The organism is Maribacter huludaoensis (genome assembly GCF_029350945.1).
Taxonomy (GTDB): Bacteria; Bacteroidota; Bacteroidia; order Flavobacteriales; family Flavobacteriaceae; genus Maribacter; species Maribacter huludaoensis.
The window spans coordinates 147,488-205,158 of the sequence record NZ_JARKMS010000002.1; the positions used below are offsets into that span (position 1 = coordinate 147,488).

Sequence of the window (57,671 nt, forward strand, 5' to 3'; positions counted from 1 at the left end):
GAGTAAGGTTTAGTTCCTCACATGAAGTTTCTATTTATGAATATCTACTTAAAGAATCTCATTTACGAATAGATTTGGAATATCCTTTAATTATAAATGGAGAGCAGAAATTTGTTGACTTCACTATCACCAATAAATTAAATCGTAAAGTTTTTTATTGGGAGCATTTGGGTATGATTAATAGTGAAGAATATAAAGAAAAGATGGTAAACAAAATAGAATGGTACCTAAGTAATGGAATTAAATCAGTTGAGGATGGAGGTAATCTAATTTATACATATTATCATCGTGATTCTGATTTTATAAAGGATATCAAAAAATGTATTCAAATAATTAAAAATTAAACTTGATACCAACGGTCTCAGATATCAATCTGAATGGCTATTTAATAATTTAATATTAATAATGTAAAAAAATAAATATGACGAATTTTGTAAAGGAAATGGAAAAGCGAGGGTTTCAGGATACAGAACAACTATGTTTTGTTGTGTTGAAAAAATATGATGAATGCCACAAAAAAATTGCTAAAAATAATAATGAAATAGCATGTTTGATTCAAGAGAATCAAAAGCTATTGGATTTGATGCAAACGGCTCAAGTCACAATGGATGTTATAGGAGATGTCGTTTTGAGGGAGAAAGAATAGCATAAAACAAGAAAAAACACAAACTAACTTTAAGGTCTAAACAATTATGATATCCATAGATGAAAAACTTTATATCACAAGAGAAATAAACCAAATTGTCGTCGATTATGCTGAAAAAGTGGTTCTAAAAGATATGTTGTTTGCTTACAGTTTTGAGAACACGCGTGGAAAAAAAGAACTAACAGTCCTTATTAAAGAGGTTCACAGCTTCTGTCCCGATCGACCAACTAAAAATACGGCTAAAAAAATATCTGAATTTGTAAAAAGTTATTTACAGTCGCTCTCAAAATACAAAAAGTACGCTATTTATTTCAGGACATTAAATCATAAATACGACAAATATTTAGATATTGAAATGTCATTTGAGGACAATGATTTAGAGGATGACGGAAAAAGTAGGACCTTCGATGAAAAGTTTGGAAGAACATTGGCAGGAATGATTTATGACCCGGAAGTAACGGAATTAGAGGAAGATTGTTTAAACTTATTATGTGATTACTTATTTTCTTATACTGAGCAATTAGACTTATCACTTATAGATGAATATACTATAGACTCTGTTTTACAGCGAATAGAAGATGGTGTTTGGGTTTGAATGATAATCTTTAATTTTCAATAATACGGCTAGTCTTTATATTTTATAGCATTGATATTTAACTGAATGATATTGTTCCAATCTCATTCAGTTAAATGGGATTGAAATTTAGTTTTGCTCGCTTAATTTATATTTGAATTTACTACTTGAATTTCCTATTTTTTGAGATAGCTCAATTTCTGTAAATATGATTTTATTAGGCAATTCTAAATTCTCTAAAATTTCAATTAATCCGCTTTTATCACTTGTGTCATAAAGGCTTTCTCCATTTGGCTTTTCTCCTGTTATCCAGCAATTTGAACCATTACCAACTTGTGCGCTAAATTCAATAGGAATATTGCACTTAATATCGCAACTTATACTTATATATTCATGATCTTTTAATGAGTAGCCTTCACTTAATAAATGATTAATTTCCATAGGTTTTTCAAGTAGTTTTTGAATAAATTCATCATTATTTTCAACCTTTATAGGTTTCAATAATTTTTTGAGTTTATTAATTTTGTCAAAGACTTTTAACGGATTCGGTTTTTTATATATTTCTAGTTTCATTTTATTTTTGAGTTAAAGTGTTTAAAAAGTTATTTCCGGTAAATTATCTATTGCATTGTCTTGCAATTTTTGAACATGATTCAAATACTTCAATGTGCTTTTAGTTGAACTATGTCCCATAGCATCTGCAACTGTTTTTAAATTGGCTCCATTCATTAGCAATAAACAAGCGAAAGTATGTCTGGCACAATAGAAAGTTAAGTGTTTATCTATTTCTGTTCGTTGAATCCAATATTTTAAATTTTTGTTTACTGCATTATCACTGATGATTTGTAAATCGAAAACAAAATCTTCGCTATTTTTTCTTTCTCCAATTAAGTGAACAGCTACAGAGTTTAATCTATTATTTATTTGACCACCAGTTTTTTCTCTTGTAGTTTCTAGTCTATTATTTTTAATGTTCTTCCATTTCAATTTTCTTATTTCAGCCATACCCAAAGATGTATAACAACAGAATAAAAAAGCTTTTTTTACTTCACTATTACCACAGTGTGTGTTTGCTAGCAATTGTAGTTCTTCAGGAGTTAAAACTTGTTTGCGAAGCGTATCTTCTTTGTTAGGATTTTTAAACCTAATTTCATCAGTCGGCATTGATTTGATATATCCTTTGATTTTAGCATTTCTAAGGACTTTTTTAAACCTTGTAAAGTAATTGTGAGCTGTTTCTCCACTTAGTTTCGCATCGTGTATTAGATACGTCTTGTAAGTTTCCATTACTGAAGGAGTAATCTGTGAAATCTTTAATTTTTTATTTTGTGTTGCATCTTTGAATTTGGCAACGGCACTAGCTACAATTCTAATATCTTTGTATTTGTAGTTTTTGATGAAATCCTCTGCAAAAAGATTAAAATTTAAATCTTTTAAATGTTCTGGTTGATAAGAACTTCCAAGGCTAATTAATTCAAGTTCTTTATTAGCTCTTATGTTTTCTGCCAATCTTTTCTTTTCACTACGTTTAGTGTCGCTAGGTGTAATCTTAATATCTAAAAATTGGTATGATCGTTCCTTGTTATGGTATATGTCCAAGTAGTATCTTTTTACACCTTTAGCTAAATTCCTTGTTCTAAGTTTTACAGACATATCAGTAACATTATAGTAACAAATATAGGTAAAACATGAGAAAATACAATCAAATTAGTGTTTTGTATTTATATTTAAATAATTGAAATACAGTTATTTGTATTCTTTTATCTTCCTTTGGTTGATTAGGTTCGATTCCCGCCTCGAGTACTTCTAAACCCTCTTAATCAGATGATTAAGAGGGTTTTTTTTGTCTAATAAATCAGAATGTTTTGAAAATGGTGAGATTTATTTTCAGATAAAACACACCATTTTCAATAATTTGTATTTTATTTGAGCTAATTATCGGTGTTCCATTGTAAAAAGAATATTTATTGATAGTTACAGACATGATGAACTTTTTAAAAAAGTACGAAATATGGATTTTCTTAGTACTTGCGCCTTTACTTAATTTCGTAATCACTTACCTGAAAAGTAAAGGATTAATAGAATTCTTTCCCTATACCAATGGCCGATTTTATGCATTGATGTTCTTATTGCTATTTATTGTAAAAATCACAAAAGGTAATGAAGGTATTAAGAACTTATTTAGACCCATGTTGGTTTGGAAAGTGCACCCAAAATGGTATTTATTTGGTCTTTTATTCGCATTTACTATAGGTTTAATGACCTTATCAATTGTTGCGGTATATTCTGGAGATATGTCTATTCTTAATTTTGAATTGTATATACCTACCTTAAAATTTACTTTATTCTTATTGTCCTGGGCATTTTTGGGAGAGGTTGTTTGGATCGGTTATGCCGTTCGTGAGTTATCTAAAATAACCAAACCTTTTTATGCAACTCAAATAATTGGTTTTGTATGGTCTTTATGGTGGTTGCCTTCCGTTTATATAAATGTAGGTGTAATTGAAGACTTACCTGTTTGGCCTTTGTTTTTGAATATGATGGGTGCAGCAGGTATGTGTGCCATTGTTTATTCAAAGACTAAAAGTGGAATATGTGTATTGGTGATACAATCAATGCTAAATATGTCCTTAGTATTATTACCAATTTCGCCGGATGCGGGCGACCATACCTACACTATTTTCGCTGTACTGTATTTTCTGATTATGCTTGTGTTTATGTATTTTATGCCGCCTAAAATTAATGAGACAAATATAAAGCTAGTGCCTAGTAAATGATAGTGTTCTTTTTTTGGTTACCCTAAAACACCTTTTACTTTCTTCTTTTTAATAGAATTGGGTATATGCTTATTGGCCTTTAATTGAGTCATTATGCTATTTGCTAGAAACTTTGCCAAATTAACAGGTACGGCATTACCGATCATTTTGTAGCCTGCGGCTACTTTTTTATAATGAAAAATAAAATCGTTTGGAAAAGTTTGTATCCTAGCGCACTCACGAACACTCAGCCTTCTGTAAAGATGCTCTTTACCAGGTACGAATACACGAACATCTTTATCAATTAACTTCATCTTTGGCGCTTGCGGGTGTATGGGTGCGTGTCTGCCACCTGCTTGTATGGTAAATGATTGCTCGTCCCAATCACGAACTCTGTTTCTAGACATGAACATGGTTGAAAAACCACCTATCATATATTCATGATTGGGAATAATACATTTATTTCCATTGGTATTGTTGAACTCCAAAGCAGGAATTGCTTTTTTATCTAAATCGCCTATGGCAGATTCAAGTGTTATTTTTGGAAAGGTCTCTTCAGGGAATTCATATTTGAAACCCAAATCCTTTCTTATACCTATAAAAAATACCCTTTTCCTGTCTTGAGGCACATTGTAGTCAGATGCATTGAGCATTTTGAAGGATAGGTCATAACCTGTGCCTGCATTTTTTAATAATTTTTTAATTCCATCAAGCGCCGTAGTGTGTTTGCCGATCAGCATACCGCTTACATTTTCTGCAAGAAAGAATTTGGGTTGTTTTGCTTCAAGTATTCTTATGAAATCATAGAATAACTGCCCTCTTTTATCTTGAATGCCCCGTGCGGCACCTGCGGCACTCCAACTTTGGCACGGTGGCCCGCCAATTATTCCATCACAATCGGGTACATCTTCTGCAGGTATATCAACAATACTTCTTTTATCAAATATGGTATGAGGGTGATTCTTCTGGTAGGTTTCCCAAATATCCTTATCATATTCATTTGCCCAAATAACATTGAAACCGGCTTGTTCAAAACCAAGGTCTAGTCCGCCTGCACCAGCAAAAAAGGATACTATATTCATTTTCTTACGCTAATCTTTTATTTAAAACTTCTTAAAATAAGTTATAGAAAAACACATAATAAGATGACAAAAATACATTTTAGAAATTCAAATTGCTTTTAATTCAAGCATCTATTTTACTCTATAAAAAAGATTTGGACAATTGTATGTTTGCCTTCAAATTATTGCCTAGAAGATATGTTCACAAAGTTCTTTGCTTGTATGGTTTCTTTCTTACGTTTAATATTTGCCACATTATTTTCAAAGGCCTTAACGGTAATTTGGTCTTTAATGACTAAATGCATACCAACTTCACAATGAATTCCGCTATAATTTAAATTTGGCATGTTTTTAAATTTAGTAATATTCACATTGTCCAAAAAAATAAATTGGGTGGGTGTAAAATTATATGAACAATAAATGAGTGTGTTGTCAATGATTATGAATTTGGAATGAATATTCTCATTGACAAAGTACTCTGCATTTTCTGTTTTAATGATCTGACTAAAAAAATGTTGAAAGTTACGGGTGTTTACGGGCGTTCTATATTTTGTTTCATGAAGTTGCTTTTCATCTTTAGAAAGTGGGGAAAAAGTTTGTGATAAACAGGTGACCTTTACGCCTTTGTTCGCCATAGTTATTATTTCGCCTAACATACCTTTACGGGTATCACTTTTGTTGATGGTTGAATGGTACTTTGCATTGACCCCGTAATTAAATGCAGCTAAATGTTGTGCGCAAACAATGATTCTTTTTTTTGCGGAAATAATATATTGTGAAATGGTCTTTTCTAGAAGATTAGCGGAATTGTCATAAAAAGGAGCGGTTATAAATATGGAATCTGAAAAATTAAATGCTAGTTTTTCATATGTATTACACGTTGTATCTAAAGAACTTTTGTAATTCTTAATGTTGATAGAGTTTCTTATTAAATTCTTGTAAAATGTTTTTATGTATTCTTCATAATTTGGTTCGTCTTCGACAATGATCATAGATTCATTTTTTACCAAATCTCTTACTGCCAAATTGCAAGAACTTAATAGTATTAGATATCCATTTTTCTTTTTAATATATGCAGATTTAATATGTAAAGAATAGGGTAGCGAGCCTCTTGAAAACTTTTTTACGCGTGCACTTCTAACGTATAAATGAGGAAAGATATATAGGTTAAAATTTTGGTGTAATGTTGATCTATACATCTCACCATAGATTATTCTTGCCAAATTATACTTCGTGTAACGTTTATTTAACTTTTTGCCCGTTACAATACTTTTTATAATTTTCGGCTTAGAATGGTCATAGCCTTCTAATGGAATAGTTATAACATTTACCGTAATGCCGGTTGCAGCCACTTCTTTTAAATAGTCGTGCAAATGTTGGTTATTATACAAATACCAAGAAATATTAATTTCTTCAATATCATTTTTTTGCTCCTCAATAGTTTCTTTAAATTTTTTAAGGAGTAAGGGTGAGCCGCCTTCTTCATAAAAATCGAACCGATTTTTATAATTTTCAGGTTCGTCAAAAAATGATTTAAAGGGCATTTATGCTTTAACTGATGGTTAGAATTTAAAAAGTAAGAATTGTTGCTTATTTTACACTGATCAATACTGCTTCGCAACTCTTTAGGTCTGAATTTAATACTATGTTCTCAGACTTTTTTCCGTCAGATATTTCTACGGATACGGTGTTTGGTGGCGAGTCTCCTAAATTATGTGCGTAAAGAAACATATCGTTAGATTTTTTAGGGTCTAGTTTAATTTTAAACTCCTTTTTCCAATAGGTTAGGTAGTACTTTTTAACTACTTGTACACCGTTAAGGTAAATAGAGACAATATCACCATCTTGCCTGCCGTGATCCCAGATTTTTATGACCACATCTTCAGAATTGAATTCAAATTCTTTGGTGTATGAAATTTTTCTTCCATCAAAACTGTCCCTTACTTCTGGTTTACTATCTGTTTTGTTTTCAGTTTTTGACTCAGGTTTGTTGTTGGTTTGGACTATAGCAGTTTCTTTAGGTGCAATTTGTTCTTTTATTTTTTTCTTTGTTTTAGATTTGGATCTAGATTTCTTTTTCTTCTTAGTTACGGTATTAACATTGGCTAGTTGTTGCTTTTTCTTTCTTTCATCAGATGCTGCATTGATAATTGAAAAGAATGGAGTAACCTTTTTGGCAATATTGTATTTGTCATCTGGGAACAATTCTATGGCAACTACTTGGTATCTATCTCCAGAGCCAATGTTTTTTGCCAATTCTATTCCGTCTTCAAAACCGTCGTTCTTAAACGAACCCAATTCTTGTACTACCATTTCATTTCGTACCAGAAAAAATCGAATAGACTTGCTAGTGTCAATTTTTACGGTATTCCACTGCAAAGTTATTTTATCTGGAATGTTCCAGACCGTGTTTTCATTGGGGGAAACGATATTTATTGTAGCGGTATCTTGCGCATTACTAATAGTGGATATTAGTAATAAGACAGCTAATAATATAAAATGAATTTTACGCATAAATAATGTCTTATCTCGTAACTATTCTTAAAAGATTTTCGGTTAAATACCTTAATAATCTACAAGATATATGATACTAAACGAAATTTTATACACTTTTAATATAACTATCTGTGCCTTTTAGTTCAGTTTGGTCATATTTATATTTTTTTCTAATTGTGGCTCAATATTTATATGTGACAATATGCTTCTATTTTTTAGTGTTAAAAAATGGAAATAATCCTAATAATTGGAAATAATCCATAATTTAGCTATCCCGAATTTTAAAGGATAGTTATGAGCAAAACCATTTTACATATTGATTTAGATACTTTTTATGTTTCCGTAGAACGGTTGAATAATCGTGAATTACAGCATAAACCATTATTAGTGGGTGGTACGGGAGACCGTGGTGTAGTTGCGGCATGTAGTTATGAGACCCGTGGTTTTGGCGTACATTCTGGTATGCCCATGAAAATGGCGCGAGAGCTGTGTCCTGATGCTGTTGTAATTCGTGGTAATGCAGGTGACTACAGTAAACACTCTGATGTGGTAACGGAAATCATAAAAGAGTACGTGCCCGTATTCGAAAAATCAAGTATTGATGAGTTCTATGCAGACCTCACCGGTATGGACCGTTTTTTTGGTTGCTACCAGTATGCGTCTGAAATGCGTAAAAAAATCATTAGGGAAACGGGACTCCCCATTTCTTTTGGACTATCAGTGAACAAAGTTGTTTCTAAAGTAGCCACTAATGAGGCGAAACCTAACAATCAATTAAAGATAGATGAGGGGTTGGAGAAACCTTTTTTGGCTCCGTTATCCATTAAAAAAATACCAATGGTGGGCGATAAGACTTACCAGACCTTACGCAATCTTGGATTACGACAAGTGCGCACGGTACAAGAAATGCCTATGGAGGTAATGCAACGTGTTTTAGGTACCAATGGCGAGGTTATATGGAAACGTGCCAATGGTATTGATAATACCCCTGTGATTCCGTTTTGTGAGCGAAAATCCATTTCTACAGAGCGTACTTTTAATAAAGATACTATTGATGTCAATAGACTTAGGGGAATTCTTATTGCCATGACCGAGAACCTGGCATATCAATTAAGGCGAGGCGATAAACTTACGGCGTGTATTTCGGTAAAGATCAGATATTCAGATTTTAATACCTATTCAAAGCAAATGCGAATTCCCTATACCAGTGGAGACCATATTTTAATACCTAAAATATTAGAGCTGTTCAAAAACTTATATAACCGTAGGTTATTAGTGAGGCTAATTGGTATACGTTTTAGTCATTTGGTATCTGGTAACTACCAAATTAACCTGTTTGATGACACGGAAGAAATCTTAAGTCTTTACAACGCTATGGATAATATTAGAAAACGTTACGGAGATAAAAGTGTTTTGCGGGCATCGGGCATGGGAGCAAAGACCATTGGTAGAATGCATAATCCTTTCAACGGACTGCCGCCAGTTGTTTTGGCACATCGGAAGATTTAGTTGTTGGTTCTTCGTTGTTGGTTCTTGGTAGGTATGCCTGGTCACGAAGAGTTAAGATTTGTTTGTTGAGGAGAGAAAAGAAGTTAGAATATAGAAAATAGAGAAGCGAGAAAGCGTAATGCGCACTGCGTTACACGCTATGAGCAAAAAAAACCAATAACCATCAACTAAAAAGAGGAGGCACAAAGAAGTGATCTGTTGAATTGGGGTAACAATGATAATCTCTAGTACTCATTTTCGGCAGATTGCTTCAGTGAAAACCTCGCAAATACGAAATCCGTTCACTGAGCGTAGCCGAAGTGAAATCTTGAGTGATAAAGTAGAAGTTATAAAAGAGAATATAGAGAAGAGAGAAAACGCAATGCGCTACACGCCTAACGCCACACGCGAAGCGTAAAAAAATAGCGTTTAGCGCGTAGCGTCAAGCGAACAGCGTACTGCGAAAAGATCGAACAACAGACAACCAACAACCATCAACCAAAAATGTACCTAAACTGTCACACATATTACAGCCTTCGTTACGGGACTTTCTCGGAAATTGAGCTTTTACAATTGGCAAAAAAGCATGGCATTACGCAATTGGTGTTGACCGATATTAATAACACCTCTGCTTGCTTGAATTTTGTGCGTAAAGCACCTGAATATGATGTGACGCCTATTTTAGGTATCGATTTTAGAAACGGAATAGAGCCTTGCTTTGTAGGTATTGCCAAGAATAATGAGGGATTTTTGGAGCTCAATGATTTTTTGTCGCATCACATTCATCAAGAAAAGGAAATCCCGGAAATAGCTCCACAGTTTAAAGAGGTGTTTGTTGTTTATCCCTTTGAGAAAGTCCTTCTGCACGAAAAAAAAGCCTTTGCGGAAAATGAGTTTATCGGGGTTTCCGTAAATGAGTTGAAACGACTGCGATTTTCTAAACTTTTAGAACAACGAGATAAAATTGTATTGCTGCAACCCGTAACGTTTAGGAACAAGCGAGACTTTAATGCACACAGATTATTACGCGCTATTGATAATAATACCTTGTTAAGTATGCTGCCCATTACCGAACAGGCGCGGGAAGATGAGCATATGTACGCCATACCCAATTTGGCGGCACATTTTTCTGAACATAGTTTTATTCTAGAAAATACCCAGCTGTTAATGGGTAGCTGTTCTATAAACTTTGATTTTTCCGAAGGTCGAAAAACGCAAAATTTAAATCTGTATTTAGGCAGTAAAGAAGAAGATGAGGCATTTTTGGAAAAGTTATGTCAAGAAGGTTTACCGTATAGATATCCAGAAATAAATCAGGCTGTTTTGGATCGTTTAGAAAAAGAGCTGTACCTCATTAAAGAAATGAATTTCGTTTCTTACTTTCTTATTAATTGGGATATTATCTCATATGCCCGTAAACAGAATTTTTTTTATGTTGGGCGGGGTAGTGGAGCCAATAGTATTGTAGCCTACCTGCTTTTTATTACCGATGTGGATCCTATGGAGCTCGACTTGTATTTTGAGCGATTCATTAACTTGTATCGTGTAAATCCGCCCGATTTTGATATTGATTTTTCACATAGGGATAGACCTGTTATGACGGAATATATTTTTAATCGTTTTGATCATGTGGCACTGTTGGGTACCTATGTTACTTTTCAATCTAGAGGAGTAATACGTGAGCTGGGTAAGGTTTTCGGTCTACCAAAAGATGAAATAGATTTACTGTGCGATGGTAATATACAGGCAAGTAGGTTAGATAATATTTCAACTTTGGTTTTGAAGTATACACAACTGCTACACGGTATGCCCAATTACTTGAGTATTCATGCAGGAGGTATCCTAATAACCGAGAAACCTATTCATTGGTTTTCGGCAACCAATATGCCCCCAAAAGGATTTCCTACTACGCAGTTTGATATGGTCATTGCCGAAGATGTCGGTATTTTTAAATTTGATATTCTAGCCCAACGCGGACTCTCTAAAATAAAGGAGACTTTGGATATTCTGGAACGCGACAGGCCTGAGGAATTTGCAAAATTCGATATTCATGATATCAAGGCATTCAAGAAGGACCCTAAAATTAATAATTTAGTAAAAACAGCGCAGTGCATGGGATGTTTTTATGTGGAATCACCTGCCATGCGTATGTTGTTGAAAAAGCTAGAAGTAGATACATACTTAGGTCTTGTAGCGGCAAGTTCCATTATTCGCCCAGGAGTATCTAAAAGCGGAATGATGCGCGAATACATTCTTAGGCATCGCAATAAAGGTAGGGCAGAAAAGATGGCGCATCCGGTCATGTTAGAGATTATGCCAGAGACGTACGGGGTTATGGTCTACCAAGAAGATGTGATAAAAGTAGCCCACCATTTTGCCGATTTGGATTTAGGTGAAGCCGATGTGTTACGCCGCGGAATGAGCGGTAAGTTCCGTTCTCGTGAGGAGTTCCAAAAAGTGCAGGATACCTTTATGGATAACTGCCGCAAAAAAGGATATGCCGAGAAGCTCATTCAGGAGGTGTGGAATCAAGTAGCAAGTTTTGCCGGCTACGCTTTTGCAAAAGGGCATTCTGCATCCTATGCTGTAGAAAGTTATCAAAGTTTATTCTTGAGGGCATACTATCCATTAGAATATATGGTAGCCGTACTCAATAATGGTGGCGGATTTTATAAACCCGAATTCTATGTGCACGAAGCACGTATGCTGGGCGCAACAATACATCCGCCTTGCGTAAATAAGAGTAATGCAAGCAATTGTATTTATGGTAAGGATCTGTATTTAGGTTTAGGATATCTGCGGGAGTTGGAACAACGGGTAATGGAGCGTATTTTAAAAGAACGCTTTGTAAAAGGATTGTTTGCATCCTTGGAAGATTTTCTGGATAGATTGATTATCTCTATAGAACAAGTAAGCATTTTAATACGGATCGATGCATTCAGGTTTACCGATACCAACAAACACGAACTCCTCTGGAAAGCACATTTGCTGTTGAACAAGACCAAGAAAATAGACCACCCTAAACTATTTGCGCCAAGGCATCAGCATTTTGAAATTCCGTCATTGTATAGTACAAATTTAGAAGTAGCTTTTACGCAATTGGAATTATTGGGATTTAGCTTGTGTAGTCCGTTTGAACTCCTGGAAAATGTGCCTTTGAATAGTTTGGGGAGTAAAGATTTAGAACGTTATCTGAACAGAAATATCGATATCTATGGGTATTTGATTACGGTAAAGCGTACCAGAACACATACAAAAAAAGCAATGTTCTTTGCTACACTATTAGACCAACAAGGGCAAGTTTTTGATACCGTATTGTTTCCGCCTGTAGCAGCAAAATATACATTTAGGGGAAGAGGTATTTATAGGTTCTACGGTAAAGTGGTCAGTGAATTTGGGTTCTTAAGTATTGAGGTTATTAAACTACAAAAACAAGATTTTATTCAAGACCCTAGATATGCAGATATGAAAACCAGCGTCAAGGTCTTTGACCAAAAGAAAACTGGAGAAGAGAATATAGAAGTTAGAGAATAGAGGAAGCGCCGTTCGCTTTTCGCAATGCGCCACGCGCTAACCGCAAATTAATCATAGACTTAAGCGTTTAGCGCGAGGCGACCGGCGTATGGCGCATAGCGCCCAGTGCAAAAACTATCAACCATCAACCGTCAACTAACAAGCATTCTTAAAAAGCCTCTAGTACATATCCTAAAATCCAAAAAAGTATCAAGAACACAAAAAAGGTTCCTATACATCCACATTTGCCACCACCTATTTTTTTTGCGCCGTACCAAGCACCAAAGAATTGTATCAATTTTTTCATGAGTGCAATTTACGAGTTTGTTTGGTTGGTATTGATTTGAAAATTAGCTTGAAAGATAATTTTGATATGATTAAAGATGTTTATCTTTTAAATTTTATAAACCATTATATTCTTTAAACCAGTTTATGAACATTGAAACTCCAGCCTTAATATCTACAGAACTTTTATAACCTAAAGCTTGTAATTTTTTTGTATCGGCCCAAGTTCTGGGTACGTCTCCTGGTTGCATTGGTAAAAAATCTTTTTCAGCGGTAATTTCTAAACTGGTTTCAACGGCTTTGATAAAGTCTAATAAATTTTGTGGTTGTCCATTACCGATATTTAAAATATGGTAAAATAAGTTATCTTCATTTACCACAGGTTTGTGGTTGATCAAAATTTCAATACCATCAATAATATCATCGATATAAGTAAAATCGCGACTCATATCCCCTTTATTAAAAATTTTAATAGGTTTTCCTTTAGTTATTGCATCTGCAAAAAGTATTGGCGCCATATCTGGCCTTCCCCATGGTCCATAAACAGTGAAAAAGCGTAAGCCTGTTGTAGGAAGATTATATAGATGACTATAGGTGTGAGCTAATAATTCATTACTTTTTTTTGTAGCAGCATATAAGGAAACGGGTTTATTTACATTATCATTTTCCGAGAATGGAACTTTTGAATTTGTTCCATAAACAGAGGAACTTGACGCATATAGAAAGTGCTCAATTTTATAATTTCGGCAGCATTCCAAAAGATTAACAAAGCCGACTAAATTAGATTGTACATATGCGTGTGGATTTTCTAATGAATATCGAACACCTGCCTGAGCTGCTAAATGAACTACTTGATTAAATTTTTCTTCTTCAAAAAGACGCTCTATTTTAATTAAGTCTGTAATATCCATTTTAGTAAATCGATAATTAGAGTATTTTAGACTTTTTGATAATTGTCCATTTTCCGGAATTAAATTCCGCTTAATTCCTGAATCTTCTAATCTGTCATATTTTAAATTTATATCGTAATAATCATTTATATTATCAAGACCAACTATCTCATGTCCAGATTTAATAAGTCTTTCAACTAAATGGTAACCAATAAATCCTGCAGCCCCGGTCACTAAAATTTTCATATGAACTCTACTTTGTAAAATTAAATTTGAATAAATAAAAGGTTTTAAAGATACTATATTCAATAAAGAACAAGTCTTTTACTATATGGAAATAGATAATCTGTGATTAAATAAAGTTTAAAGGTTAAATAAAATCTACTGAATTAAGTATTATTTCTTGAAATATAATTTTGTGACTTTGGCATACTTTTAGCTTATTACATCTTAGCAATATTTAACGATAAACTTCGTTATGTTTTCATCTTACATGCTTGGTTAATTAGATGTAATCAACTGTAAAACATTTAATGTAACTAACCAATTTCCATTTAATGCATCAAAGTAATGCAACCCATATTAATTCCTTGAAGTGGTTTGTTTTAGTCGTTAAGGCTAAACGAGAAAAGCAAGTCGCTGAGATTTTGGAGCGTCATAACTTTGAAATTTATTGTCCTGTAAAAAAAGAAGTTAGGCAATGGAGCGATCGCAAAAAAACTATTGAAGTTCCAGTTTTTGATAATTATGTATTTGTAAGGTTAAAAGAATCTGAAAGAGATACGGTCTTTATAACATCATATATTAAAAAATATATGTATTGGTTGGGTAAGCCAGCAGTTGTACGTGATGTAGAAATAGATGTTATAAAAGAATGGATGGCTAATGATTCTATTTGTACGGTTAAATCTTCACAATTGCAAAAAGGTAAGTTAATTACAATAGAAAAAGGTGCTTTTAAAAATAAAAAAGCTATCATACAACAAGTTCGCAGAAATGAACTTAAACTTGTTTTAAATGGTTTGGGTATTGTCTTATCTGCTAAAATTAGAGATGTGGCTTAATTTTTATTGTGCTATTTATTCTGGTCATCTTTTTAGCAATTATTGCTAGCCTAGAATATAGATATAAAGTTTAGACACTAAGTTACGGTCACCCCTTTTTTGTGTAATTTGACTTAATTACAATTGATATTTTTTTTATTACTTCCAAATTACTTTTATTTGCCCTACCATAACTATAAATTTACCATAACCGCAGTATTTGTAGGGTTTTTCGCCTAAATATTTATAAAAGTTATTGTAAATAGACTGAACACTAATCTAAATGAATTATCGCATTAACTCAATATTGCGAAATATTTTATGTGGATTTAACGGCGGAGCCGTTGAACAAACTCTAGAAATCGACAAGAAGAATTCCATTTTTTTAGTTCAGATTATCCTTTCTAATTGTCAAGTGCTTCATTTTATTAGTAGTGGTTTAAAAGTTTAAATTTAAGTTTGTACCACATAATTAATCTATTGGGATTATGCTATTATCAAGTAAATTAATTAATTCGTCGATAGTAGTTGTACCAACAAGTTTTTTCATCCAATTTTGTCTTGTTAACTTATTAAATTTTAGATAATCATTTTCCTTGTCGTCCATTTAAATAGATGAAATACAGTAATTCAGATTTTATAATTCCTATTTCCATATTCTTACATTTATGTATTATAAATGGTGTGTTGTATATTCTAACGCCTGAGACGTATTTAAATGTATTTAATATTGTGTATTATAATATTAGTTGGTTGTTTATTTCATTTATTTTAAACTATTATACAACTGAAAGGAAGGAATTATTTTTCACTAGGTTTCATAAAATAATACAAATTCTTTTTGTCTACTTTCTCTCTTATTTTGCCTTGTTTGCCATAAAGGATGAGAGTGTGCCATCTGTGCAGTATCAATATTTAGTTTATGCAATTTTATCTATTTGTCTAATATGGTATAGAGTATTGTTCTTTTGGATAAGGGGTAAATTTAGGGTTATAGGTCGTAATAGTGTCAAAGTTGTTGTATTAGGTAGGGATAGAAATTTAAAGAAAATTAGAAAAGTATTTGATAACCCAACATTTGGTTATCATTATATGGGTTATTTTTCTGATAAAAGATCAAAAAGCCCTACGTATCTAGGGCAAATAGAGGAGTCGTTCGGTTATATTTTAAATTATGATGTTGACATAATTTATTGTGTAGCTTCTAACTTTAGTGAAGAAGAGCTTAAAAACTTTGTAAATTTTGCTGATAATAATTTAATTCGATTTAAGGTTATCTTAAATGATATGGATGTTTTTAACAGGGCAATGTCTGTTGAAACCTACAATACTACCCCAGTGCTAAATTTACGGAATGTGCCTTTGGATACAGAGTATGCCCGTATCATTAAACGTGCTTTTGATATTGTATTTTCAGGATTGGTTATTTTACTGTTATTGTCTTGGTTAACTCCCATTCTGTATATATTGATTAAATTAGATTCTCCTGGAGATTTTTATTTTAAACAAAAAAGGCACGGTTATAAAAGACAAACTTTTTGGTGTTACAAATACCGTTCAATGACGGTCAATAAAGAGTCAGATTCGCAAATGGCAAAAAAAGGGGATATGAGGGTAACTCGTATTGGTAAATTTATACGTAAAACTAGTATAGATGAATTGCCTCAGTTTATTAACGTGTTTAAGGGAGATATGAGTATTGTTGGTCCAAGACCCCATATGGTGGTCCATACTACAGATTATGAAAAATCTGTAGATAAATACTTAGTGCGCCATTTTGTAAAACCAGGTATTACCGGCTTAGCGCAGATAATGGGTTACAGAGGTGAAATCATTAAACCATCGGATATTAAGAATCGTACGCGTTTAGACATTTTCTATGTAGAAAGATGGTCAATGGGGTTAGATTTACGCATATTGTTTTACACGGTATATAATATAATTAAAGGAGAAGAAAAGGCTTATTAGTACCTTTGCGGTACTTGTTTAATATACATTATATGAAAAAAATGCAAAGTAACCATTTAGATATTACAGATTTGTTATTCAGAAATGCTATCTTAATACTTTTATCAATATTTTTCGTTTCATGTGGAAGCATGAAAAAATCTACATATTTTTATGAATCTCCTGATTCAATCTACAATTCCTCAATTCATGAAAATGTAGAAGATACATTGCGAGAGAATGATTTGTTGAGTATATCGGTTAGTAGTGTTAATAAAGAGGCGGCAGAAATGTTTAACACTTCTAATCAAGTAGGTGCAAACTCCGGTATGGTCAGTGGGGTATTAAGTCAAGCTTCAGGATATTTAATAGATAAAAGAGGGTTTATTCGCTTTCCTGTTTTAGGAGAAATAGAGGTTCAGGGTAGAACAAAAGATGAGGTTCGAGATTATATTACTACTGCTTTAACTGAACAAAAATTATTGTTGAATCCAATTGTAGATGTGCGTATACTGAATTTTAGGGTGTCAGTTCTTGGTGAAGTCTTACGTCCTAATGTATTTACCGTGCCAAGTGAAAAAATATCGATTCTAGAAGCTTTAAGTTTAGCTGGTGATATTACTATTTATGGAAATAAAGAAAGAGTTTCACTGATTCGTGAAGTAGGAGAAAATAAAGTGCTTCAACATTTAGATCTTACGTCAAGTGATATTTTGAGTTCCCCATATTTTTATTTAAAATCAAATGATGTAATTTATGTAGAGCCAAGACCCTCTAAAGCAGCTGAGGCAAGTGTAGTGAGACCGTGGATACCGGTAGCATTAAGTGTAGTTTCTTTGGCAATAATATCCATAGTAAACTTCAGGTAGTGATATATGAAGCTTTATAGGTTAGTGTTCAATGTAGATTATTCCATTAGATAAGAATAACTATTTGTCTGAATAATTAATGTACCAATTTTTTTTAAAATTGTAAGTTATGTTTAAAGTTAGAAATAATCACAATGCTTTGTATCTGGCTGTTAAATAAATTTTATATATAAAATGATTAATCAAAAGCAACAAAACCTTTTTCATATTATTTTACAGAAGTTTTTGCCTTTTTGGCCATTATTTTTAGTCTTAAGTTTATTGGGTTTAATTTTAGCAAAAGCTTATATATTGAAAACGGTGCCTTATTATGAAAGTACTGCAGCTTTGATTGTAAATGATGAAAAAAAGGGAGTTGATCAATCACAATTGATGGAATCTTTTAATGTTTTTGAGGCTAAGAAGATTGTTGAAAATGAAATAGAAGTGATAAAGTCTAGAGATGTTATAGAAGACGTTGTCATCAATTTAGGTTTATATTCCAAAATATATTCTTCCAGCTTTTTTAGTGAACACGAATATTATGAAAATTCTCCTGTTAAAATAGTATTACAAGAGCCTTTAAGAACCATTTCAAAGGTAGATATCGAAAACCCAGAATTTACGGTTGACTACGAAAAAGGTTTGGTGGTTATGAATGGCGAGAGTGTACCTTTTAATACTTGGGTAAGTAATCCTTATGGTGGCAGTGCACTAAAATTTCTTCCAAATGGTTTTAAAAAGTATAATAAGGATAAAACTTTTAATTTTAATATAGTTTCATCTAGAGTTTTGGTTGACCAGATACTTAATAATCTATATGTTGGTGCGACAAGTAAATTAGCAACGGTTGTTAGAATATATTATTATGATCCTATTCCCGATAGAGGTAATGAAATAGTGAATCAGATAATAGAGTCTTATAAGAGAGCTACTGTAACTTCACAAAATTCTCTTGCTTCCAATACGTTGAATTTTATTGATGAGCGAATGGGAGAGGTAGGTAAGGATCTTAGAAGCGTTGAAAAGGACCTTGAAAAATATAGATCTAAAGAAGGTGTTATTAATTTAGGGGAGCAAGGTAATTTGTATTTAAGAAATGTTGGTGATTACGATCGTAGAATTGGTGAAATAGATCTTCAACTTTCGGTGTTAAATAAGGTAGAGAAATATGTTATCTCTAAAAATAATAATTCCGGTATTGTACCATCTACCTTAGGAGTGGATGACCCTATTTTAAGTCAACTTTTACAAAAACTATATGATGCTGAAATTGAATACGGTGAATTGAGTAAAACCACCGCAGAAAACAACCCATTATTAACAGTTGTCAAAAATAAAATTGAGAATATAAGACCTAGTATACTTGAAAATGTCCGAAGTCAGAAATCGAATCTACTGGCAAGTAAAAGTAGTTTGTCCACCAATAGTGGTAAATACAACGAAGCCCTAAATATTCTTCCTGAACAGGAAAGAATATTTCTGGAAATTAATAGACGTAAGAAAAGTATTGAAGATTTATACGACTTTTTGGTTCAAAAAAGAGAAGAAACAGCATTGTCTTTTGCCCCAACTATGGGTAATGTAAGAGTGATTGAAAAAGCGCAAGCTTCGTTAAAACCTGTTTCTCCAAAAAAATCTCTAATTTATTTAATTGGTTTATTGTTGCCACTTGGTTTAGGCTTGATTTGGGTTGCAGGAAAAGAGCTTTTAAGTACTAAAATCTTATTTCGATCAGATTTGGAAACCGAAGCATTTATTCCAGTATTAGGTGAACTTGCATATGTAGATAAACCTAAAGAGGAATTATTAGTATATCAACATGAAGATTTGTTTATAGTTGACCAATTTAGACGTCTTTTGACCGATTTGGATTTGTTTGATGGTGGCGAAATGATTAAAACAGTTATGATAACTTCTAGTATCGCAGGTGAGGGTAAGAGTTATATTAGCTCTAATTTGGCCGTAACAATGGCTCTATCTGGCAAGAAAACGGCTTTAATTGATATGGATTTAAGAATGTCCGGTGTCACCAAACTATTTCATTTAGAGAACGAAGTAGGTGTTAGTGAGGTGTTGTTAGAAGGTGTTCAGTTAAATTTTGGAGTACAGAAGTTAGAAAATTTAACCGTTTTTCCTGCGGGTGCTAAAAATTTAAACTCATCTAATCTTATAACTAGTGAGAATTGGAAAGAACTTATTTCAAAAATTAAAAATGAATTTGATGCTATAATTATTGATACCTCTCCAACAACGTTAGTTTCAGATGCACCTATGTTAGCAAAGTATGTAGATAAAACGGTAATAGTTACACGACACGATTATACGCCAAAATTTATATTGCAACATATAGATGAATTGTTTTTAAGAAAAAAAATTAATAATAGTGTAATTATATTCAATGGTGTAAAAAGTAGGGGTATTATTAAAAAAGGTTATGGTTATGGTTATGGTTATGAAGAGCCACGAGAAGAAAATAGTTTAAGAAGAATCTTAAAGAAGATGTTAAAGCCCCTTAGGTAATAATGTTACAATATGTAATAGCATTTATTGTCATTATTGTATTCTTGTGTGTTTTTTTTATGAAACCCACAGTTGAAGTTTACATTAAATATACCTTATGGACCTTGCCTTTTACAGACGCTAAAATTTTACCATTAGAATTTGGATTTGTCAAAGTATTTGATGTTTTAGCATTAATAGCGGTAATTTTTTTATTCAAAAATTTTTTAACCTTTAAAAATGGTAAAACTAATATGGGGTATCTTGTATTGGTTCTTTTATTTGTAGTTACTACTATAGTAGGAAAAATTTTTTCTAAATTTCCAGCTAATAATATTCATACATTATACCCGTTATTTTCTGTTTTTATTTTTACCCGTTTCTTTATCCATCTATTGTATGAGGATTTTCAAAGAAGATTCGAACTTTTCAAAATATTGAAGATTGTATTTTTGTTTTTAATAGGTATAATGTGTTTACAGTTTTTTTTAGGGCCTTCATTATCGTATTACACTGCTGTTCATAGCAATGCTAGTGGAGAATCTTTTGGTACAACCCGTTTTCCAGGTTTGTTTGTAGATTCACAGACAAATGGACAGTTTTTAGCAATGGCAAGCTTCTTTTTTCTCATAATACAGACCGTTAAAGATAAAATAGAAATGAAAAAGTCATTTTTGTTTTTTGCTCTGGCCGCTATTTGTGTAGTATTAGCAGGTAGCCGTTCAGCTTTAGGAGGTTTCTTAATAGGTTTTACGCTGTATTTTCTTTTTACAGATTTTAAAACAAAAGTAATAATTGGTTTTGTGGGTATGTTGGCTATAGGAACTTTATTAATTGCTCAACCAAATGCGGCTATTTTTGGAAGAACGGAAAATGTAGGGGAAGATTTTTCCTTTCGTGAAGCTATTTGGATTGAGACAATTGAAATTATTGAAGAATATCCAAGCTTAGGTATTGGCATGGGTAATTTTAAGAAGTATATAATGATATATAATCAGGATATGAATATCGTTCTTGAACCAGGTGTGGATTACTATTACTTTAACCAACCAGAGAATGGTTATCTTAAAATTATAGTAGAACATGGTGTTCTGGCGTCAATTGTTTTAATTCTCTTAATATTGATACCTTTTATTAAGAGTTTATATGGGTTGTTAAAGTTGAGTATAAATAAAGAAGTAGTATACGTTCTTAGTTCATTGGTTTCTTTTTTAATAGCATTCAATACAGTGTATTCATTAGTGGACTATCGTATTACTTGTCTCCTAGGTATATTAGTCTCAATGGCAATATTATATACAAATAGCGCAAAACCAAAATTTCTTTAAAATTCTGTATATGATTTCCTTTAATATTAAATTCAGTTTCGTCAATGCTGTTTAATTCGTTCGAATTCTTATTGTTTTTCCCTTTAGTTTGTATTGTGTATTATATTATACCTATAAAATTACGTTGGGCATTTTTATTACTTAGTAGTTATTATTTTTATATGAACTGGCAACCCATTTATGCGGTTCTCATATTCACTTCTACACTTGTTACATATTTATGTGCTTTAAAAATTGATGCTACACAAATAAAACGAAGGAAAAAGACGTATTTAACTTTGAGTCTTTTTATCAACTTGAGTATTCTATTCTTGTTTAAATATTACAATTTTTTTAATAGCTCAATTTTTGGTCTCTTAAATGATTTGGGGATTCGAATGAGCTTGCCAAATTTTGATTTATTATTACCCGTTGGTATTTCATTCTACACTTTTCAAGCAGTTGGTTATACTATAGATGTATATCGAGGAGATATTAAAAGTGAAAAACATTTTGGTATCTATGCCCTTTTTGTATCATTTTTCCCTCAATTAGTTGCGGGGCCAATTGAAAGAGCGGTTAATTTATTACCACAATTCAAAGAAACAAAGATATTTAATTATGAACAGGCATCTGATGGTATTAGGCTTATGATTTGGGGTTTTTTTATGAAAATAGTTGTCGCTGATCGTTTGGCAATTTATGTAAATTCAGTTTATGGGGTGCCAGAATATCATAGCTCTATAACATTATTGATTGGAACTGTTTTTTTTGCATTTCAAATATATTGTGATTTTGCAGGCTATAGTAATATAGCCATAGGTTGTGCCAAAATATTGGGTTTTGATTTGATGACAAATTTTAAAAGACCATATTTTGCCCAATCATGTGCTGAATTTTGGTCCCGATGGCATATATCCTTATCTACTTGGTTTAAAGACTATTTGTATATTCCCTTAGGCGGTAATCGTGTTGGTGCAGTTAAAAACTATCGTAACTTACTCATAACTTTTTTGGTTAGTGGTTTGTGGCACGGTGCCAATTGGACCTATGTTATTTGGGGTGGTTTAAATGGTTTTTATCAAATTATATTTAAAATATTGGACGTTTCACCTAAAAGTAGAAAAATCGGAGTACCGTTCAAATTTAATTATTTAGTTAATCTCACAATAACATTTGTTCTAATTTGCTTTTCATGGATATTTTTTAGGGCTAACAGCTTATATGATGCAATTACAATTATAGAACGAATAATTACTGTCAGTGGGTCGTTATTCATAGGTGATAAAAGCTCTTTTGCTTATAGCATATTTGCTATTTCTTTATTATTAATTAAGGATGCAGTCGATGAATTTTATCCAGATAAAAAAATGTTTTTTACTAGTGAATACCGTTCTGTACGTTATTTGTCTTATACCTTTATTATTAGCACAATATTGCTGTTAGGTGTTTTTGATGGAGGTCAATTTATATATTTTCAGTTTTAATTATATGAAAAAGTTTGTTATTCATGGTATACTAGGATTATTGTTAGTCTTTTTTTTCGATTTAGGGATTGGTAGGGTTCTTGAATACTATTATTTTAAACAGGAATCTGGATTTCAGCATAGAACAACAATAAGTATGGATGAAACCAATGCTGATATACTTGTGTTTGGGTCATCTCGAGCCAATCATCATTATAATCCGGATGTTTTTATAAATAGCTTGAATAAGACTTTTTATAATACAGGTCGTGATGGTAATTTTATTTTTTATCAGACGGCAGTTCTTAAATCTATTTTGCGGCGATACAAACCAAAATTAATTCTATATGATTTTTCGGGGAAATTTAGTTATGTTCAGGAGGATTATGATAGATTGTCTTCATTATTGCCATACTATCGAAAACATCGGGAAATTAGAGATATTGTAAATTTAAGAAGTTCTTTTGAGCCACTCAAAAACCTATCAAGTATTTACCCCTATAATTCTACCTTGGCTAATATTGTAATTGGTAATAGTAATTTAGGAAAAAAAGGCAAAAAGGGTTATGTGTCATTGATGGGAGAATGGAACGAGCCATTGAATGAGCACAAATCAATTGACAAATATGAGGTCGATGAAAACAAGTTGGCTATATTTAATGAGTTTTTAGATTTGTGTAAGCGAAACGATATACCCTTACTGGTCTTTGTTTCTCCTGTTTTTTACACTTATGATAAAGATTATTCAATTACTCTTTGCAAACAAATTTGTAATGAAAAAAATATACCTTTTTACGACTTTACTAAAGATGAACGTTTTTTAAAATCACCTCAACTTTTTGATGATAAAGAACATCTAAATGATAGCGGTGCTAAACTGTACTCAAAAATCACTTTAAATATTATCAGGCAACAATTAAATATGTCAAATTTAATTAATGAAGAATTCTAAAAAAAAAATTATTTATTCTACTCAGGTCTATTTTTTAGACGCAGCTGTAGAATATGTTAAATTGTTGGCAGATAAGGGTTATGAAGTTCATTTATTAATAGAACTATCTCCTAATCAATTAAATGCTAATATTTTAAATATAGACGCAAACCTAAATGATTATAATTCAATTACTTCGTTTAAAGAAGTCGTTGATAAATGGAGTTTAAAATTTTTAGAATCTTTTTTTGTAAAATGTAAATCTGTAAACTTCATAATTTACTCATCTAAAAACATATTTAAAACTTTTCAAGTAACTAATCAAATCAATAAATTTTACAATGAAGTTAGGCCGGATTATATACATCTTGATGAGTTTTCGGTAAGGCAGTTATTTTTATTGCCAAGATTAATTCAACGACGAAAAAAAATAATTCTCAATATTCACGATCCTAAAGCTCATTCTGGTGAGTTTCATTTCTTAAGATTTCTTTATAGAAAATTATTATTTCGAATGATCAGTTCCTATGTAGTTTTTTCTGAATTTAGTAAATTGGATTTAGCTTCTCAACTTAAGGGAAATAAGAGGATTGTTGTTTTAAAACTTATGCCATATACAGTATTCAGGACATTTTTACCAAAGAAAGGTCTTTTGAATAACGGTGAACAGAAGTATATTAGTTTTATAGGACGAATCTCGCCATATAAAGGAATTGAAATGTTTAGTAAGGCTATCAAAGAATTAAGTCTTCTTCACTCTAACCTAAATTTTTATATCGGTGGTAAAACAATTCCCGGCTATAACCCTAGCTTTTTATATGAAGATACTAAGAATTTAACAGTGAAAAATAAATTTTTAAGTAATCAAGAAATTTCGGAAATAGTCTGTAAATCTCAATTAATCATTTGTCCTTATAAAGATGCTACTCAAAGTGGCGTAATCATGACTGCTTTTGCATTAGGTTGTCCTGTATTGGTTACTAATACCGGTGGTTTGCCAGAGTATGTGATAAACAATAAGACAGGCGTTGTTTGTAAAGAGAATACATCCCAAGGGCTAACAAAAGCAATAGAAGAGTTTTTGAAACTTAACAAGAAAAATTCTTTTACTGAAAATGTTCAAAGTAATGAGTACCAGCTAAATTTTGAAAGATGGAATATTAAGAAACTTAAGGATATATATAGATAAATAATGGCAGTCTTGATTAATTTGATGAATCACGTAAAAGAATAAATGATTAAAAAAATATTAGTAGGTATCCCGCCTAAAAACCATATTAATTTGGCAATGGATGAAGTTAATGGCTTAATTGATTTGGGCTATGAATGTCATACTATTACCTATACCCGTAATAATTCTAAATTAAGTAAGTTAAATAAACTTTTAGGGGTGTTTTCTAATGCCTATGCATTAGTTAAAAAACTTTACAAAGTAAAGCCAGAATTATTGTATTTAAATTCGCGATTTGAGCCCGTTGGTACTACCCGCGATTTTATTACTATAGTATTGATTAGAACATTGTATTGGCGTAAACTACATATAGCTATAAAGACCCATGGGTCTAATATCTCAATTTTAACTAAGCAGTCTTTTTTCTTCGAATCAATTGTAATTCCTTATTTATCTAGGCAAGTTACTATTTGGTTTTTTCTATCAAATGAAGAAAAGGATAGTATTGCAAAGTTAGCACCTAAATTTGCGAAAAAAGCTTATGTCACAGGCAATATTATTGATCCAAATAGATCAATAAAATCAGAGGCATTTATGGAGAATTACGGGTTGAATGATAATCGGTTTAAATTCTTTTTTGCCGGTCGTATGATTGCTGAAAAAGGAATCTTTAGTATCATAAGGGCGATTCCCGATTTTAAATATAAAGATAATTGTGTTTTTATTTTCGCCGGTAACGGAGATGATTACGAGGAATTTAAAGCAGAAATTAAAAAGCTAGAAATTGAAAAATACGTATATCTTACGGGTTTTTTACCAGAAGAGGAATGTGACCATTTTTACGCCAATACAGATGCGCTAGTTTTTCCAACTTATTTTGATGAAGGTTTTCCTATGGCACTTTTTAAATCTGTAGCTAGTGGCTTACCTGTAATAACTACTCAAACAAGAGCGGCTTTGGATCATCTAAAAGAGCCAGACCATTGTCTCTGGGTAAATGGTAAAGAGCCTGCTAGCGTAGCAAAAGCATTAAATCAACTTTATGAAAATGATGCGTTAAGAAAAAAAATGGCTGAAAACAATCATTCTTTGGGATTAAATTTTACAAAGAGTAAACTTACGGAACAAATGCACTTGGATTTCTTAAATGCAATTGCAAAGAACTAATAAAGTTCACCTAAAATCATATATAACATGTCAAGTATAATAAGCTCGCTTCAAGATAAAGTGAAATCAAAAGTTCTTAAAAATAGCTTTTGGGGTCTAGCGGGTAGTTTATTTCAGAATGTATTTTTAAGCCTGTTTTACGTATTGATTGCAAGGCATTATTCGGTAGACGATTTTGCTAAATATGTTATAGCCAATAGTCTTTACCAAATGGTGGTGGCTTTTTCTTCAATGGGTTTGGGGCACTGGTTTATTAGAGAGGTAGTCAACCATGAAGATAAGAACAAACTTGCTGCTAAGTTCCTTAAAATGCAAGCCTATTTTGGCATTTTCTTTTTTGTCATAAATTTGTTGTTTGCTTTTTTTCTATATTCAGATGATACCGTGCGTATACTTTCACTTTTATTTGCGGCTAATATTATTTTTGATAATATTATATACTCCATAAAAAATGTGAATATTGCACAGTTCTCACAGAAGAAAACGGTTTTAGTACTGTCTATTGAAGCAATATCCAAATTTTTAATTGCGTGTTTACTTTTTATTTATGACTTTAATATTGTTTATTTAGCCATATTTCTTGTGATTACAAGGTTTGTTACTTTAAATCTATTCTTGCGTATTGGTGCTGCGGAAGGCTTTGATTTAAAAGGTTTTTGGAAAGAAAAAATACCTTTTAGTTTTGTAAAAAATATTCTAATAAAATATTGGCCCTTTGCTATTATAGGTAGTGCTTATGTAGTATACTGGAAAATTGACACATTAATAATTTCCAAGTTGCTTCCTTTAGAAGATGTAGCCCATTATGAAAATTCATTCAAAATATTTTCTTTAGCTCAGCTGGTACCTGTAGTATTGAGTAGTACAATGTTACCTAAGTTGGTAGAACTCTATCAACGACAAGATAAAAAAGAATTAAAGAAGGCTTATCAAAATATTTTTAAAATATTGATGTTTTACGGTATTGGTGCTTTTACATTTACATATTCATTTGCAGATGAACTAATACCTTGGATCTTTGGTGATAAATATGCATTATCTGCACAGTATACTAAAGAAATGTTCTTTACTATATTGGTTTTTCCAACATCACTTTTACAGGCAAATATGTTAATTGCTATGAAACTTGAAAAGTTAGATATGTGGTTTAATATTAATAGCGTACTGATAAACTCTGCAATTTGTTTGATAGGGTTATATTTTATCCGATCATTATCTGTAGTAAACTATGCTATTTTTGCCTCCTTTATTGTATTTCATCTCTCACAGGATATAGTGCTTTTTAAAAAGAATATTGTTAGTTCAAGACATGTGCTAGGCTATATTTTTGTTAGTTTAATTTTGGTGTTACTGTATATCTTTTTACAAATATCGATTGAAGATTTTATTCTTTTCCCTACTTTTTGGACTATTATTGGAGCTGTGGTGTTATTATTTATACGTGTAATAAAGAGTCAACAAAATTTGGAATGAAAACACAAAGCATAACATATAGTCTAATTAGTAATTCAGAACTGATATTTCATATTCTATGAAGACGGTGCACAAAATGAGGTAACGATTGCTACAGAAGCCTTCAATTTGTTTTGTAAATGATTTTATATATTTAAAAAATGGAGATTTTAGATTACAGTGATGAAATTTCGTAGATGGATTTAATATGAAAAAGAGAAATTATGGTATAGATTTTTTAAAATTTATTGCTGCAGTAATGATTACCAATAGTCATTATGCACCATTATACGAAGACCATAATGTTAGCTTTGCAACATTTGGTGTTCAGGGTAATGCATTGTTTTTTTTTGTATCAGGTTTATTCTTGACAAATATTCAAAAGAAGGATGGAAATTATGTCAGATTTGATTTTTGGGTAAGGAAGAAATTTATCCGTTTATGGCCAAGTCTAATTGTTGTAGCTGTTTTTTCTAATCTTTTATTCTCTAAAGAAATTGGATGGTACGATTTTATTTTAGCAGGTGATTTTTGGTTTGTAAGATGTTTTATAGTTAGCTTTTCTATAATTTATTTCTTAATTAAATATTTAGATAAATACTTGATACAAATGCTGTTTTTCTCTATTTTTCTTACTTCTCTTTATATTTATTTATCACCAAAAACAGGCAAAAGTATATTTCATGAATTTCATTATATCATCTATTTTAGTTCTATGCTTTTAGGTTCTTATATTGGGAGGAGTAGAAAAAATATTACAGGTACAAACCTACTAATTGATTTAATTTTTTGCGTAATTTCTTTTATTCTTTATTTCATAGTAATGTACTTTGGAAAGGGCAAAGTTGATAATTGGTATTATATACAATTACTTGCAGTTTTTCCATTATTATCTTTCTTATATTATTCATATAAAATTGTAAATTATCAATGGTGTAATACACTTGCTAATTATAAGATTTGGTTTTTCGTTTCAATCATTTCAGCATTAACTTATGAGATTTATCTTGTTCAATTTATTGTTATAACAGATGTTTTTAATTATTGGTATCCTTTCAATACAATAATTGTTTTCACTTTAATACTTTCAGCAGCTTATGTCTTACGTATAGCAACAAATTTCTTTTTACAGTTGTTTTCCAATAAGAATTGGAGTGTTGAACAAACTTTTTATTTGTAAATATTCTTAAATAAATAAGGTTAGTAATATTTCGCTCCGCAAGTAGCGTAATGTTTAAGCATAAATTATATAAATATATGTATAGAGTAAAACTTTCTATAGCCAAAGACAATGTGGGTGTTCAGCGTCAGACACCTTCTGGTCTAGCTAAATGGGGAAATTATGAATTTTATATCAACCAAGAAGTTGAAAGTCCTGATTTTTGGGTATTTTATAGTAAAGGTGAAAAAAAAACAGAAACCTGTATAATTGCACCTGAAAATACACTTTTTGTAACGGGTGAACCGGAAGCTATTTATCACTATGCAAACAGTTTTGTGAATCAATTTGGTAAAATTGTGGTATGTCAAAAAACATTGAAACATAACAATCAAATACACTTTCAGCCTGGCTTAGCATGGCATATAGGGAAGATACAGGACCATAATGGTAAAGTCAGGTTTTCTAAAAATTATGATAATTTTAAATATGATACGCCACCGGTAAAATCCAAATTAATTTCCGTAATAACTAGTAATAAGGCTTTTACTAAAGGGCATCAAGAAAGGATAGATTTTGTATTAAAGCTAAAGGAACATTTTGGAGATAAAATTGACTTATTTGGTAGGGGCTTTAATGATTTTGATGATAAGTGGGATGTTATAGCCCCTTATAAATATCATGTAGTTATTGAAAATTCGGCATATCCGGATTATTGGTCAGAAAAATTAGCGGATAGTTATTTAGGCAACGCTTACCCTATATACTATGGTTGTACCAATCTAGAAAAATATTTTCATGAAGATGCGTATTCTAAAATTGATATTAATGATTTTGAAAGCTCCGTAAAAATTATTGAAAAAATTCTTGAAGAGGAATATTATGAGCAAAGAATATCTCAGGTTAAAGAGGCAAAAAACTTAGTGTTAGACGAGTATAATTTGTTTGCATTACTTGCATCACAATTTGATACTATGAATCCAAATGCTACAAAAAAACAAGTGACAATTAAGCATGATACGGCTTTCATCGATTTTGTTAAAGTAAAGATTATTATCTATCGTATTATTAATACCTTAAGAATGAAATTTAAATAGTGGCAACATTTAGTAAAAAAGAGCGGGTTATTGCGGCAATTTTATCTGCAACACCAGGTTTAAAAGCCTTTTTAAAGGGTGTTTATATTTCAATAAACGCTAAACTTCATAAATAAGGACTATATAATTAGGGTGATGGAAGAACCGGTTAACATTAAACTTATAGATTTCTTAACCAACTATGATGCTGAATCTGAAACGTTTGGTGGGTATTATGACATAGCAACAGTTAATAATAAGGGTCAGGTTCTTTCCCATTTAAGTTCTATCGCGTCCGTTAATTTGCCATCAGATACTGTACCGGTAGATATCTTGATTACAGATTTATACCATGGTACAACAAAGAAAATAGCACAGTCAAAAGCGTATAATTGGCAACAAGGCACGCGGTTACAATGGTTAAATGAAGAGCTATTTGTTTTTAATGATTTTGATGAAGATTTAATAAAGTACGGATCTAAAGTGTTTTCCACGAAAGAGAATTCATTGATTAAAGTTTTTGATTATCCCGTACAGGCAATCTACAAAGACCAGTATTTTCTCTCTATAAATTATCAACGTTTATTGGCCATGCGACCAGACTATGTTTACCGCAGCTTACCACCATTACAGCAGTCTGAATTAAAGAGTCTTAAGGATGACGGTATTTGGAAAATAGATTATGCTACGGGCAATACAACAATGTTACACATTATAGAAGATGTAGTAAATGTAGATATAAAAGATATTTTTAAAGATTGTACCCATAAATTGAACCATGTGATTATACAACCAGATGGAAAAGGATTTATGTTTATTCATCGCTATTTTCAAGGTAAAAGAAGATTTGATAGATTAATGTATTCAGATTTTGAAACTATTAAAGTTTTAATTGATGAAGAATATGTAAGCCATTGTTATTGGCTAGATAATGAGACTATTTTAGGCTATTTAAAAGCCAATGGAGAAAATGGATATTATTATTTGGGACTAGATGGAGTTGCAACGTTATGTCCAGAAATGACAGCATTGCAATTAGGTGACGGTCATCCAAGTAGTTTTGGGGATTGGATAGTTTTTGATTCCTATCCTGACAAAAGTAGAATGCAGAAACTATATCTTTTTCATAGAAAAACAAAACAATTACATTGTTTGGCTGAATTGTTTCAAAGTACAAAATACAAGAATGAAACACGTTGCGATTTGCACCCTAGGTTTTCTACTAGTGGAGAATATATAAGTTTTGATACTGTTTATCAAGGTAAAAGAAGACAACATGTAATTGATATTAAATCAATTTTATCACTATAATTTTTTAAGAAATACAATAAATGACTGAACGTTCCCTCTCGGTAATCATGTCTGTTTACTATAAAGAAAAACCGGCATATCTAGAACTTGCTTTAGATAGTATATGGACGCTACAAACTTTAAAACCTACACAAATTATCCTCATTGAGGATGGAGAATTAACTGATGAGTTAAATGTCATTATTGAAAAATGGAAGCAAGTTTTACAGGATATCTTATTGATTCATAAAAATAAGACCAACGTAGGCTTAACAAAATCTTTGAATATTGGTATCAATCACGCTACGGGTCAATATATTGCTCGTATGGATAGTGACGACGTGTCCGTTTCTGGTCGGTTTATTAAGCAAGTTGAATATTTAGAAAAACACAAAGATTATTCAGTGGTTGGCTCCTTGGCACAAGAGATAGATGAAGATGGTAACTATACCAATATTAGGACATATCCAATAACAGATGAAGAAGTCAGAAATTATATATGTAAAGCCTGCCCCTTGCAACATGCCGGCGTTATGTTTAAAAGGGAAATTTTTGATAATGGTATACGGTATAACGAAGATTACAGATTAACTCAGGATTTGGCGCTTTGGTTTACAATCTTGTCTATGGGTTATAAAATAGGTAATATCCCTGAGTGTTTAATTCAATTTAGAATAACGCAAGATTCCTTTATATCAAGAGATAAATCTAAAGGGCTTCATGAATTTAAGATTTATATGAAAGGTATATTGCAATTAAAAGGTGTAACCTGGCGCTATGTGTATCCATTAAGTAGAATAATAATGAGATATATGCCACCCAGACTTATCAAGATAATTTACAATAGTCCATTAAGAAAATTAATATTAAAGTAATTATATCTGCTAATTGCTATTTGCATTTTCATTAATACCAATACCTCCACTAGAAATTATCTTATTAGTGTCTGTTGCATCTAAAATTTGAATTTGTCCATTAAGGTTTAAAAGTTCAGAATAGGAAATGGTCGTATTATTCAGTTCTTTTATCTCGTTAAAACTATATCCATTAAGTTCACTTGTAATAGAATTTAAATTATAGGTTTCTACCTCAGGCGAAATATTTTCCCGCAAAATATGTAAAGAACTGGGTAATTCTGTATTTTGATTGATGTCAAATACATTTATGGTCAGTGATGTTGTGCCTTTTTTTCTTTCTTCGAATAATGCAAGTCCGTTTATTGCACCTTCAGGTGAAAATAAGTTATACGTTATGCTATTACCAGTTCGTTCATTGGGTCCAAGATCGGCATAAGCAACTAATACGCCAGTAGAACTATCCTCAATTGCTAAATAGCCGTCAAATTCAGAAAGCTCATTGTATGAAATAATCGTTCCATTTGCCAGCTTAGAAATTGTAGTAGAGCTTTTACCATTTTCACCTTGTATTTCATTTAGTTCTAATGCGATGCCTCCACCTATATTAGCAGTGTTTCTACGTAACCGAACTGGGTTGTCAATACCTTTGAAAGTATTATTCAATTGTACTAAAATTGTAGTGGAACCATTGGTGTTTTCTGCAAAATTTATGGTTCCGTTTAAATCAGAGAAATTCGTATTTAAAACGTTATATTCTTTGTTTTTGCCAGTTGGCGTAGCTGGCGGGTCGTCATCTTTACTACAATTTAATAGAGAAAATGTGAGCAATATCAACAACAAGTGCCTTTTAAAAAAAATGTTCTTTTTGGTCATTTATATTTATTTTTAAGATTGAAATTAATGAAATAAATAGTCTTATAATCAACAATTTTTCAATTTATCCATTAAATAATGGATTTTATCGTTATTCGTTTTAAATATTAAATTTGGCATTAGCTTTATTATTATATTTATATTTCTCCCCCACCCTTTTTATTTACAGCTAAATTTAATTCATGCCGCATAATAATTTTGGTATAATAATATTGATATCCATATTGCTTATAGCTTGCTCGGATACTAAAGATTTTTCCAATAATAAAGTTAGTGTTTTAAAAACAACAGAAGGTTATCGGATATTCCGTAATGGAAAACCTTTTTTAATAAAAGGTGCTTCTGGTGGTTACTATTTTGAAGAACTTAAATCAGCAGGTGCTAATACCGTTCGCCTTTATGATACCTTAGATCTTAAACAAAAGTTAGATTTGGCAGATAGCCTTGGTCTTGCAGTAATAGTTGATATTCCGTTACAAATTAAGAACATGAATTATATAGATCCAGATGCTATTGTCTGGATTAGTGAATTTGTCAATACGTATAAAGATCATCCTGCTTTGCTAAGTTGGTTGTTAGGTAATGAAGTCTATTTCCCTCAAATTTTGTCTAATGGTGTTACTATAAAATTTAACGCAATATTAGACGAAATTCATCGAATTGATCCAAATCATCCTGTTAGTACTGCTGTGTCAACTGGTGCGGTCAAAGAAATATTAGCAATAAAAATGAAAAGCCCCAACATTGACTTTATCTCCATTAATGTTTTTGGGCGTATTAATGATTTTGATAATGTAAAACGATTATTATTTTTATGGCAAGGACCGTATTTGCTTTCTGAATGGGGTAATAATGGACCCTGGGAATCAAATGCTACAACTTGGCAAGCGCCTTTAGAGCATACAAGTACCAAAAAGGGAGAAGAATTCAGAAATCGTTACATAAATGTGATAGATAAAATAGATGATGGTCGTTTTCTAGGCAGTTTGGCATTTTATTGGGGGCAAAAACAAGAGACTACGCATACTTGGTTTAGTCTGTTTGATGAACAGGGTTTAAAAACGCAAGTCGTCCATGAACTAAAAAACGTTTGGAGTGACAAAAAGGATAGCTATAAAGGACCAGAAATTAAAAAAATTTTACTGAATGATAAAGAAGGTTGGCACAATATGGTTTTTACACCCAATGAAATTATAAAAGGAAAAATTTTTTTAGGTAATGTGGGAAGTGACTATGAATTTCAATGGCAAATTTTACCTGAGAAATGGGGTAGGTCATCTTATGATGAGGTCATTTACAATCAAGATGAATTGATTGTAAATGAAGATGAAAATAGTGTTTTATTTAAATGCCCAGAAATTAAAGGACCTTACCGTTTGTATTACAAAATCACCAATGAAACAGGCTATTTTGCCACTGCAAATATTCCGTTTTATAGTATGAATAAAATTAATTAATGGATAAAAAACCAATGAAGGCTCCATCTAAAATAGAACTTAAAGTTCTCAGGTTTATGATTTTAGTTGGTGTATTTAGTCTAGTTCAATTCTTCTATTATTTCCTGCAGCCAGCATATAGAGGAGCAACATTTTTGTACGTATTACTATGTATCGTACTTGCCTATGGTGCGTTAAGAAATTTATATTTATGGTATCATTACTACGCTATCTCTATACCTGTAAAACCAGAAAGCTATAAAAAGTATACAGTTGATATATTGACTACATATTTTCCTGGCGAACCATATGAGATGATATGTGGTACTCTAAAAGCAATTCAAAAGATTACTTATCCTCATACCACTTATTTATGTGATGAAGCAAATGATCCTTATTTAATTGATTTTTGTAATAAGAATGGAATTGTACATGTAACCAGAAATCATAGAACAGATGCCAAGGCCGGTAATATTAATAACGCCCTAAAAATTGCCACAGGTGAAATTGCATTAATTCTAGATCCAGACCATATTCCCAAACCAAATTTTTTAGATGAAGTTATTCCTTATTTTGAGGATGAAAAAATTGGATACGTACAAGTCGTTCAGGCATATTACAATAAGGTACATTCTTTGGTTGCAAGAGGTGCAGCGGAACAAACATTTCATTTTTATGGACCCATGATGATGTCTATGAACTCCTATGGTACGGTAAACGCTATTGGTGCAAATTGTACTTTTAGACGATCGGCTCTTGATAGTATAGGTGGTCATGCTCCCGGTCTTGCCGAAGATATGCATACTTCTATGCTTTTACATGCAAAAGGGTGGAAATCTGTTTATGTTCCAGAATTGGTAGCTACTGGAATGGCACCATTGGATTTGACTTCATATTTTAAACAACAATTGAAATGGTCAAGAGGCGTTTTTGAACTTTTATATGTAGTGTATCCAAAAATTTTTAAGAAGTTGACTATCAGACAAAAATTACATTATGCATTACTACCAATGCATTATTTAATAGGTTTTATTTATTTGATAAGTTTTGCTATTCCTATAACTTCTTTATTTACTTCTTCAATGCCTTGGACGGGTAATTTTTTGAAATTCATAGCTATAAGTATCCCATTATTTGTTAGTAATTTATGTATTAGAGTTTACGTTCAAAAATGGGTCATAGAGCGCAGTGAGCGTGGTTTTCACGTTATAGGTGGTGTTTTGCAGATTGTTACATGGTGGATATTTATACTAGGGGTGGTGTATACATTTATTCGTAAAAAAGTGCCATACCTGCCTACTCCAAAAGATGAGGAAGGTACAAATTATAAAATAATTATTCCTAATATGGTGATTGCAGTATTATCAATGACCGCCATTATTTATGGGTTACAAACCAATATTACACCTTTTTCAATTTGTATGATGGGTTTTGCTTTTTTGAATATATTATTTATGCTATTTAGTTTATACTTAGCATCAAGAATTACTAATAAAAATGAGATTTTACGTAATTCATTAAAACGAGATGTTATTGATTTCCTTAAAATCATTAAAGGAAAAATTATAGATGGTTCTGATTATGTTTTTAGGTTCACCCGAATAATTGCGCTTCCACTGGTATGTTTTGCTGTTTTTATTTCATTGTATGCTGTAAACTCATTAGAAGAGAAACAATGGAATGCTATTAAACCAGAACCAGTGGAAATAGAAGAATACCTGTATAAAGGAATTTTTTATCCTTCTCAAAATAATGGACTTTCAAATCTTGATTTAATAGATAATGTTGAGATTAAAAACAACGTGAATTTTGATATGGTATCTTTTTATATACCATGGGGAGACACTTTAAATTCTTCTTTAGACAATAAATATTTAGAAAAAATTTTGCTTAATAATGCTACGCCGCTTATAACTTGGGAGCCATGGTTGACAAATTTTTCATTTTCAGATTCCATAATAAACACTAAGAATAGAGGTCAACAATTAAATTTAATTAGAAAAGGGCATTTTGATAAATATATTAAACAGTTCGCAATTTCATTAAGAGAGATAAAACACCCCGTGTTTTTGCGTTTTGCTCATGAATTTGACAACCCTGGTTATCCTTGGTACAACGAAAACAAAACAGCTGCGAGCGATTTTGTTAAAACTTGGCGGTACATATATGATATATTCTCTAAAGAACATGTTGACAATGTTAAGTGGGTGTGGAATCCATGGAAATCTAATAAAATCGAAGAATTCTATCCTGGTGATGCTTATGTAGATTGGTTGGGTGTGGATATTTTGAATTATGGAAGCCTGAACGAAGATGGAGTTTCCTATAGTTTTTCAGAATTATATGCACCTTATAAAAATGTATTTACAAAAATTACCGACAAGCCAATTCTTATAGCCGAACTTGGAAGTTTAAAAATGGGTAGTAATCAAAAAATATGGCTTAAAAATGCTTCTGAAAGTATTATAACAGAACATAGGGAAATTAGAGGTGCGGTATTTTTTAATAGTTCATTGGACTATAATATTCCGGTCCAAAATAATAATGATTCTATTAAATATTTAGACTGGACTTTCAATACCCCAAAATTTAAAAATATTTCATTGTTTGAGAAAACGATAAATAGCAAATTTGTAGTACCTGATAGTTTAATTAGATTCAAAGGGGAATGGCAAGGAAAAAGTTTAAGTACAAATCTTAGAGGAGTTAATTACAATAAGGCTGAAAATTGGTTCTCTAACAATTATGTTGCAGACAAAAACGAACTTATTAAAGATTTTAGATTAATGCGTCAAGCAGGTATCAATACTCTTAAATACAACCAATCGGTAATTTATGATTTTAATGTATTAAAATATGCAGAGGGAGAACAACTAGATGTTATATATTCTTTTTGGATACCATCTGATTTGGATTTTATCAAAGATAGTTTGCGCTTAAATAAGTTGGAGGAAAAAGTAATTAATGCATTACTTAAATATAAAAATCAAAGTAATATTATTGGTTATAATTTTTCAAATGATATTTGGCAAGAATTATCAAAACGATATCAATTAGACGCCTTAGACCATCAACGATATTTATACCATATTTGGTTTTCTGATTTACTGGAGAAAGTAAAAAAAGTTGAGCCTAAAAGAATGATTACAAAAGATGTTTTTATTTCTCAATCTTCGGAAATGGAATTGCGAGCCATGGAAAAATTTAATTTTAAACTAGATGGTTATAGTGCGGTTGTGCAGGAAGTTTATTGGTTTAAAGATTTTTCAAATTATTGTGATGAGCATGATAAAAATTATTTAGTCGGTGATATTACGGTAAGTGATTATGAGCATATTAAAAACAATTTGATTGATAAGTCTGTCTTTTTGTCTAATTGGCAAAATCGTTGGGAAAGCCACGTGGTTTCTTTTGATGGTTTGTTAGATTTTAATGGTCAGAAGAAATTGGATTATGTAAAAATTGAAAATGCTTGGAAAGAAAGACAATATAAATTGGTTTTTGAAGATTTTAAGATCTTAAAACCTGCAGTACCCTTGGTTACTGATTTAGAAGTAACGTATTATGCCCTTTTCTGGTCTAATGGTGAATGGAAATATTTTAATGAACAAGAAGATTCTATTTTAGAGTGGGCTCTAGTTAAAACCGATAATAATGGGAATTACTTAGCTTTGAAAAAATTAGGCGGTGGTGCTAAAATTTCTTTTCTAGTTCCAGAAAATTACCAGAATTATCAACTTGTATTAACTTGGTCTAAAGGGGGTATTTCAAAGACTACAAAGGAAGATTTAAATTTGCATTTGAATTTCTAGATTTTTTTATAATCGTATGTACATTAGTTTTTTAAACTAAATAGCCCAATTATACTGCAGATAAACGAATAAAATATTTTTTTGGTTGATTAATTATTAATTTGCAAGGTTTTAAAAAACTTGTTGATAATGATTGCCAGAGTTTTACAAAGTTCCCTAAGCATACTGATTTTTTGCTGTTTTATTTCTATAGGTCGTGCTCAAATTAAAATTGGAGATAGTCCGTCTATTATTAATAATTCTTCTTTATTGGAATTAGAAAGTACCGGTAAGGTATTAGTAATTACGCGAGTTAGTAATGAGGAAATGATGGCTATAACTCCTTTAACAGGAGGTATGGTTTATAATAGTGATGAAAATTGTATATTTTATTTTAATGGAGCTAATTGGGTTAATTTGTGTAATGCAACTAATTTAGAAGAATTTAATGAAACGATAACTTCTCTTATAAGTAATGCAGATGGTACTTTTACTTATACAAATGAGGAAGGCACGCAAACAATATTACCAGTTAAAGAAAGTTCGTTAGTTAACAATAATGACGGTACTTATAGTTTTACTAGGGTTGGTGAAAACCCTGTTATTTTTAATGGTGCTCCTGAAACTACATCCACTTTAATTGATAATTTAGATGGTTCTTATACTTATACAAATGAATTAGGTGAAGAAACGTTAGTATCCTTAAATAGTACTGAAGAGACCACGTCTACTTTAGAAGAAAACCAGGATGGCTCGTATACTTATACTAATGAAGAAGGGCAAGAGACAATTATTAATTTATCTAATTCAAACAATATGGTTTTAGGTGAAACTGGCTCTATTTTTTTTGCTGGTTCTGATGGAGTGCTTACAGAAAATAACAATAATTTATTTTGGGATAATGTTAATAATAATTTGGGAGTCAATAATTCAACACCAAATTCTACTTTAAGTGTCGGAGGTTCAATCGCAACTCAAGTAAGTTTTATTTCTGGGGCGGATCTTGGAGTCAATGAAACTAATCATACAATTTTTATTGGCGGAACGGGTAGTAGTAGATTGTTTTTGCCTTTAGCCAGTGCAGTTGTTGGTAGGATGTATATCATCAAAAAAAAACCAAGTGTAGAACTAACTATAGTTGCAAGTTATTTAGATTCAGATAATGTTAATCGTCAACTAGTTCCTGCTGGAGTTAACGTGTTGTGGTTGCAGAGTAATGGTTTTATTTGGGAGCAAGTGAATTAGGTTATGTGATAATTGTTCTTTTATCAGGTTAGGATTTTTCAAAAGTCCTTAATCTATAATAATTTTTCTATCATGTATATAATGGTGGATTTCAATTATAAATTAAAATTCTTAAACAATCTATAGTTTTTATTTGAACAGATTATTAATGGTTATCTTTTTTACGAATAGAATTCCCATAAACCGTTTGGTTAATTTATTTTTGACCAAAATTAAAATACATGGCTTCAGGTTTTTTTGCAATTTTAGATGATGTAGCGGCGCTTTTAGATGATGTAGCGGCAATGAGTAAAATAGCCACTAAGAAGACAGCTGGTATTCTAGGTGACGATTTAGCCGTTAATGCAGAAAAAGCATCAGGATTCGTCTCTAAAAGGGAATTACCGGTATTGTGGGCAATCTCTAAAGGTTCCTTATTAAATAAAATCATTATACTGCCTATTGCATTTTTGCTAAGTGCCTTTCTACCTTGGGCGGTTACGGTAGTTTTAATACTTGGGGGCATCTATCTTGCTTTTGAAGGTGCCGAAAAAATATATGAATTCTTCGTGCCGCACGAAGACGAACATATTTCTGCAGATACAGAACCAATGACCAAAGATGAAATCCTGGAATTGGAAAAAACCAAAGTAAAGTCTGCTATAGTAACAGATTTTATATTATCCATTGAAATAGTCATAATTGCTTTAGGCGCAGTAATTAATGAGCCATTGGTGACCCAAATAGCCGTGGTATCCGTAGTGGCATTGATTGCAACGGTAGGGGTTTATGGTATTGTAGCGTTAATTGTAAGAATGGATGAATTTGGTACCAGACTTATAAACTTAAATGACAAAGAAAATAGTATTTCTGATATTATTGGTAGGTTCTTTGTTAACGCACTTCCAAAGGTTATAAAAGCATTATCGGTAATAGGGACTTTGGCGCTTCTATTGGTTTCCGGAGGAATATTTGTACATAACATTGATTTTTTACATCATTTGCTCCCAAATGTACCTGGTATAATCGTAGAGTTTATTGTTGGTCTCTTGGTAGGGATAATGGCCTTATTATTTTTTAAGGGCTTTAAAATGCTATTTAAAAAGAAAGATTAGGCAGTTCATTCAGCTTAATATGCTTTTTCTTCTCCTTTAATTGCGTTAAATATGGTCTTGTAGACGATTTTGACGTCTAATGCTAGTGACCATTTTTCCATGTAAAAAATATCGTAACGTACTCTGTTGACGATATCGGATCGATCAAGAATCTCTCCTCTGCAGCCTTGTATTTGTGCTAGACCTGTAATGCCAGGTTTAATAAAATGTCTTACCAAATAGCGGTCTACTGAATTTTCATATTCTTGGGTATGCACTACCATGTGTGGTCTTGGTCCTACAACACTCATATCTCCAATCAATACATTGAAAAATTGCGGTAGTTCATCTATACTTGTTTTTCTTAAAATCTTACCTAGCCTTGTTACCCTTGCATCGTTTTTAGTTGCCATTTTGGTATCACTGGTTTTACTTTTGGTCATAGACCTAAATTTGTAACACCAGAAAATTTGTCTGTTTACACCATGCCGTTTTTGTTTAAAAAATAAAGGTCCCTTAGAATCTATTTTCATCAATACAAATACAATTGGTGTTAGCCATGATAAGATAAACAGTATGACCATACTTGAAAATACAATATCAAAAATACGTTTTACCAAATTGGAATAATCTAGGTCTAATGGCGAAGCTCTTAAATTAAGAATGGGCACCGCTCCATATAATTCAATAGACATGGTGTTGGAAAACAGCTCTTTATTATCGGGAATAATCTTAATTCTCTTAAAACTATTATCGGCAATTTTCATTAAATACTGTATTTCTGACTTGGATAATTTTGAAGCCATACAATACACCTCTTCTACATTATTTTCAAAAATGTAATTGAAAGAGCTCTTAATATCCCCCAGGCATGAGTTGTTATCAGATTTGACATTGTCAAAATAGCCCATGTAAGAGTATCCATATTCCGGATTATCAAATATGCGTTTCAGCTTGGGTAAGTTTTTATCCCTGCCAATTACAACAACTCTGGTACTGTTGTATCCTCTTTTTCTATATATGTTTCTAGCTAAATAGAACAAACCTCTAAAAAGGGTGAGCAATGCACAAATTTGTAAATAAGCAAGAAATAGGTAACCGGTGGAATAAGAGTAAATACCAAAAAAAACGAATGAGGTAAAATAGACCAAACCGTAAATAACAAAAAGTTTTAAGAAACTCTTTAAGTTGGTCATAAAACCATCGCGTCTTGCAGTAGGGTAAAAATGCAAACTGTACGTAGTTATAAGCCATGCCACATTATAGTATAGTATGCTGAAAACATTTAGGTATGTCTCAGGTGTATATACGTATATTGTAACGTTGATAATCAAAATATGGACTATCAACGACAATGGTATTATGAATAAAGATTTCTTCATTTAGCTTTTAGAAATGGTTGGTAAACGAGCTAAAAATAGGTTGGTACATTTAGCCAATAGCTGATAGGCAACTATTGGCTAATTGTAAATTTGGGGATAAATGGAAATCTGATATTTATATAACTTAATTCTTTTTAGTGTACCAAGAGTAAACTTGTTGAACACCTTGTTCCAATGATACGGTATGTTTCCAGCCAAGGTCATGTAATTTACTTGGGTCTGTCAATTTTTTCAATGTACCGTCTGGTTTATCGGTGTTGAAATACAATTCACCTTTAAAATCTATGGATTTTTGTATTAACTGCGCCAAGTCTTTTATTGAAATATCAATACCCGTTCCAATGTTGATATGGGTGTTTCTTATTTCTTTGTTACTTGATGAATAACAGTCTTTAAAATCTCTTTGTTCCATTAGAAATACACAGGCGTCGGCCATGTCTTCGCTCCATAAGAATTCTCTCATAGGGTTACCGGTGCCCCAAATTTCTAAATGAATGCTGCCATCCTTCTCTTTAATACCGTATTTATCTAAAACGGATAAAATTTCATCTTTGGAAGAACTTCCGTTTACGCCTTCAATAGGTAAAGCGTTCAAATCTGAAAATATGGCATCCCAGTCATTATTCTCCAATGCTTTCCCTAAATGCATTTTTCTGATCAATGCAGGTAAAACATGTGATTTTTCTAAATCGAAATTATCATTAGGACCGTACAAGTTGGTCGGCATAACAGAAATAAAGTTTGTGCCATATTGCAAATTGTAGCTTTCACACATTTTAATACCTGCTATTTTAGCAATAGCGTAAGGTTCGTTGGTATATTCTAGCGTATCGGTCAATAAATAGTCCTCTTTCATTGGCTGAGGACAGTTTTTTGGATAGATACATGTGCTGCCTAAAAAGAGTAACTTCTTAACTCCATGAAGGTAGCTTTGGTGAATTACATTGTTTTGAATCATAAGATTCTCATAAATGAAATCTGCCCTGTACGTATTATTGGCAACTATACCACCAACTTTGGCAGCGGCCAGTATAACATATGCCGGTTTCTCGGTTTCAAAGAACTCTGCCACTTTTGTAGCATCGGTCAAATCTAATTCTTTATGTGTTTTAAAAATTAGATTTGAATATCCTTTACTTTCAAGATTCTTAACAATTGCACTACCTACAAGACCTCTGTGACCTGCGATATATATTTTAGCTTCTTTATTTAACATTTGGTATATTTTACCTACTAATTAGATATTATAGAAATTTTACTCAAAATAATTGAAGGTAACATAACCGCCTTCTTTCAGATATTGATCCTTTTTCATTAGCTTAAGATCGTTTGTCATCATATCCTTTACTAATCCTTGTAAATCATATTCAGGAATCCAACCTAACTTCGTATTTGCCTTAGTGGCATCACCAATTAACAATTCAACCTCTGTTGGTCTAAAGTATTTAGGATCTACAGAAAGAATTTCTTTTCCTATTTCTATTTGGATTTCTGGATTTGAACATGATTTTACAAAACCTTTTTCGTCAATACCTTCTCCTTTAAATTCAATTTCAACTCCCATTTCTGCAAATGCCATTCTTACGAATTCACGAACGGGCGTAGTTTTACCGGTAGCAATAACCCAATCTTCTGGCTCTTCTGCTTGAAGAATCATCCACATCATTCTTACATAATCTTTGGCATGGCCCCAATCTCTTTGTGCATCTAAATTACCAAGGTACATTTTGTCCTGTAAACCTAAACCTATTCTTGCAGCAGCTCTTGTAATTTTTCTGGTTACAAAAGTTTCTCCTCTAATAGGTGATTCATGATTAAAAAGAATACCGTTACAGGCATACATGTTATATGCTTCTCTATAGTTTACGGTAATCCAATATGCGTACATTTTTGCAACTGCATAAGGACTACGTGGGTAGAACGGAGTGGTTTCTGATTGCGGTACTTCTTGTACTTTACCGTATAATTCTGATGTTGATGCTTGGTAAATACGTGTTTTTTCGGTCAAACCTAACAAACGAACGGCATCCAATATTCTTAATGTACCTAAACCATCGGCATTACCTGTATACTCTGGTACTTCAAATGATACTTGAACGTGGCTCATGGCCGCTAAATTATAAATCTCATCTGGTTGAATTTCTTGTATCAATCTAATTAGATTAGTACTATCTGTCATATCACCATAGTGTAGTACAAAATTTCTGTGTTCAACATGAGGGTCTTGGTAAAGGTGATCAATTCTGTCCGTATTAAACAATGAAGCCCTTCTCTTAAGACCGTGTACTTGATACCCTTTTTTTAGTAAAAACTCACTCAAATAGGCGCCATCTTGACCCGTGACTCCTGTAATTAATGCTACTTTCATAGTAATAGAAAAATGGATTTATAAATGTTTTTTTAATTTAAAATCTTGATTGATATTATTATAAATGCTTAAAACTTCATAATAGTATAAACAATGCTTAAAAAATGAATAAATGGTCTTTGTTTTTTTTACCTATATATCATTTCTACCATTAACTAGATAACAAGTATTAAAGTATCGGAAGTTGTTAAGATTTAGATAGATATACACTATATCTTTTAAACTATGGTTAATGGTTGTGAGGCAAATTTAGGACATTATTTGTGTTTTGTATCTCAATACAAACAAACCTTAGGCCAATTAATGATTTATTCGTTAAACTGTTTTTCTTACCATTCTTGTTCAGTTTTCCTCAATAAAAATGGGCATTAAGGATGGTGCAGTGGTAGGTTTCTGTAACAATTATGGTATAAGGTCATTTTTGTTTAATAACTGTTGCCCATAATTTTTAAATTAACAGTTTGCATTGAATTTTGTTAAAATTTAGTAAAATTCATACAAAATGAGTGCGGTTATTAATATTTAGCTTATGTTTATTTAATCAAATAGTAATGAGCAATATTGTAAAGCAGAATTTGGTCATTATATTTGAATTTATAATTTTTATTGTTTTTCCCCGTTATTTTATCAACTTAAACCACCATACGATGATATCTAACATTTTAAATGGAAAGCTAACATCTCATTATCAGAAGAAAAAGTTAGTTTCTCTTGAAAATTACTACATGCACCTTAAGCCATATTTTAAGCTTAAGAAAAGTGCTAAAACTGCTAAAGCTGAAAGTGCTTTGGTCAGTAAAAGAACGAAGAGTGCAAATGCTAAAGATGCATTCAATTCTATTGAACAAAATCAAATATTGTATGCTAAAATTATGACCGAAAGGTTATTGAATGTTTAAGCGTTAAAATTTACTATTGATTTTAGTTTATAGGAGCGTATAGATTATTTAAATATTTTGATAACAATGCCCTTAGCCTTTAAAAGCTAAGGGCATTGTTATTTTTAAATAGCTACAGATTGTATATTTTGAGCTTTTATTAAATTCAGAACTGTAGATTTTTTTTAAGCGTAAAGAATAATTTATAGGTTCTAATATTTCCTTTTTTAAGACCAAACTTAGCAAACAACTCTTTTTATTTACACATTAGCGAATCTAAATTCTATTTCTATAGAATATAAATATATTTATCCCTGTAAATAAAGAATTTCGTAATTTCAATAGCGTAGTAATTAGCTTATCTAAGCTTTTGTTAATGTTTAAATGGTTTTCATAGCTTTTAAACGTACGAGACCCATATTCTTAAATGCATTAACCTATATTTTTAAATTATCTTGGAAGTACTAACACATTTTAATCCTTTTGAAGGACCAGAGCTAAAGCATATTTTGCACACTACTGATGCGCAAGAAGAAATTTGGTATTCTTGTTATTTTGGTGGCGATGATGCAAATAAGGCTTATAACCTGTCATTGACAATTGAGTTTGAAGGAGAACTTGATGTTTCTGCATTACAATGGTCCGTAGATATGTTAGTTAGTCGCCACGAATCGCTGAGATCGGTCTTTAGTCCAGATGGGAAGTTTATCAATGTTTTTTCATCTATCATCACCAATATTGACCTTCAGGATTTTTCTACATTACCAGCTATAGATAAAGCAGCGGCCATAGAAGAGTTTACAAAGTATGATACGGGCAAAGCTTTTGATTTGACCAAAGAACAGCTTATCCGATTTACGGTTCTAAAAACTGACAATTATAGATATCAACTAATAATGACAACTCATCATATTGTTTGTGATGGGTGGTCTTTAGGTATTATCATGCAAGAATTAGGGGCTCTTTATTCCGCAAGAGTTAAAAATGAACATCATAATCTCCCTGAAGCTGTTCCCTATACCGAGTATGTAACGCATCAAAATGAGGTTAAATCAAGTGCTGAATATGATCGCACAGAAAAGTATTGGTTAAACCTTTATCAAAATAACGTTCCCAAGACTAATCTTCCTATAGATTTTGAACAAATAAATAAGAGAACTTATAACGGTGCTCGTATCAATCAATTGTTAGATAAGAATATAGTGAAGGGTATTAAACAAACCGGTATAAAAGGTAATACCAGTTTGGTTCTAACGCTGATGGCCGCTTTTGAGCTATTGCTATATAAGACCACAAAAAAGGATAGTATTGTTTTGGGTTTACCGGTTGCAGGTCAGTCATCTATGGGTGCAAAGCATTTAGTTGGTCATTGTGTAAAGTTGCTACCAATGAAAGGCGAGTTGAATATAGACGACAGTTTTATAGATTATTTAAAGAAAAGAAAATCAGCTAATTTTGATGCCTTTGAAAATCAGGAATTGTCATTTGGTAGTTTATTAAAGAAACTAAATATTCCAAGAACACCAGGTAGAGTGCCATTGGTACCGGTAGTCTTTAATGTTGATATGGATTTGGACGATGGTGTTACTTTTGAAGGACTATCATACCAATATCATAGTAATGCACGTGAACATGAAACGTTTGAATTATTTTTAAATGCAACAGGTTCAAATGATAATATCATTCTTGAATGGTCTTATAATACGGACTTGTTCAAAGAAAGCACAATACTTGAAATGGGCGATTCTTTCAATGCTATTTTAAGTGAACTGATAGCACGCCCCAATGTTAAGTTGTCTGAAGTATTAAGTATTACAGATGAAAAAAGTATTTTAAACGGTACGGTATTAGATTATTCAAAAGCAACATTGCATGGCCTGTTATATGAACAAGCTACAAATACACCCACTGCAGTTGCACTAGAATTTAAAAACGAAAAAGTAACCTATGCAGCACTTCAGCGTAAAATTAACAGTACCGCTGTTTACTTATGGGAAAAAGGGATAAGACCTGGAGATACCGTTGCTATATCACTTGAAAGATCTCCAGATTTAATTGCCACCTTATTTGCTATATTACAATGTGGGGCACGATATGTGCCTATAGATACCGGCTACCCGGATAATCGTACTTTGTTAATGATTTCAGATGCAGAATCAACGTTCTTTATCTGTGATAGGTCAAAACAACGATTAGGGCATAATGCTACAACTATATTTATTAAAGATATAAGGTTAAAAGCTAATGAAACAAGTGATAGTGTATTAAATATTGAAGTTACCTCTGATGCCGCTGCGTATATCATTTATACGTCTGGGTCTACAGGAAAACCAAAGGGTGTTCAGGTTACGCATGATAATGTTGTAAACCTATTACATTCAATGGGTAAAGAGCCTGGCATTGGACCTGATGATAAAATATTTGCCACCACCACCATTTCTTTTGACGCTATGGTTATGGAGATTTTTTTACCTCTTGTTCACGGTGCAAGTGTTGTATTGGTAGATGAAGAAACCAGAAAGGATGGGCATCTTTTACTTAAAAAAGCAATAGATGATAACATAACCGTAATTTGGGGAACCCCTACCATCTGGCAAATTTTGTTGGACTCTGGTTGGAAAAACCCATTACATATAAAAGCACTTATTGGCGGTGAACCTGTGTCTAAACCTCTTTCGTTAAAACTATTGGAAAAGTGTGATGAAGTTTGGAATATATACGGTCCTACCGAAACAACGGTTTGCTGTATACTTACAAAAATTACGGAACAAGATGATCCTATAGCCATAGGGAAGCCTATAGCAAATACCGAAATCTATATTCTAGATTCAAACGGTATACCTGTGAGAAACGGCGAAGTTGGAGAGATTGCAATTGGCGGTAATGGTGTAACCAACGGATATTTAGGTCAGGCAGAACTTACAAATGAGCGTTTTGTAAACAACAGTTTTTCAACTGAAGCCACTGCCAAAATGTACTTGTCCGGAGATTTAGGTAAAATTTTGTCAAACGGACAAATTGAATGTTTAGGACGTAAAGATGGTCAAGTTAAGGTTCGCGGACATCGAATAGAATTGGGCGAGATCGAACATTCTTTGGGCAAATTGAAAGGAATACAATCTGTAGCTACAGATGTTAGAAACAATGCCTTAAAAGCATATGTGGTTTATGAAGGCAACGAATGGGACAAAGATGTTACGCTTTGGAAAAAGCAGTTAGCTGCCGATTTACCTGTTTTTATGTTGCCACATGAATATGTACAGTTAGAAAAACTACCTGTTACCCTTAATGGCAAATTAGATAGAAAAAGCCTGCCGGAAGACACAAATGTTGTGGTTGATAAGGTTGAAACTATTCAACCATTTACCAAAGCGGAAAAACTAGTTGCAGATGTTTGGAAGGAATGTTTGTTTTTGGACACGATTCATTTGAACGATGATTTTTTTGAACTAGGTGGGCATTCACTGATTGCTGCCAAAGTTATGACTAGGTTAGAAGAAAAATCCGGTCAGCGATTACCATTATCTTCCTTATTTGAATATTCTACTGTTAAAAGTCTGGCAAGTCTATTAAAAATAGAAGAGAACGTAGTTACTTGGGACTCTATGGTTCCTATACAACCTAAGGGTTCTAAAAAACCATTGTTCATTGTTCATGGATCAGGTTTAAATATATTGTCTTTTAAAACACTTAAAGACCATATGGATCCCGATCAACCTATTTATGGTTTTCAGGCTAAGGGTTTAGACGGTAAAGAAGAATTATTGCAATCGGTCCAAGAGATTGCCGCTCATTACAATGAGTCCATAATGGCAGTTCAACCTAAAGGGCCCTATTTATTGGCCGGGTACTCGTCTGGTGGTATTATAGCTTATGAAATGGCAAAGCAACTCATGGCAAAAGGTGAAAAGATTTCATCTTTGGCACTTTTAGATACTTATGCGTATGCTCATTATGGTAAAAGCACCACCCTAGGTAAAAAGTTGGCCTATGGTAATTACTTGGCAAATAAAACCTTACATGTTCTAAGGCAATTATCAAGTAGGGAAGGTTTTAAATATAGAATAGGAGTTACAAAAACTAACCTTAAGAAATTGTACTTAAAATTAAAGAAAGGTAAAACGGAGTCGTCTAAAACCGATTATGATTGGGAGTATGAAAGCCGAATTGTTGAGCATAACAAGGTTGTAGATAAATATCATTTAAAACCAATGTCTATTAAGGTCGACTTATTTAGAATTGAGGATGTTATTGATTATACGCATGATAGTGTACATCTTGGCTGGAAATCTTTTGCGGAAAAAGGTATAGATTTACATTACGTGCCAGGAGACCACTTGAGTATGTTTAGCCCACCTAATGACAAAGTTTTAGCAACATCGCTGCAGAAAGTTATTGATAACAACCAATAAACTTAATGCTGGGCCGTAACAGCTTTACGGTTAGATAATTCACTTGCAGTTATGGCACTGTAATTATCAGCGGCCATATACCTTAAGTAAAAATCTGTACCGCTATCTTTTGTGGTATTATGCCATAAATGAAAGCCTGCAGTTTTGAACAAGGCTTCATAGTTATGTGAAAATGAGCGCTCATAACCATAGGGCTGAGATGATTTGTTGGTCTGTAGGTCGTGATGTATACCGTTAGGTTCAATAGCTACAAATGTTGTTTTGCCCAGGTTGTTCAGTTTATTGAAAAAATCTAGAAGTTTTGGTTCCGTAAAATATTCCAGTACACCTCTAGAGGTTACAAATATCATATTTTCGGTAGCATGGGTATTTACCCAATCAAAAGCATCAGAGGCTATGAACTCTAGTTTTGTGTTAGATACATAAGTATTTTTGTTCATTGAAATTTGTTGTTGGCTTAGATCTATACCCACAAATCTTTCAATGTCCGGAAATTTTGTACTTAAATAATTTAATACTTTTCCATTGCCGCATCCTATTTCTACTATGGTATGAAAATTATGTTGCTCCATTGACAATTTAAGCTCCAATAAATCGAATAAAAAAGTGCATTCCGGTAGAAAAGATTTTTCAAAAGAATCATCGTTCTCAAGGAAATATTTGGCACCCTTTTTTTTCCAAAATGCTTTATGAAACTCTGAAAGTTGATTATAATTTTGTTCTTCTTCTGCTTTCTTTAAAAGAGATTTACGCATAAAAAGTTCAATGAAACTAATAGATTTTTTATCGGTAATTGTCATGCCATTGTTCGCCATTTTTTTAGCTTTCTTAGGCAGTAAGGCTAAGAGCAAATTCCCTATAAATATTACAATTCTATTTTTCATATTAAGTCAAAAATGTAATCGGTATACAATATTAAATATTTTGTCGAATACATTTTTAAAACCTTTCGGATAAATGTTATTATTTCTTAGGCCAATGGTCGAAGAAATATGTTGATGAACCCTATAATTATGCTCTTATTTTCTGTTCTAGTTACAGTTTCGAAGAACGTTAATTTTTTCTCGATGAAATTTCAACGAAGCAAAAAAAAAAATATCTCAATGAATATATTATATTTTAATCGTAAAACATTGAAATACAATATATTATATTTTTAGGTTTTGTTGCTAAGGAGTTTTGGTTTTAATGCTAGAAGTTAAATTGTTTATGATATTCTGTAATTTTACTTCATTGTTTATTTGCATTATTTGTTCGGAAATTTTACTGAGATGTATTTAGGAACCAGTGTTAAATTGAAATTTTTGTTTAATAATTAAGTTATCCCAACAGCGTCTTTAGAATGTAATTGTTATTCCTGAACAAATTTGTAAATATCAATCCCAAAATCTATACCTAATTATTGTTTTGTAATGAAAGCCAAAAAAGAAAATGTAATTACTGATTCTACTAAAGCATATTGGAAGAAAATTTTATTGGATGATGTAAAATTACTAGACTTGCCCAGTAGAAAGCTTGCCGCAAAGGATGGCGTTCGGCAAGGGTCTTTGTTGCGCACCTACTTCTCTGCTGAGGTGACTTCTGAAATAAAGGCTTATACTGCTTCTGGTAGTATTGAATCTTTTTTAATTACTGCATTAGGTGTTCTGCTACAGAGGTATACAAATCAATTGGATATTGCTTTTGGTTTAAGTATAGATGATGAAACAGTATCCCTATTTAGAAATACTGTTGATCCTACCGTAGATTTTAATACGTTAAATAAACAAACAAAAAGCATACTACAATTAAACAAAGCAAATCCATATCCTACGGATAAATTTGTTGAAGATTTCAACCTTGTAAACGAGAACGGTGAAAACGCACTTTTAGATTTTGTACTTTCTATAAATTCATTGAAGAATGAAGCTGAAATCACAAATGATAGTAGTGATACCAGTACTATTGAATTTATAGGTAATGTTGATTCTTTGTCAAATATTAAGGTTTTATTAGCTTGTTCTAATGAGCATCTAAAATTAGAAGTAGTTTTCAACGAAAATGTTTTTGAGAAAAATGTTATCGAGCAGTTCATGGTGCACTTTAAGAATGTAGTGCCAAAATTAATTGAGCGGCCATCTATACCTGTAGGAAGTATAGACGTTCTTCTAGATAAAGAACGAGATACGGTCATGAATGATTTCAATTCGCCTTATGTAGAATACCCTAAGGGAAAAACAATTGTTGATTTATTAAATAAACAGGTTAAAAAAACACCGAATAGGACTGCTGTAGTTTATGAAGATAGAAGTTTAACATACAATGAACTGCATCAGCTATCAAATAGGTTCGCAGATTATTTAATAAAGAAAAAGGGAGCGGTAAAAGGTAATTTGGCCTGCCTTATTTTAGATAGAAGTGAATGGCTTATTATAAGCATGGTAGGTATCATGAAGGCCGGTGCTGCATATGTGCCCGTAGACCCTAACTATCCTGCTTCACGAAAAAAATATATAAAAGAAGATAGTAATTGCGATTTTACCGTAGACGCAGCAGCAATAGCAGAGTTCAAGGCAACAATCGATAATTATAGTATAGCTGAAATTACAACGGTGGACTTAAGTCCTACTGATTTAATATATATTATATATACCTCAGGTACCACGGGCAAACCAAAAGGTGTAATGTTAGAACATACTAATATCGTTAGTCTGTTCGTGCATGATAATCCAATATTCGATTTTAATGAAACTGACGTTTGGACCATGTTCCACTCTTATTGTTTTGATTTTTCGGTTTGGGAAATTTATGGAGCGCTGCTTTTCGGAGGAAAGTTAGTTATTCCTTCTAGTTCGGTCATTAAAGATCCTTTTGAATTCATGTCTTTAGTGATCAAAGAAAAAGTTACCGTCCTTAGTCAAACACCTTCTTCTTTTTTAAATATTATGGGCAGCTTGCCCGAAGGTGATGTTGACCTAAAATTAAGATATGTCATTTTTGGTGGAGAGTCTTTATTTCCTAAATATTTGAAGAAATGGCACGAACGGTTTCCTGCTATACAATTTGTAAATGGATATGGCATTACCGAGACCACCGTTTTTGTAACCTTTAAAATGATAGATGATGAGGATATAAGAACCAATGTTTCTAATATTGGTAATTGTATACCTACGTTATCCGCTTTTGTTGTAAACGGTCAAGATCAATTACAACCTATTGGTGTTATTGGAGAATTGTGTGTTTCTGGCTATGGTCTTGCACGCGGGTATTTGAACAGACCAGAACTTAGCGAGCAAAAGTTTGCCGTTAATCCTTTTTTACAAGGCGAGAAAATGTATCGTTCTGGTGATTTGGTGAGATTGCTGCCCGATGGTAATTTTGAATTCGTTGGTAGAATTGATCACCAGGTGAAAATACGTGGTCACCGAGTAGAGCTCGGTGAAATTGAATCTACCTTAAATGAAATTTCTGGTGTAAACAGGGCTGTTGTATTGGCGAATACAAATAAGGATGGTGAAACTAGGTTGGTGGCTTATTTGCAGGCCAATGGAGAGAAACCAACTGTAGGTACTTTAAAATTAGCTCTTGAGGAGAAATTGCCTGTATTTATGGTACCTGCTTTTTTTATGTGGGTAGATGAATTTCCTACCAATGCCAATGACAAAATTGATAAAAGTAAATTACCTGAACCTTCTTATGAAAGATCTAGTTCAGATGTAATTTTCAGAAAACCAAGAACCAAGCTTGAACAAAGTATAGCTGGTATTTGGGAAAAGGAATTAAGTATATCCGGGATAGGTTTAGATGATAATTTCTTTGAAATGGGTGGTACGTCACTCATGGCCCAGAAAGTTGCAAACGCTATAATGAAAACCGCGGGTATTCGTATACCTGTTACCAAGTTGTACCAGTACACCACAATAGCAACTCTTTGTTTATTTCTAGATAATAAGAACGAGAACGAGCCATTAACATTCAAATACAAAAAGAAAGATGTCAGTACATCTAAAGATGTAGCGATCATTGCTATGTCTGGTAGATTTCCGGGAGCTAATAATATTGATGAGTTTTGGGATGTTTTGAAAAATGGAAGGGAAACTATATCATTTTTCTCTCCAGAAGAATTAGATCAAAGTATTCCAGAAGCAACGCGAAAAGATCCTTTATATGTTGCCGCAAGAGGTATTGTACCGTCAGCGAAAACATTTGACGCACGTTTTTTTGGACTTACGCCAAAATTTGCCGAAGCAATGGATCCTCAGCAACGTCTATTTTTAGAATTAGCTTGGGAAGTTCTAGAAGAATCCGGGCACTTGCCTGAGCATTATAAGGGTAGGGTAGGTGTGTATGCCGGTACGGGTACCAACACCTATTATAAAAAGAACATATTGCCTAATAGTGAAGTTGTAGAAACTATTGGTCAATTGCAGTTGGATACCGCAAATGAAAAAGATTATATAGCATCAAGAACGGCATATCAATTAGATTTAAAAGGTCCGGCGGTAAGTGTACATTCCGCTTGTTCTACATCGTTATTGGCAATTGCCGAGGCAGTAGAGGCTATACGTAACGGACAATGTGAAATTGCTGTTGCTGGTGGGTCTAGTATTACCGCACCAATGAACAGCGGTCATTTGTATCAAGAAGGTTCTATGCTGAGTACAGATGGTCATTGTAGACCTTTTGATTCGCAGGCAAGGGGTACCGTTTTTAGTGATGGTGCAGGAGCTATAATATTAAAAGATCTAGAAGAGGCCAAAAAAGATGGCGATATTATTTACGGCATTGTAAAAGGTGTTGGTATTAATAATGACGGCGGTCACAAAGGTAGCTTTACGGCTCCTAGTGCAGAAGGTCAGGCGAATGCAATTGCAGCGGCTATTAACGATGCCAATATTTCACCAGATACGATCAGTTACATAGAAACACACGGTACGGCGACACCATTGGGTGATCCTATTGAGATAGATGGATTAAACCTTGCCTTTGGAGAACAGGAGAAGCAGAATTTCTGCGGAATAGGTTCCGTAAAAAGTAATATGGGGCATTTGACCGCCGCCGCAGGTGTAACCGGATTGATAAAAACCATTTTGGCTTTTAACCATAAAGTAATACCACCTTCTTTAGGTTTTGATAAACCTAATCCTGAAATAGACTTTGAAAACAGTCCGTTTTATGTCAATAATACCTTGACGGATTGGAATGTGGAGGGAGTTAGAAGAGCCGGTGTAAGTTCGTTCGGCGTAGGTGGTACCAATGTGCATGTTGTAGTAGAGGAGTATGAAATGGAGCAAAAGACTTCAAAATTTCAACGTCCATTGCAATTATTGCCAATTTCAGCAAAGACAGAGACCAGTTTAGCGGGATTTGAAACTGCACTTAAAAGTCATATGGATGCTAAGCAAGAATTAAATTTGGCAGATGTTGCATATACTTTAAGTACCACGAAAGCTAGTTTCAATAATCGCAGATTTATTTTAGCCGATGATACAAAAGTAGCTACTGATGTTTTATTGGATAAGGATATAAAGGCTACACAATCTTCAGTTGTAAAAATTGTACCTAGTGAAATCGCATTTCTACTTCCAGGTCAAGGTTCCCAATATTTAAATATGGGCAAGGACCTATATGATGAGGAAAGCACCTTTAGGGAGGCTGTGGATATCTGTGCCAATATATTGTTAGATATTATCAAGGTAGATATAAGGGAAATTATCTTTCAGGATAAAACTTCTGAAGAAGCGGAGAATAGGCTAAAGGATACCCGTTATACACAACCTGCCCTATTTACAATTGAATATGCGCTTTCACAATTATGGATGAGTTGGGGAATACGCCCCACGGTATTATGCGGACATAGTCTAGGGGAATTTGTAGGTGCTCATTTAGCTGATATTTTCAGTTTAGAAGATGCTTTAAAACTGGTTTCTATGAGAGGTATTCTGGTTAGCGGACTTCCAAAGGGGAGTATGCTGACCGTAAGAATCGATGAAGAAACTCTGGAAAAATTAATTCCGAAGACATTGTCAATAGCTGCCGTAAATTCTGCAAAACTTTGCGTGGTGTCAGGTGAGGATGATGAAATAACCAAATTCAGTGAGCTTTTAAAAGAACAGGGGCTACCATACCGCTTAATAGCTACAAGTCACGCTTTTCATTCCTCTATGATGAACCCAATTTTAGAGGAATTTGGGGATGTGGTAAAGAATATCAAATTAAATGTTCCTCAAATACCAATAATATCGACCGTTACAGGTACTTGGCTTACTAATGAAGAAGCCGTAGATGCCGTATACTGGACAAACCATTTAAGAGATACCGTAAGATTTTCCGATGCTATGGATACCCTGGTGAAATTAGAAGATGTGGTATTGCTAGAAGTTGGTCCCGGTAACACGCTTACAACTTTAAGTCGCCAGAACAAAGGCGCAAAAAATATAAAATCCTTGGCTTCTTTGCCGTTACCTAAGAATGATGAGAATTCATTTTATGGCATATTGAAAGCTTTAGGTCAAATTTGGCTAACCGGTCTTTCGGTAGATTGGAATGCCTTTTACAAAAACCAAGAAAGGCAAAAACTAAGATTACCAACGTATGTTTTTGACCGTAAACCATGCTGGATCGATCCTGTGGTCTCTGTTCCTAAAGAAAGAGCCTATTTGAATGGCGATCAGTCTTTAATTAAAACAATAGAAAAACCAAAAAGTGCCGCACCAATGAGAAACGTCTCTATATTAAATAAGATTTCAGAGTTAATTTCAAATTCATACGGAATTGATATTGAAGCAACGGACAAGGACAGTAGCTTTTTAGAATTAGGATTAGATTCTTTGATTCTAACTCAGATGGCCATTACCTGTAAAAAAGAATTTAAGATTCCAATTACATTTCGTCAGTTGAACGAAGACATAAACACACCAGAGCTTTTGGCTAATTACTTGGATCAGAACTTACCGGCAGATGTTATGGCGCCACAACCAATTGCCGAGGCAGCTCCTCAGCCGGTTGCCGCCGTTAACCATGTGCAACAAGCTATGCCTGCCAATTTTAATACTTCTGCAACCAATCAAACGGCCATTGGCCTAATAGGCGAGCAGCTTAATTTATTGAGTAGACAGCTTCAGTTGTTACAGGGTAATACGGTAACCCCAGCTCCACAACCTGTTGCCGTTCAAAAGCCTGTTCCGGCAAAAGAGGTTAAACCGGTAATGAATTTGGATTCACTTTCGGAACAAGAAAAATTGGAACATAAAAAGCCTTTTGGGGCTTCGCCAAAAATTGAGAGACAATCCACTGGTTTAGATCAGGCCCAATCGCAATACTTAAAGGAACTTACGGAAAAGTACAATGCCAAAACTATTGGCAGTAAAAATTACGCTCAAGACAATAGAGCTAAAATGGCAGATCCTAGAGTAGTATCAGGATTTAAGCCATTAACTAAAGAATTAGTGTATCCGGTAGTAATCGGTAAATCTACAGGTAACCGACTGTGGGATGTAGATGGTAATGAATATATAGATGCCTTGAACGGTTTTGGTTCTTGCTTTTTTGGTTATCAACCAGATTTCATAAAGAAAGCGATGCACGATCAAATTGAATTAGGGTATGAGGTAGGTCCTCAACATCCATTGGCGGGCGAAGTTTGTGATCTTTTATGTGAGTTTACCGGTCATGACAGGGCCGCTTTGTGTAATACCGGTTCAGAAGCGGTTCTTGGAGCTATGAGAATTGCCCGTACGGTTACAGGGCGTTCACTTATTGTAGCATTTACCGGTGCTTACCATGGTATTAACGATGAGGGAATTGTAAGGGGGTCTCAAAAGAAAAAGACTTTTCCGGCTGCAGCAGGTATTATGCCAGAAGCTGTGCAGAACATGTTGATTTTAGATTATGGTACCGACGAAAGTTTGCAGATTATAAAGGATAGAGCCCATGAAATTGCGGGAGTGCTAATAGAACCCGTTCAAAGTCGTAGACCGGAGTTTCAGCCTATAGAATTTATAAAGAACGTAAGAGAGGTAACAAGTAAAGAAGGGATTGCCTTTATTTTTGATGAGGTGATCACCGGCTTTAGAATGCACCCTGGTGGAGCACAGGCGTTGTTCAATGTAAAGGCAGATTTAGCTACCTATGGTAAAGTTATGGGCGGTGGAGTTTCCATTGGTGCCATTGTAGGTAAAAAAGAGTTTATGGATGCGCTTGATGGCGGTTTTTGGCAATATGGTGATGATTCGTATCCTGAAGTAGGGGTAACTTATTTTGCAGGTACTTTTGTACGTCACCCATTGGCTTTGGCTTCCTCAAAAGCT

The 57,671-nt window shown here is 32.7% G+C and carries 40 protein-coding genes (2 of these 40 running past the window's edge); 28 read left to right on the forward strand and 12 right to left on the reverse strand.

Annotated elements, in window-relative coordinates:
* The 3 genes from PXC01_RS05780 to PXC01_RS05790 all read left to right on the forward strand — a co-directional run.
* Nucleotides 1–344, forward strand: partial view of a hypothetical protein gene (locus PXC01_RS05780; RefSeq protein WP_276471378.1) — the end only. Its footprint begins 370 nt before the window's first position; 344 of the gene's 714 nt are visible here — the last part of the coding sequence; its start codon lies off the left edge, out of view; it ends in the stop codon at nucleotides 342–344.
* Between the two features lie 77 nt (nucleotides 345–421).
* Entirely contained in the window at nucleotides 422–646 is a 225-nt protein-coding gene (locus tag PXC01_RS05785) for a hypothetical protein (protein WP_276471379.1), read from the forward strand.
* Nucleotides 647–692: 46 nt separating this feature from the next.
* Nucleotides 693–1,241, forward strand: a complete 549-nt coding sequence (locus PXC01_RS05790; RefSeq protein WP_276471380.1) for a hypothetical protein — start codon at nucleotides 693–695, stop codon at nucleotides 1,239–1,241.
* A 108-nt stretch (nucleotides 1,242–1,349) separates the two neighbouring features.
* Here PXC01_RS05790 and PXC01_RS05795 read toward each other — a convergent pair whose 3' ends face one another.
* Entirely contained in the window at nucleotides 1,350–1,793 is a 444-nt protein-coding gene (locus PXC01_RS05795; protein ID WP_276471381.1) for a hypothetical protein, read from the reverse strand.
* A 21-nt stretch (nucleotides 1,794–1,814) separates the two neighbouring features.
* A complete protein-coding gene (locus tag PXC01_RS05800) occupies nucleotides 1,815–2,873 on the reverse strand; it encodes a tyrosine-type recombinase/integrase (RefSeq protein ID WP_276471382.1) in 1,059 nt (352 codons plus the stop codon).
* A 314-nt stretch (nucleotides 2,874–3,187) separates the two neighbouring features.
* On the opposite strand from PXC01_RS05800, the gene PXC01_RS05805 reads away from it, so the two are divergent.
* Complete coding sequence (locus PXC01_RS05805) at nucleotides 3,188–3,997, forward strand: CPBP family glutamic-type intramembrane protease (RefSeq protein WP_276471383.1); 810 nt, start codon at nucleotides 3,188–3,190, stop codon at nucleotides 3,995–3,997.
* A 17-nt stretch (nucleotides 3,998–4,014) separates the two neighbouring features.
* Here PXC01_RS05805 and PXC01_RS05810 read toward each other — a convergent pair whose 3' ends face one another.
* The 3 genes from PXC01_RS05810 to PXC01_RS05820 form a co-directional block, all read right to left on the reverse strand.
* On the reverse strand, nucleotides 4,015–5,058 hold the full coding sequence (locus tag PXC01_RS05810; RefSeq protein ID WP_276471384.1) for a DNA cytosine methyltransferase: 1,044 nt from the start codon (nucleotides 5,056–5,058) through the stop codon (nucleotides 4,015–4,017).
* A 161-nt stretch (nucleotides 5,059–5,219) separates the two neighbouring features.
* Complete coding sequence (locus PXC01_RS05815) at nucleotides 5,220–6,581, reverse strand: phospholipase D-like domain-containing protein (protein WP_276471385.1); 1,362 nt, start codon at nucleotides 6,579–6,581, stop codon at nucleotides 5,220–5,222.
* Between the two features lie 46 nt (nucleotides 6,582–6,627).
* A complete protein-coding gene (locus PXC01_RS05820; RefSeq protein ID WP_276471386.1) occupies nucleotides 6,628–7,551 on the reverse strand; it encodes a hypothetical protein in 924 nt (307 codons plus the stop codon).
* A 276-nt stretch (nucleotides 7,552–7,827) separates the two neighbouring features.
* Between PXC01_RS05820 and dinB the strand changes: the two genes are divergently transcribed.
* The 3 genes from dinB to PXC01_RS05835 all read left to right on the forward strand — a co-directional run bounded on the left by dinB (nucleotide 7,828) and on the right by PXC01_RS05835 (nucleotide 12,555).
* Nucleotides 7,828–9,042 (forward strand): DNA polymerase IV, encoded by a 1,215-nt coding sequence (dinB, locus tag PXC01_RS05825; protein ID WP_276471387.1) that lies wholly within the window; start codon nucleotides 7,828–7,830, stop codon nucleotides 9,040–9,042.
* Nucleotides 9,043–9,295: 253 nt separating this feature from the next.
* Complete coding sequence (locus PXC01_RS05830; protein ID WP_276471388.1) at nucleotides 9,296–9,439, forward strand: hypothetical protein; 144 nt, start codon at nucleotides 9,296–9,298, stop codon at nucleotides 9,437–9,439.
* A gap of 86 nt (nucleotides 9,440–9,525) precedes the next feature.
* Nucleotides 9,526–12,555 (forward strand): DNA polymerase III subunit alpha, encoded by a 3,030-nt coding sequence (locus PXC01_RS05835; protein ID WP_276471389.1) that lies wholly within the window; start codon nucleotides 9,526–9,528, stop codon nucleotides 12,553–12,555.
* A 148-nt stretch (nucleotides 12,556–12,703) separates the two neighbouring features.
* Here PXC01_RS05835 and PXC01_RS05840 read toward each other — a convergent pair whose 3' ends face one another.
* Nucleotides 12,704–12,841 (reverse strand): hypothetical protein, encoded by a 138-nt coding sequence (locus PXC01_RS05840; protein ID WP_276471390.1) that lies wholly within the window; start codon nucleotides 12,839–12,841, stop codon nucleotides 12,704–12,706.
* Between the two features lie 94 nt (nucleotides 12,842–12,935).
* Nucleotides 12,936–13,955 carry an NAD-dependent epimerase/dehydratase family protein gene (locus PXC01_RS05845; protein ID WP_276471391.1) on the reverse strand — a complete coding sequence of 340 codons (1,020 nt, stop codon included), beginning with the start codon at nucleotides 13,953–13,955 and terminating at the stop codon, nucleotides 12,936–12,938.
* Between the two features lie 311 nt (nucleotides 13,956–14,266).
* On the opposite strand from PXC01_RS05845, the gene PXC01_RS05850 reads away from it, so the two are divergent.
* From PXC01_RS05850 to PXC01_RS05915, 14 genes are all read left to right on the forward strand, one after another.
* The gene (locus PXC01_RS05850; RefSeq protein WP_276471392.1) at nucleotides 14,267–14,773 is read left to right on the forward strand and encodes a UpxY family transcription antiterminator; all 507 of its coding nucleotides are present in this window, start codon (nucleotides 14,267–14,269) and stop codon (nucleotides 14,771–14,773) included.
* A gap of 594 nt (nucleotides 14,774–15,367) precedes the next feature.
* Entirely contained in the window at nucleotides 15,368–16,720 is a 1,353-nt protein-coding gene (locus tag PXC01_RS05855; RefSeq protein WP_276471393.1) for an exopolysaccharide biosynthesis polyprenyl glycosylphosphotransferase, read from the forward strand.
* A 32-nt stretch (nucleotides 16,721–16,752) separates the two neighbouring features.
* Nucleotides 16,753–17,568 carry a polysaccharide biosynthesis/export family protein gene (locus PXC01_RS05860; RefSeq protein ID WP_276471394.1) on the forward strand — a complete coding sequence of 272 codons (816 nt, stop codon included), beginning with the start codon at nucleotides 16,753–16,755 and terminating at the stop codon, nucleotides 17,566–17,568.
* 174 nt (nucleotides 17,569–17,742) lie between these two features.
* Nucleotides 17,743–20,070 carry a GumC family protein gene (locus PXC01_RS05865; protein WP_276471395.1) on the forward strand — a complete coding sequence of 776 codons (2,328 nt, stop codon included), beginning with the start codon at nucleotides 17,743–17,745 and terminating at the stop codon, nucleotides 20,068–20,070.
* 59 nt (nucleotides 20,071–20,129) lie between these two features.
* Nucleotides 20,130–21,377, forward strand: coding sequence for an O-antigen ligase family protein (locus PXC01_RS05870; protein WP_276471396.1), 1,248 nt, complete (start codon nucleotides 20,130–20,132; stop codon nucleotides 21,375–21,377).
* A 161-nt stretch (nucleotides 21,378–21,538) separates the two neighbouring features.
* A complete protein-coding gene (locus PXC01_RS05875) occupies nucleotides 21,539–22,843 on the forward strand; it encodes an MBOAT family O-acyltransferase (RefSeq protein ID WP_276471397.1) in 1,305 nt (434 codons plus the stop codon).
* Between the two features lie 4 nt (nucleotides 22,844–22,847).
* Nucleotides 22,848–23,774, forward strand: coding sequence for a hypothetical protein (locus tag PXC01_RS05880; protein ID WP_276471398.1), 927 nt, complete (start codon nucleotides 22,848–22,850; stop codon nucleotides 23,772–23,774).
* Nucleotides 23,761–24,942 carry a glycosyltransferase family 4 protein gene (locus tag PXC01_RS05885; protein ID WP_276471399.1) on the forward strand — a complete coding sequence of 394 codons (1,182 nt, stop codon included), beginning with the start codon at nucleotides 23,761–23,763 and terminating at the stop codon, nucleotides 24,940–24,942. The genes PXC01_RS05880 and PXC01_RS05885 overlap by 14 nt, the downstream gene beginning before the upstream one ends.
* 45 nt (nucleotides 24,943–24,987) lie before the next feature.
* Nucleotides 24,988–26,091 carry a glycosyltransferase family 4 protein gene (locus PXC01_RS05890; protein ID WP_276471400.1) on the forward strand — a complete coding sequence of 368 codons (1,104 nt, stop codon included), beginning with the start codon at nucleotides 24,988–24,990 and terminating at the stop codon, nucleotides 26,089–26,091.
* 27 nt (nucleotides 26,092–26,118) lie between these two features.
* Nucleotides 26,119–27,564 (forward strand): oligosaccharide flippase family protein, encoded by a 1,446-nt coding sequence (locus PXC01_RS05895; protein ID WP_276471401.1) that lies wholly within the window; start codon nucleotides 26,119–26,121, stop codon nucleotides 27,562–27,564.
* Between the two features lie 187 nt (nucleotides 27,565–27,751).
* Complete coding sequence (locus PXC01_RS05900; RefSeq protein WP_276471402.1) at nucleotides 27,752–28,723, forward strand: acyltransferase family protein; 972 nt, start codon at nucleotides 27,752–27,754, stop codon at nucleotides 28,721–28,723.
* A 77-nt stretch (nucleotides 28,724–28,800) separates the two neighbouring features.
* The gene (locus PXC01_RS05905; protein ID WP_276471403.1) at nucleotides 28,801–29,799 is read left to right on the forward strand and encodes a glycosyltransferase family 10 domain-containing protein; all 999 of its coding nucleotides are present in this window, start codon (nucleotides 28,801–28,803) and stop codon (nucleotides 29,797–29,799) included.
* 135 nt (nucleotides 29,800–29,934) lie between these two features.
* On the forward strand, nucleotides 29,935–31,089 hold the full coding sequence (locus tag PXC01_RS05910; protein WP_276471404.1) for a hypothetical protein: 1,155 nt from the start codon (nucleotides 29,935–29,937) through the stop codon (nucleotides 31,087–31,089).
* Nucleotides 31,090–31,109: 20 nt separating this feature from the next.
* Nucleotides 31,110–31,943 (forward strand): glycosyltransferase, encoded by an 834-nt coding sequence (locus PXC01_RS05915; protein WP_276471405.1) that lies wholly within the window; start codon nucleotides 31,110–31,112, stop codon nucleotides 31,941–31,943.
* Between the two features lie 9 nt (nucleotides 31,944–31,952).
* Here PXC01_RS05915 and PXC01_RS05920 read toward each other — a convergent pair whose 3' ends face one another.
* Nucleotides 31,953–32,798, reverse strand: coding sequence for a hypothetical protein (locus PXC01_RS05920; protein WP_276471406.1), 846 nt, complete (start codon nucleotides 32,796–32,798; stop codon nucleotides 31,953–31,955).
* A gap of 182 nt (nucleotides 32,799–32,980) precedes the next feature.
* On the opposite strand from PXC01_RS05920, the gene PXC01_RS05925 reads away from it, so the two are divergent.
* From PXC01_RS05925 to PXC01_RS05940, 4 genes are all read left to right on the forward strand, one after another.
* Nucleotides 32,981–34,255: a glycoside hydrolase 5 family protein gene (locus tag PXC01_RS05925; protein ID WP_276471407.1), complete on the forward strand. Its 1,275-nt coding sequence runs from the start codon at nucleotides 32,981–32,983 to the stop codon at nucleotides 34,253–34,255.
* On the forward strand, nucleotides 34,255–38,046 hold the full coding sequence (locus PXC01_RS05930) for a glycosyltransferase (protein WP_276471408.1): 3,792 nt from the start codon (nucleotides 34,255–34,257) through the stop codon (nucleotides 38,044–38,046). Before PXC01_RS05925 ends, PXC01_RS05930 begins: the two co-directional genes overlap by 1 nt.
* Before the next feature lie 129 nt (nucleotides 38,047–38,175).
* Nucleotides 38,176–39,270 carry a hypothetical protein gene (locus PXC01_RS05935; protein WP_276471409.1) on the forward strand — a complete coding sequence of 365 codons (1,095 nt, stop codon included), beginning with the start codon at nucleotides 38,176–38,178 and terminating at the stop codon, nucleotides 39,268–39,270.
* Nucleotides 39,271–39,491: 221 nt separating this feature from the next.
* Entirely contained in the window at nucleotides 39,492–40,364 is an 873-nt protein-coding gene (locus PXC01_RS05940; RefSeq protein ID WP_276471410.1) for a DUF808 domain-containing protein, read from the forward strand.
* Between the two features lie 14 nt (nucleotides 40,365–40,378).
* Here PXC01_RS05940 and PXC01_RS05945 read toward each other — a convergent pair whose 3' ends face one another.
* The 3 genes from PXC01_RS05945 to gmd all read right to left on the reverse strand — a co-directional run bounded on the left by PXC01_RS05945 (nucleotide 40,379) and on the right by gmd (nucleotide 44,093).
* Entirely contained in the window at nucleotides 40,379–41,725 is a 1,347-nt protein-coding gene (locus tag PXC01_RS05945) for an undecaprenyl-phosphate glucose phosphotransferase (RefSeq protein WP_276471411.1), read from the reverse strand.
* A gap of 124 nt (nucleotides 41,726–41,849) precedes the next feature.
* The gene (locus PXC01_RS05950) at nucleotides 41,850–42,941 is read right to left on the reverse strand and encodes a GDP-L-fucose synthase family protein (protein WP_276471412.1); all 1,092 of its coding nucleotides are present in this window, start codon (nucleotides 42,939–42,941) and stop codon (nucleotides 41,850–41,852) included.
* A gap of 39 nt (nucleotides 42,942–42,980) precedes the next feature.
* The gene (gene gmd, locus PXC01_RS05955) at nucleotides 42,981–44,093 is read right to left on the reverse strand and encodes a GDP-mannose 4,6-dehydratase (protein ID WP_276471413.1); all 1,113 of its coding nucleotides are present in this window, start codon (nucleotides 44,091–44,093) and stop codon (nucleotides 42,981–42,983) included.
* A gap of 551 nt (nucleotides 44,094–44,644) precedes the next feature.
* Here gmd and PXC01_RS05960 point away from each other — a divergent pair.
* The gene (locus PXC01_RS05960; protein ID WP_276471414.1) at nucleotides 44,645–44,992 is read left to right on the forward strand and encodes a hypothetical protein; all 348 of its coding nucleotides are present in this window, start codon (nucleotides 44,645–44,647) and stop codon (nucleotides 44,990–44,992) included.
* A 434-nt stretch (nucleotides 44,993–45,426) separates the two neighbouring features.
* Nucleotides 45,427–49,383 (forward strand): non-ribosomal peptide synthetase, encoded by a 3,957-nt coding sequence (locus PXC01_RS05965; RefSeq protein WP_276471415.1) that lies wholly within the window; start codon nucleotides 45,427–45,429, stop codon nucleotides 49,381–49,383.
* 2 nt (nucleotides 49,384–49,385) lie between these two features.
* Here PXC01_RS05965 and PXC01_RS05970 read toward each other — a convergent pair whose 3' ends face one another.
* Entirely contained in the window at nucleotides 49,386–50,267 is an 882-nt protein-coding gene (locus PXC01_RS05970; RefSeq protein WP_276471416.1) for a class I SAM-dependent methyltransferase, read from the reverse strand.
* Between the two features lie 528 nt (nucleotides 50,268–50,795).
* Here PXC01_RS05970 and PXC01_RS05975 point away from each other — a divergent pair.
* A protein-coding gene (locus PXC01_RS05975; protein ID WP_276471417.1) for a non-ribosomal peptide synthetase/type I polyketide synthase crosses the window boundary here: on the forward strand, nucleotides 50,796–57,671 show its 5' portion. Its footprint extends 498 nt past the window's final position; the window shows 6,876 of its 7,374 coding nt (coding positions 1–6,876); its start codon is at nucleotides 50,796–50,798; the stop codon falls past the right edge of the window.

Excerpts from the sequence above, each read along its gene's own strand:
- PXC01_RS05785 (WP_276471379.1), top strand. The coding sequence starts at position 422 with ATGACGAATTTTGTAAAGGAAATGGAAAAGCGAGGGTTTCAGGATACA.
- PXC01_RS05790 (WP_276471380.1), top strand. The coding sequence starts at position 693 with ATGATATCCATAGATGAAAAACTTTATATCACAAGAGAAATAAACCAA.
- PXC01_RS05795 (WP_276471381.1), bottom strand. The coding sequence starts at position 1,793 with ATGAAACTAGAAATATATAAAAAACCGAATCCGTTAAAAGTCTTTGAC.
- PXC01_RS05800 (WP_276471382.1), bottom strand. The coding sequence starts at position 2,873 with ATGTCTGTAAAACTTAGAACAAGGAATTTAGCTAAAGGTGTAAAAAGA.
- PXC01_RS05810 (WP_276471384.1), bottom strand. The coding sequence starts at position 5,058 with ATGAATATAGTATCCTTTTTTGCTGGTGCAGGCGGACTAGACCTTGGT.
- PXC01_RS05815 (WP_276471385.1), bottom strand. The coding sequence starts at position 6,581 with ATGCCCTTTAAATCATTTTTTGACGAACCTGAAAATTATAAAAATCGG.
- PXC01_RS05820 (WP_276471386.1), bottom strand. The coding sequence starts at position 7,551 with ATGCGTAAAATTCATTTTATATTATTAGCTGTCTTATTACTAATATCC.
- dinB (WP_276471387.1), top strand. The coding sequence starts at position 7,828 with ATGAGCAAAACCATTTTACATATTGATTTAGATACTTTTTATGTTTCC.
- PXC01_RS05835 (WP_276471389.1), top strand. The coding sequence starts at position 9,526 with ATGTACCTAAACTGTCACACATATTACAGCCTTCGTTACGGGACTTTC.
- PXC01_RS05840 (WP_276471390.1), bottom strand. The coding sequence starts at position 12,841 with ATGAAAAAATTGATACAATTCTTTGGTGCTTGGTACGGCGCAAAAAAA.
- PXC01_RS05845 (WP_276471391.1), bottom strand. The coding sequence starts at position 13,955 with ATGAAAATTTTAGTGACCGGGGCTGCAGGATTTATTGGTTACCATTTA.
- PXC01_RS05850 (WP_276471392.1), top strand. The coding sequence starts at position 14,267 with ATGCATCAAAGTAATGCAACCCATATTAATTCCTTGAAGTGGTTTGTT.
- PXC01_RS05855 (WP_276471393.1), top strand. The coding sequence starts at position 15,368 with ATGAAATACAGTAATTCAGATTTTATAATTCCTATTTCCATATTCTTA.
- PXC01_RS05860 (WP_276471394.1), top strand. The coding sequence starts at position 16,753 with ATGAAAAAAATGCAAAGTAACCATTTAGATATTACAGATTTGTTATTC.
- PXC01_RS05865 (WP_276471395.1), top strand. The coding sequence starts at position 17,743 with ATGATTAATCAAAAGCAACAAAACCTTTTTCATATTATTTTACAGAAG.
- PXC01_RS05870 (WP_276471396.1), top strand. The coding sequence starts at position 20,130 with ATGAAACCCACAGTTGAAGTTTACATTAAATATACCTTATGGACCTTG.
- PXC01_RS05875 (WP_276471397.1), top strand. The coding sequence starts at position 21,539 with ATGAACTGGCAACCCATTTATGCGGTTCTCATATTCACTTCTACACTT.
- PXC01_RS05880 (WP_276471398.1), top strand. The coding sequence starts at position 22,848 with ATGAAAAAGTTTGTTATTCATGGTATACTAGGATTATTGTTAGTCTTT.
- PXC01_RS05885 (WP_276471399.1), top strand. The coding sequence starts at position 23,761 with ATGAAGAATTCTAAAAAAAAAATTATTTATTCTACTCAGGTCTATTTT.
- PXC01_RS05890 (WP_276471400.1), top strand. The coding sequence starts at position 24,988 with ATGATTAAAAAAATATTAGTAGGTATCCCGCCTAAAAACCATATTAAT.
- PXC01_RS05895 (WP_276471401.1), top strand. The coding sequence starts at position 26,119 with ATGTCAAGTATAATAAGCTCGCTTCAAGATAAAGTGAAATCAAAAGTT.
- PXC01_RS05900 (WP_276471402.1), top strand. The coding sequence starts at position 27,752 with ATGAAAAAGAGAAATTATGGTATAGATTTTTTAAAATTTATTGCTGCA.
- PXC01_RS05905 (WP_276471403.1), top strand. The coding sequence starts at position 28,801 with ATGTATAGAGTAAAACTTTCTATAGCCAAAGACAATGTGGGTGTTCAG.
- PXC01_RS05910 (WP_276471404.1), top strand. The coding sequence starts at position 29,935 with ATGGAAGAACCGGTTAACATTAAACTTATAGATTTCTTAACCAACTAT.
- PXC01_RS05915 (WP_276471405.1), top strand. The coding sequence starts at position 31,110 with ATGACTGAACGTTCCCTCTCGGTAATCATGTCTGTTTACTATAAAGAA.
- PXC01_RS05920 (WP_276471406.1), bottom strand. The coding sequence starts at position 32,798 with ATGACCAAAAAGAACATTTTTTTTAAAAGGCACTTGTTGTTGATATTG.
- PXC01_RS05925 (WP_276471407.1), top strand. The coding sequence starts at position 32,981 with ATGCCGCATAATAATTTTGGTATAATAATATTGATATCCATATTGCTT.
- PXC01_RS05930 (WP_276471408.1), top strand. The coding sequence starts at position 34,255 with ATGGATAAAAAACCAATGAAGGCTCCATCTAAAATAGAACTTAAAGTT.
- PXC01_RS05935 (WP_276471409.1), top strand. The coding sequence starts at position 38,176 with ATGATTGCCAGAGTTTTACAAAGTTCCCTAAGCATACTGATTTTTTGC.
- PXC01_RS05940 (WP_276471410.1), top strand. The coding sequence starts at position 39,492 with ATGGCTTCAGGTTTTTTTGCAATTTTAGATGATGTAGCGGCGCTTTTA.
- PXC01_RS05945 (WP_276471411.1), bottom strand. The coding sequence starts at position 41,725 with ATGAAGAAATCTTTATTCATAATACCATTGTCGTTGATAGTCCATATT.
- PXC01_RS05950 (WP_276471412.1), bottom strand. The coding sequence starts at position 42,941 with ATGTTAAATAAAGAAGCTAAAATATATATCGCAGGTCACAGAGGTCTT.
- gmd (WP_276471413.1), bottom strand. The coding sequence starts at position 44,093 with ATGAAAGTAGCATTAATTACAGGAGTCACGGGTCAAGATGGCGCCTAT.
- PXC01_RS05960 (WP_276471414.1), top strand. The coding sequence starts at position 44,645 with ATGAGCAATATTGTAAAGCAGAATTTGGTCATTATATTTGAATTTATA.
- PXC01_RS05970 (WP_276471416.1), bottom strand. The coding sequence starts at position 50,267 with ATGAAAAATAGAATTGTAATATTTATAGGGAATTTGCTCTTAGCCTTA.